55 protein-coding genes (2 of these 55 cut by a window edge) are annotated in these 56,741 nt (G+C 73.4%); 40 read left to right on the plus strand and 15 right to left on the minus strand.

The annotated features are described in order from the left end of the window. Both glpK and G514_RS0103195 read right to left on the minus strand, forming a co-directional pair. Nucleotides 1-1,055 carry the 5' portion of a glycerol kinase GlpK gene (glpK, locus tag G514_RS0103190; RefSeq protein WP_028650585.1) on the minus strand. 415 nt of this gene lie to the left of the window's left edge, so only the first 1,055 of its 1,470 coding nucleotides appear in the window; its start codon is at nt 1,053-1,055; the stop codon falls past the left edge of the window. Further along, entirely contained in the window at nt 1,052-1,876 is an 825-nt protein-coding gene (locus tag G514_RS0103195; protein WP_028650586.1) for a DUF1028 domain-containing protein, read from the minus strand. The genes glpK and G514_RS0103195 overlap by 4 nt, the downstream gene beginning before the upstream one ends. A gap of 86 nt (nt 1,877-1,962) precedes the next feature. Between G514_RS0103195 and G514_RS24575 the strand changes: the two genes are divergently transcribed. From G514_RS24575 to G514_RS0103215, 4 genes are all read left to right on the plus strand, one after another. After that, on the plus strand, nt 1,963-3,222 hold the full coding sequence (locus G514_RS24575) for an MFS transporter (protein WP_051246622.1): 1,260 nt from the start codon (nt 1,963-1,965) through the stop codon (nt 3,220-3,222). 23 nt (nt 3,223-3,245) lie between these two features. Next, nucleotides 3,246-4,274, plus strand: coding sequence for a 6-phosphofructokinase (locus G514_RS0103205; protein ID WP_028650587.1), 1,029 nt, complete (start codon nt 3,246-3,248; stop codon nt 4,272-4,274). 93 nt (nt 4,275-4,367) lie between these two features. Further along, entirely contained in the window at nt 4,368-4,880 is a 513-nt protein-coding gene (locus tag G514_RS0103210) for a SigE family RNA polymerase sigma factor (RefSeq protein WP_028650588.1), read from the plus strand. Continuing rightward, entirely contained in the window at nt 4,877-5,857 is a 981-nt protein-coding gene (locus G514_RS0103215; RefSeq protein ID WP_028650589.1) for a hypothetical protein, read from the plus strand. The genes G514_RS0103210 and G514_RS0103215 overlap by 4 nt, the downstream gene beginning before the upstream one ends. Nucleotides 5,858-5,860: 3 nt before the next feature. Here G514_RS0103215 and G514_RS0103220 read toward each other — a convergent pair whose 3' ends face one another. Beyond that, nucleotides 5,861-6,622: an endonuclease/exonuclease/phosphatase family protein gene (locus G514_RS0103220; RefSeq protein WP_028650590.1), complete on the minus strand. Its 762-nt coding sequence runs from the start codon at nt 6,620-6,622 to the stop codon at nt 5,861-5,863. 55 nt (nt 6,623-6,677) lie between these two features. On the opposite strand from G514_RS0103220, the gene G514_RS0103225 reads away from it, so the two are divergent. From G514_RS0103225 to G514_RS0103240, 4 genes are all read left to right on the plus strand, one after another. Then, complete coding sequence (locus tag G514_RS0103225; RefSeq protein WP_028650591.1) at nt 6,678-7,235, plus strand: nucleotidyltransferase family protein; 558 nt, start codon at nt 6,678-6,680, stop codon at nt 7,233-7,235. 68 nt (nt 7,236-7,303) lie between these two features. Further along, nucleotides 7,304-8,749 (plus strand): APC family permease, encoded by a 1,446-nt coding sequence (locus G514_RS0103230; RefSeq protein ID WP_028650592.1) that lies wholly within the window; start codon nt 7,304-7,306, stop codon nt 8,747-8,749. Nucleotides 8,750-8,832: 83 nt separating this feature from the next. Next, complete coding sequence (locus G514_RS0103235) at nt 8,833-10,185, plus strand: class II 3-deoxy-7-phosphoheptulonate synthase (RefSeq protein WP_036563449.1); 1,353 nt, start codon at nt 8,833-8,835, stop codon at nt 10,183-10,185. Between the two features lie 31 nt (nt 10,186-10,216). Further along, on the plus strand, nt 10,217-11,209 hold the full coding sequence (locus G514_RS0103240; RefSeq protein ID WP_028650594.1) for a threonine aldolase family protein: 993 nt from the start codon (nt 10,217-10,219) through the stop codon (nt 11,207-11,209). A gap of 18 nt (nt 11,210-11,227) precedes the next feature. Here the strand turns inward: G514_RS0103240 and G514_RS0103245 are convergent, their stop codons facing one another. From G514_RS0103245 to pknB, 3 genes are read right to left on the minus strand one after another with little or no spacing between them, the layout of a single operon-like run. After that, nucleotides 11,228-12,262: an NADase-type glycan-binding domain-containing protein gene (locus G514_RS0103245; RefSeq protein WP_028650595.1), complete on the minus strand. Its 1,035-nt coding sequence runs from the start codon at nt 12,260-12,262 to the stop codon at nt 11,228-11,230. A gap of 60 nt (nt 12,263-12,322) precedes the next feature. After that, nucleotides 12,323-13,213, minus strand: a complete 891-nt coding sequence (locus tag G514_RS0103250; protein ID WP_028650596.1) for a DMT family transporter — start codon at nt 13,211-13,213, stop codon at nt 12,323-12,325. Continuing rightward, nucleotides 13,210-15,273 carry a Stk1 family PASTA domain-containing Ser/Thr kinase gene (gene pknB, locus G514_RS24580; protein WP_051246747.1) on the minus strand — a complete coding sequence of 688 codons (2,064 nt, stop codon included), beginning with the start codon at nt 15,271-15,273 and terminating at the stop codon, nt 13,210-13,212. Before pknB ends, G514_RS0103250 begins: the two co-directional genes overlap by 4 nt. Nucleotides 15,274-15,418: 145 nt before the next feature. Here pknB and G514_RS0103260 point away from each other — a divergent pair, with 145 nt between their 5' ends. Genes G514_RS0103260 through G514_RS24590 form a run of 3 tightly spaced genes read left to right on the plus strand, consistent with a single transcriptional unit; the run spans nt 15,419 to nt 16,697 of the window. Continuing rightward, entirely contained in the window at nt 15,419-15,784 is a 366-nt protein-coding gene (locus G514_RS0103260; RefSeq protein ID WP_028650597.1) for an Rv2175c family DNA-binding protein, read from the plus strand. A gap of 9 nt (nt 15,785-15,793) precedes the next feature. Then, the gene (locus G514_RS24585) at nt 15,794-16,282 is read left to right on the plus strand and encodes a guanyl-specific ribonuclease (RefSeq protein ID WP_245582086.1); all 489 of its coding nucleotides are present in this window, start codon (nt 15,794-15,796) and stop codon (nt 16,280-16,282) included. Between the two features lie 10 nt (nt 16,283-16,292). Beyond that, on the plus strand, nt 16,293-16,697 hold the full coding sequence (locus tag G514_RS24590) for a barstar family protein (RefSeq protein ID WP_051246625.1): 405 nt from the start codon (nt 16,293-16,295) through the stop codon (nt 16,695-16,697). A gap of 5 nt (nt 16,698-16,702) precedes the next feature. Here the strand turns inward: G514_RS24590 and G514_RS0103275 are convergent, their stop codons facing one another. Continuing rightward, a complete protein-coding gene (locus G514_RS0103275) occupies nt 16,703-17,767 on the minus strand; it encodes a polyprenyl synthetase family protein (RefSeq protein ID WP_028650598.1) in 1,065 nt (354 codons plus the stop codon). A gap of 66 nt (nt 17,768-17,833) precedes the next feature. Here G514_RS0103275 and metF point away from each other — a divergent pair, with 66 nt between their 5' ends. After that, nucleotides 17,834-18,724, plus strand: a complete 891-nt coding sequence (gene metF / locus G514_RS0103280; RefSeq protein ID WP_028650599.1) for a methylenetetrahydrofolate reductase [NAD(P)H] — start codon at nt 17,834-17,836, stop codon at nt 18,722-18,724. Nucleotides 18,725-18,745: 21 nt separating this feature from the next. After that, nucleotides 18,746-19,330: an SIMPL domain-containing protein gene (locus G514_RS0103285; RefSeq protein WP_028650600.1), complete on the plus strand. Its 585-nt coding sequence runs from the start codon at nt 18,746-18,748 to the stop codon at nt 19,328-19,330. 116 nt (nt 19,331-19,446) lie between these two features. Here G514_RS0103285 and G514_RS0103290 read toward each other — a convergent pair whose 3' ends face one another. From G514_RS0103290 to G514_RS0103310, 5 genes are all read right to left on the minus strand, one after another. Next, nucleotides 19,447-20,748 (minus strand): phytoene desaturase family protein, encoded by a 1,302-nt coding sequence (locus G514_RS0103290; RefSeq protein WP_028650601.1) that lies wholly within the window; start codon nt 20,746-20,748, stop codon nt 19,447-19,449. 1 nt (nt 20,749) lies between these two features. After that, on the minus strand, nt 20,750-22,159 hold the full coding sequence (locus G514_RS28910; RefSeq protein ID WP_157544573.1) for a hypothetical protein: 1,410 nt from the start codon (nt 22,157-22,159) through the stop codon (nt 20,750-20,752). Further along, the gene (locus G514_RS0103300; protein WP_028650602.1) at nt 22,156-22,758 is read right to left on the minus strand and encodes a DUF4126 domain-containing protein; all 603 of its coding nucleotides are present in this window, start codon (nt 22,756-22,758) and stop codon (nt 22,156-22,158) included. The genes G514_RS28910 and G514_RS0103300 overlap by 4 nt, the downstream gene beginning before the upstream one ends. Before the next feature lie 26 nt (nt 22,759-22,784). Then, complete coding sequence (locus G514_RS0103305) at nt 22,785-23,141, minus strand: ArsC/Spx/MgsR family protein (RefSeq protein ID WP_028650603.1); 357 nt, start codon at nt 23,139-23,141, stop codon at nt 22,785-22,787. A 97-nt stretch (nt 23,142-23,238) separates the two neighbouring features. Then, entirely contained in the window at nt 23,239-23,718 is a 480-nt protein-coding gene (locus G514_RS0103310; RefSeq protein ID WP_028650604.1) for a YbaK/EbsC family protein, read from the minus strand. A gap of 48 nt (nt 23,719-23,766) precedes the next feature. Here G514_RS0103310 and G514_RS0103315 point away from each other — a divergent pair, with 48 nt between their 5' ends. The 7 genes from G514_RS0103315 (at nt 23,767) to G514_RS0103345 (ending at nt 31,942) form a co-directional block, all read left to right on the plus strand. Continuing rightward, a complete protein-coding gene (locus G514_RS0103315; RefSeq protein ID WP_028650605.1) occupies nt 23,767-24,279 on the plus strand; it encodes a hypothetical protein in 513 nt (170 codons plus the stop codon). A gap of 201 nt (nt 24,280-24,480) precedes the next feature. Then, nucleotides 24,481-24,888, plus strand: coding sequence for a DUF6504 family protein (locus tag G514_RS0103320; protein ID WP_028650606.1), 408 nt, complete (start codon nt 24,481-24,483; stop codon nt 24,886-24,888). A gap of 15 nt (nt 24,889-24,903) precedes the next feature. Continuing rightward, nucleotides 24,904-25,380, plus strand: a complete 477-nt coding sequence (locus G514_RS24600) for an SAV_6107 family HEPN domain-containing protein (protein ID WP_169576277.1) — start codon at nt 24,904-24,906, stop codon at nt 25,378-25,380. A gap of 10 nt (nt 25,381-25,390) precedes the next feature. After that, entirely contained in the window at nt 25,391-29,377 is a 3,987-nt protein-coding gene (locus G514_RS0103330) for a DNA polymerase III subunit alpha (RefSeq protein ID WP_028650607.1), read from the plus strand. Nucleotides 29,378-29,396: 19 nt separating this feature from the next. After that, nucleotides 29,397-30,125 carry a methyltransferase domain-containing protein gene (locus tag G514_RS0103335; protein WP_028650608.1) on the plus strand — a complete coding sequence of 243 codons (729 nt, stop codon included), beginning with the start codon at nt 29,397-29,399 and terminating at the stop codon, nt 30,123-30,125. A 24-nt stretch (nt 30,126-30,149) separates the two neighbouring features. Next, complete coding sequence (dinB, locus tag G514_RS0103340) at nt 30,150-31,337, plus strand: DNA polymerase IV (protein WP_245582087.1); 1,188 nt, start codon at nt 30,150-30,152, stop codon at nt 31,335-31,337. A gap of 143 nt (nt 31,338-31,480) precedes the next feature. Then, the gene (locus G514_RS0103345; RefSeq protein ID WP_028650610.1) at nt 31,481-31,942 is read left to right on the plus strand and encodes a DUF3040 domain-containing protein; all 462 of its coding nucleotides are present in this window, start codon (nt 31,481-31,483) and stop codon (nt 31,940-31,942) included. Nucleotides 31,943-32,153: 211 nt separating this feature from the next. Here the strand turns inward: G514_RS0103345 and G514_RS0103350 are convergent, their stop codons facing one another. From G514_RS0103350 to G514_RS0103360, 3 genes are read right to left on the minus strand one after another with little or no spacing between them, the layout of a single operon-like run. Continuing rightward, a complete protein-coding gene (locus G514_RS0103350; RefSeq protein ID WP_028650611.1) occupies nt 32,154-34,541 on the minus strand; it encodes a transglutaminase TgpA family protein in 2,388 nt (795 codons plus the stop codon). Between the two features lie 3 nt (nt 34,542-34,544). Then, nucleotides 34,545-35,861 (minus strand): DUF58 domain-containing protein, encoded by a 1,317-nt coding sequence (locus G514_RS24605; RefSeq protein WP_084151748.1) that lies wholly within the window; start codon nt 35,859-35,861, stop codon nt 34,545-34,547. A gap of 13 nt (nt 35,862-35,874) precedes the next feature. Beyond that, a complete protein-coding gene (locus tag G514_RS0103360) occupies nt 35,875-36,858 on the minus strand; it encodes an AAA family ATPase (RefSeq protein ID WP_084151749.1) in 984 nt (327 codons plus the stop codon). Nucleotides 36,859-37,142: 284 nt separating this feature from the next. On the opposite strand from G514_RS0103360, the gene mraZ reads away from it, so the two are divergent. The 20 genes from mraZ to lspA form a co-directional block, all read left to right on the plus strand. Beyond that, on the plus strand, nt 37,143-37,574 hold the full coding sequence (mraZ, locus tag G514_RS0103365) for a division/cell wall cluster transcriptional repressor MraZ (protein ID WP_028650613.1): 432 nt from the start codon (nt 37,143-37,145) through the stop codon (nt 37,572-37,574). Between the two features lie 312 nt (nt 37,575-37,886). Continuing rightward, nucleotides 37,887-38,036, plus strand: a complete 150-nt coding sequence (locus G514_RS30090) for a hypothetical protein (RefSeq protein ID WP_157544574.1) — start codon at nt 37,887-37,889, stop codon at nt 38,034-38,036. A gap of 1 nt (nt 38,037) precedes the next feature. After that, a complete protein-coding gene (rsmH, locus tag G514_RS0103375) occupies nt 38,038-39,006 on the plus strand; it encodes a 16S rRNA (cytosine(1402)-N(4))-methyltransferase RsmH (protein WP_028650614.1) in 969 nt (322 codons plus the stop codon). A 70-nt stretch (nt 39,007-39,076) separates the two neighbouring features. Beyond that, nucleotides 39,077-39,643: a cell division protein FtsL gene (ftsL, locus tag G514_RS28915; RefSeq protein WP_051246631.1), complete on the plus strand. Its 567-nt coding sequence runs from the start codon at nt 39,077-39,079 to the stop codon at nt 39,641-39,643. Between the two features lie 140 nt (nt 39,644-39,783). Continuing rightward, entirely contained in the window at nt 39,784-41,616 is a 1,833-nt protein-coding gene (locus tag G514_RS0103385) for a peptidoglycan D,D-transpeptidase FtsI family protein (RefSeq protein WP_028650615.1), read from the plus strand. Nucleotides 41,617-41,630: 14 nt separating this feature from the next. Next, a complete protein-coding gene (locus G514_RS0103390; protein ID WP_028650616.1) occupies nt 41,631-43,175 on the plus strand; it encodes a UDP-N-acetylmuramoyl-L-alanyl-D-glutamate--2,6-diaminopimelate ligase in 1,545 nt (514 codons plus the stop codon). A 102-nt stretch (nt 43,176-43,277) separates the two neighbouring features. Continuing rightward, nucleotides 43,278-44,381: a phospho-N-acetylmuramoyl-pentapeptide-transferase gene (gene mraY / locus G514_RS0103395; RefSeq protein ID WP_028650617.1), complete on the plus strand. Its 1,104-nt coding sequence runs from the start codon at nt 43,278-43,280 to the stop codon at nt 44,379-44,381. Nucleotides 44,382-44,394: 13 nt separating this feature from the next. Then, nucleotides 44,395-45,888, plus strand: coding sequence for a UDP-N-acetylmuramoyl-L-alanine--D-glutamate ligase (murD, locus tag G514_RS0103400; RefSeq protein WP_028650618.1), 1,494 nt, complete (start codon nt 44,395-44,397; stop codon nt 45,886-45,888). A 30-nt stretch (nt 45,889-45,918) separates the two neighbouring features. Beyond that, the gene (gene ftsW / locus G514_RS24615) at nt 45,919-47,241 is read left to right on the plus strand and encodes a putative lipid II flippase FtsW (RefSeq protein ID WP_245582088.1); all 1,323 of its coding nucleotides are present in this window, start codon (nt 45,919-45,921) and stop codon (nt 47,239-47,241) included. 29 nt (nt 47,242-47,270) lie between these two features. Further along, the gene (gene murG / locus G514_RS0103410) at nt 47,271-48,341 is read left to right on the plus strand and encodes an undecaprenyldiphospho-muramoylpentapeptide beta-N-acetylglucosaminyltransferase (RefSeq protein ID WP_028650619.1); all 1,071 of its coding nucleotides are present in this window, start codon (nt 47,271-47,273) and stop codon (nt 48,339-48,341) included. After that, nucleotides 48,338-49,711: a UDP-N-acetylmuramate--L-alanine ligase gene (murC, locus tag G514_RS0103415; protein WP_028650620.1), complete on the plus strand. Its 1,374-nt coding sequence runs from the start codon at nt 48,338-48,340 to the stop codon at nt 49,709-49,711. The genes murG and murC overlap by 4 nt, the downstream gene beginning before the upstream one ends. Beyond that, the gene (locus tag G514_RS0103420; protein WP_169576285.1) at nt 49,704-50,480 is read left to right on the plus strand and encodes a cell division protein FtsQ/DivIB; all 777 of its coding nucleotides are present in this window, start codon (nt 49,704-49,706) and stop codon (nt 50,478-50,480) included. Before murC ends, G514_RS0103420 begins: the two co-directional genes overlap by 8 nt. Nucleotides 50,481-50,660: 180 nt before the next feature. Then, nucleotides 50,661-51,836: a cell division protein FtsZ gene (gene ftsZ / locus G514_RS0103425; RefSeq protein WP_028650622.1), complete on the plus strand. Its 1,176-nt coding sequence runs from the start codon at nt 50,661-50,663 to the stop codon at nt 51,834-51,836. A 12-nt stretch (nt 51,837-51,848) separates the two neighbouring features. After that, complete coding sequence (pgeF, locus tag G514_RS0103430; RefSeq protein ID WP_084151750.1) at nt 51,849-52,598, plus strand: peptidoglycan editing factor PgeF; 750 nt, start codon at nt 51,849-51,851, stop codon at nt 52,596-52,598. Next, complete coding sequence (locus tag G514_RS0103435) at nt 52,595-53,299, plus strand: YggS family pyridoxal phosphate-dependent enzyme (protein WP_028650624.1); 705 nt, start codon at nt 52,595-52,597, stop codon at nt 53,297-53,299. The genes pgeF and G514_RS0103435 overlap by 4 nt, the downstream gene beginning before the upstream one ends. Nucleotides 53,300-53,374: 75 nt before the next feature. Continuing rightward, on the plus strand, nt 53,375-53,929 hold the full coding sequence (locus tag G514_RS0103440; RefSeq protein ID WP_028650625.1) for a cell division protein SepF: 555 nt from the start codon (nt 53,375-53,377) through the stop codon (nt 53,927-53,929). 93 nt (nt 53,930-54,022) lie between these two features. Continuing rightward, a complete protein-coding gene (locus G514_RS0103445; protein WP_028650626.1) occupies nt 54,023-54,310 on the plus strand; it encodes a YggT family protein in 288 nt (95 codons plus the stop codon). A 175-nt stretch (nt 54,311-54,485) separates the two neighbouring features. Continuing rightward, on the plus strand, nt 54,486-55,253 hold the full coding sequence (locus G514_RS0103450) for a DivIVA domain-containing protein (RefSeq protein WP_036563456.1): 768 nt from the start codon (nt 54,486-54,488) through the stop codon (nt 55,251-55,253). 190 nt (nt 55,254-55,443) lie between these two features. Continuing rightward, nucleotides 55,444-56,514 (plus strand): TraR/DksA family transcriptional regulator, encoded by a 1,071-nt coding sequence (locus G514_RS29700; protein ID WP_084151751.1) that lies wholly within the window; start codon nt 55,444-55,446, stop codon nt 56,512-56,514. Further along, nucleotides 56,487-56,741, plus strand: the start of a protein-coding gene (gene lspA, locus G514_RS0103465) for a signal peptidase II (RefSeq protein WP_028650628.1). It continues 327 nt past the right edge of the window; 255 of the gene's 582 nt are visible here — the first part of the coding sequence; its start codon is at nt 56,487-56,489; its stop codon lies beyond the right edge, outside the window. Before G514_RS29700 ends, lspA begins: the two co-directional genes overlap by 28 nt.

Below are 56,741 nucleotides of genomic sequence, written 5' to 3' on the forward strand. Positions count from 1 at the left end.
CAGTGGGGCGCGCCCATGCCGGTCAGGGCGGGCACGAACACGACGCCGTCGGTGGAGTCGACGGTGGCGGCGATGGCCTCGGTCTCGGCGGCCGAGCCGACGATCTGGAGCCCGTCGCGCAGCCACTGCACGGCGGCGCCGGTCACGAAGATCGCGCCCTCGAGCGCGTAGGTGAGCTCGCCGGAGGGCGAGCGCCAGGCGGCGGTCGAGAGCAGGCCGGCGTCGGAGCGCTCGAGCGTGGTGCCGGTGTTGGTGAGGATGAACGAGCCGGTGCCGTAGGTGCACTTGGCGTCACCCGGGTCGAAGCACGTCTGCCCGAAGAGCGCCGACTGCTGATCACCTGCGATGCCGGCGATCGGCAGCGACAGGTCGAGGAACGTCGCGGGGTCGGTGGTCGCGACCTCGCCCCAGTTGGGCACCAGCTCCGGCAGCGCGTCGCGGGGCACGCCGAACAGCTCGCACAGCTCGTCGGACCAGTCGCCGGTGGTGAGGTCGAAGAGCAGCGTGCGGCAGGCGTTGGAGACGTCGGTGACGTGGTAGGTGCCGCGGGTCATCCGCGCGATCAGGTAGGAGTCGACCGTGCCGACGGCGTAGCGGCCCGACTCGACCAGCGCCCACGTGTGCGGCTCCTGCTCGGCGAGCCACATCAGCTTGGTGCCCGAGAAGTAGGGGTCGAGCCGCAGCCCGGTCAGCTCGGCGACCCGCTCCTCGTGGCCGGCCTCCTTGAGGCGCGTGCAGATGTCGGCCGTACGCCGGTCCTGCCACACGATCGCGCGCCGGGGCGAGCCGAGCGTCTCGCGGTCCCAGAGCAGGATCGTCTCGCGCTGGTTGGTGATGCCGACCGCCCGGAGCTCGGAGGCGTCGACCTGGTCGACCGCCGAGCGGACCGCCGCGAGGGTGGCCTGCCAGATCTCCTCCGGCGAGTGCTCGACCCAGCCGGGCTTCGGGAAGTGCTGGGCGAACTCCTCGTAGCCCTTGGCGGCGATCCCGCCCTCCGGGGTGACCACGACCGCGGTGACGCCTGTGGTGCCGGCGTCGATGGCGAGGACGGTCACGGTGCGTCCGCGCCCCGCACGATGTCGAGGATCTTCTGGTCGATCCACGACAGGTCCGGCGCGACCCGCATCTCGTAGTTCTCGGTGCCGACCCAGGCCTGGAAGTCCCGCGCGCCCTGCGCCTGCGCGAACGCCTCCAGCTCCGCCTCGAGCTCCTGGGTCACCGGGACCTTCTCCTCCTCGGCCGACGCCTGGAGGTAGAGCTCGCTGAGGTCGAGCAGCCGGGCCAGCTCGGGGATCGGCGCCTCGTGGTCGTCGACGCGCAGGTCGACGGCGATGTCGTCGAGGCCGCCGTAGCCCGCGCCGTCCCTGACCACCAGCAGCGCCGCCGACTGCCGGCCGCGCGAGTCGCCGCCGGCCAGGTCGCCGGCAGTCAGCGCCTCCAGCAGGCGCCGGGCGAGCGTCGCCTCGGGGTCCGAGGTCTCCCACGCGGTCTGCATGGCGTCGACGACGTCCTCGCCGGTGAGGATGTTGCCCTGGATCGCGCAGCCGTCGCCGGTGATGCTCCCCGCCCAGTCGAGGCAGGCCTGGCCGGTGTGGGAGGCCGAGCCGCCGTCGCTGTCGACGATGCCGACCTGGCGGTGGTCGCGCCCCTCGTCGTCCTCGAGCAGGCGCTGGAGGGCCACCGACGCCGTGGCGCCGTCGTCCATGTGGGCGAGCGCCTGGCCCTTGTAGGCGACGTTGGCGTCGGCCTGCGTCGCGATCGCGCCGACACCCGCGACGGCGGCCGGTACGGCGGAGCCCACGGCGAGGAACTTCGAGGCCACCGCCACCCCCCACGACTCTCCGTCTGCGGACCGGGCCACGATCGAGAACGTCATGGCCCGCACCCTAGCGAGCGCAGACCGGGCGGCCGCGTCCGATACTCGCTTGCCTTCAACAGCGCTCGAGGTCGGACAATCGACGGGTGCTGCACCGCCTCGGGTTCCCGTCGGTCGGCCGTCACCGACGGTTCGTGACCGCGATCGCGATCGACGCGGTCGGCAGCGGCGTGTTCATGCCGATCTCCATGCTCTACTTCCTCGTCGCGACCGACCTCTCGCTCGTCCAGGTCGGCGCCGCGATCTCCCTGGCGAGCCTGATCGCGCTCCCGGCGGGGCCGCTCATCGGGTCGGTCGTCGACCGGATCGGGGCCAAGCAGGTGCTGCTCGCCGGCAACCTGCTCCAGGGCGCGGGGTTCGTCGCCTACCTCGTCAGCGACTCCTTCGTCGCGGTCACGGTCTGGACGGTCGTCGTGACCATCGGCCGGACCGCGTTCTGGGGCTCCTACGGCAACATCGTCGTCGCCATCTCGGTGCCGGGGGAGCGGGAGAAGTGGTTCGGCTTCCTCGGGGCGCTCCGCAACGTGGGGTTCGCGCTCGGCGGGCTGGCCTCGGGCGTCGCGATCACGATCGGCACCCAGACGGCGTACGCCGCGGTCGTCGTCGTCAACGCGGCGTCGTACGCCGTGGCGTTCCTGCTGCTCCTCGCGGTCCCGGCCACCGAGCGCTCCGGGCACGACACCCCGGCGGGCTCGTGGGGCACGGTGCTGCGCGACCGCCCCTACCGGGTGCTGTGGCTGGCCCAGCTGGCCTTCTCGCTGTCGATGATGGTGCTCAACTTCGCGCTCCCGGTCTACGCGACGACGGTGCTCGGCCTGCCCGGCTGGGTGACTGGCGCCGTGTTCACGATCAACACGATCATGGTGGGGTTCGGCCAGGGACTGGCCGTGCGGGCGATGACCGGCCGCGTGCGGTGGCGGATCCTGGTGCTGACCAACGTCTTCTTCGCGGTCTCCTACGTCGTGCTGCTCGGCGCGAGCCTGGTCGGCATCGCCGTCGGGGTCGTCGTCGTGCTGGTCGGCTCGGTGATCTACACGCTCGGCGAGCTGACCGGCGGCCCGGTCACCTCCGCGCTGGAGGCGGAGGCCGCCCCGGAGCACCTGCGCGGCCGCTACCTCTCGATGATCCAGCTGGCGTGGAACGCCTCGAGCACGGTCGCCCCAGTGGCCTTCGCCTGGCTGCTCGACGTCGGCGCGACGCCGCTGTGGTTCGTGCTCCTCGGCCTGGCGCTCGTCGGTGCCGGCCTGTCGGTGCTGGTCGGGCGGGTGCTCCCGCTCGCGGACCAGCCGGTCACCAACGCGGCTACCGAAGAGGCAGGGGAGGCACTAGGGTCGTCCGCGACTTGAACGATCCAATTCCAGGAGCACACATGCGCGTCGGAGTCCTGACCGGTGGCGGCGACTGCCCCGGTCTCAACGCCGTCATCCGGGCCGTCGTACGGCGGGGAGTGCGTGACCACTCCTTCGACTTCGTCGGCTTCCGCGACGGCTGGCGGGGTCCCCTCGAGGGCCTGACGATGGAGCTCGGCATCGCCCAGTGCCGCGGGATCCTGCCGCGCGGCGGCACGATCCTCGGCTCGTCGCGGACCAACCCGTTCAAGATCGACGGCGGGGTCGAGCAGATCAAGGACAACCTCGCCGCCAACGGCGTCGACGCCCTGGTCGCGATCGGCGGCGAGGACACCCTTGGCGTCGCCACCAAGCTCGCCGAGCTCGGCGTCGACGTGGTCGGCGTCCCCAAGACCATAGACAACGACCTCTCCGGCACCGACTTCACCTTCGGCTTCGACACCGCGGTCAACATCGCCACCGAGGCGATCGACCGCCTCCACACGACCGCCGAGTCCCACCACCGGGTCCTGGTCGTCGAGGTCATGGGCCGGCACGCCGGCTGGATCGCGTTGCACGCCGGCATCGCGGGGGGCGCCACCGAGGTGCTGATCCCCGAGCAGCCGTTCGACATCGAGGCGATCTGCGAACGCGTCGAGACCCGCTTCGAGACCCACTACGCGCCCATCATCGTGGTCTCCGAGGGCGCGATGCCCGCCGAGGGCGGCGGCATGACGCTCGTCTCGGGGGAGAAGGACGCCTTCGGCCACGTCCGGCTGGGCGGCATCGGCGACCGCCTCGCCCACGAGATCGAGACCCGCACCGGCAAGGAGGCCAGGGCCGTGGTGCTCGGCCACATCCAGCGCGGCGGCACGCCGTCGGCGTTCGACCGCTGGCTCGCGACCCGGTTCGGCCTGCACGCCATCGACGCGGTCGCCGACCAGGACTTCGGGACGATGGTGGCCCTCCGCGGCACCGACATCGTCCGCGTCCCGCTGAGCGAGGGCACCGCCGAGCTCAAGCTGGTCAGCCCCGAGGAGTACGCCGAGGCCGCCGTCTTCTTCGGTTAGGAAGGCGCTGTTCGAGGCGTCCGGCGCCGCCCCGCACCGATCAGTGCTTCCCAGCACTCAACCTTCCTCTCGGTCTCGGCGTAGGGACAGGTGATGACCGACAGCACTGACGGGTTCGACGAGTTCGCGACCGCGGCGTGGCCGCGGCTGCGGCGCTCGGCGTACCTCCTCACCGGAGACCACCACCTCGCCGAGGACCTGGCGCAGACCGCGCTGGTGCGCACCTACGCGCACTGGCGACGGGTGCGCCGCTCCGACGCGCTCGCCTACACCCGGCGGGTCATGGTGAACCTCAACATCGACCGGATCCGGCGCAGGCACGGGACGGTCGACGTGGGGGACGCGCTCCTCGAGACGGTGCCGTCGCGGCCCGACGGCCGGGTCGACGAGCGTGACGAGATCGTGCGGCTGCTGCAGTCGCTGACCCACAGGGAGCGCCGGGTCGTCGTGCTGCGGCACTACTTCGACCTCTCCGAGGCCGAGGTCGCCGACGAGCTGGGCGTCGCGCGCGGCACCGTGAAGAGCACCCTCTCGCGCGCGCTCGCCAAGCTGCGCATCGCCGCGGGGAGCGGCGACCGGACCTACGAGGAAGTGGTGGGACAGTGAACGACGTACGCACGATCGAGCAGCTCGAGCAGACCCTCAGGACCGCCGAGCCGGAGCCGCTCCGGCCCGCACGGCTCGCCGAGATCCGCAGCCGCGGCCGCCGACGCCGGCAGGGCCGGCTGGCCGTGGTCGCCGCGGGCGCCGCCGCCGCGGTCGTCGCCGCGTCGGTGGGCGTCTCCGCCCTCGTCGGCGCCGGCGGCGAGCGTGCCGACGACGCTCCGATCGCGCAGCAGGCGCAGCCCAAGGAGATGTCGGCGCTTGCGCGGCGCGCGCTCGCCGAGGTCCCGGGGGCCGTGCAGGTCTCGAGCTGGCAGGTGGTGATCCCGCTGCCGGCAGGTGCGGGCGCCGACGAGCTCGGTGTCGACGGCGTCCCGAGGCACGACGTGGAAGCGGGCCCGATCGACATCGGCACCCGGTGGTACACCGGTGTCACGACCTTCGGGCGGCAGGGCTTCCCGGCGTGGCTCTACGACGGCGTCGCCGACTACGAGCAGCACGTGCTTGGCGACGAGGACGGCTACCCGGTCGGGTCCACCGACATCGGGGTCATCGTCGACGGCGGCCCGCTCCGGCTGGCCTGCACCAGCACCGGCGACCACCCGTGCGCGCCCTCGATGCTGAGCGGGGAGGACGGCGACCTGGTCCACCAGTGGGGCATGGGCACCGATGACTTCCTGCTGCCCGGCTCGGACCTGGAGCTCTTCCACACCCCGACGTACACGACCGGCTCGCCGCGCACGGTGTGGATCGGCGGCGCCGACGGCGCCGACGTCGCCTCCGTCGACCTCGTGACCACCGACGGCGAGACCGTCAGGGCCACGGTGGCGGCGGGGACGCTGGTGCCGGGCGAGACGATGTTCTGGGGCACAGTCGAGGGAGAGCTGGCCAAGGCGGTCACCCGTGACGCGGAGGGCCACGTCATCGAGGAGCACGACGTCAAGCCCTGCTCCGACCCCGTCGAGTGCGAGGTCCGCTGAGGGTCAGCGCTCCAGGTCGGCCACCAGCGCGCGGTGGTCGGAGAGCGGGAGGTGCGGCGCGCTCGTCGCGGTGGCGGTGAGGCCGCCGTCGAGCAGGATGTGGTCGAGCTGCTCGCGCGGGGCGTCGCTCGGGAAGGTCGGCCAGGTGCCGGCCGGGGTCATGCCGGTGAGGCCCGTCGCGCGCCGCTGGCCCATGTTGAGGTCGCCGGTGAGGACCAGCGGCCGCTCCGCGACCTCCAGCGACCTGACGAGGTAGCGCAGCTGACGGCCGTTCCACCACGGGACGAACGACAGGTGCGTGGTCACCACCGTGACCGGACCGCCGGGGAGCTCGACCTGGGCCGCCAGGGCCACCCGGGCCTCGTCGCGGACCAGGGTCGGCAGCCGGTCGCCGTGGAACCAGAACGGCGTCGGCGCCTTGAGCACGGGCAGCCTGACCACGTGCCACGCCGTGACCGGGTGCCGGCTCAGCAGCGCGACGCCGTACGTCGCCGCGTCGGGCTGCTCCTCGCCCGTGGCGGCGACCCAGGTGGCGCCGGGGGAGCCGGTCATCGCGGCCGCGAACCGGTGCTCGCTCGCGCCCATCGCCTCCGCGGCGACCGCGGTGAGGTCGGCCAGGTGCGACCGGGGCTGGTTGCGGTCCACCTCCTGGAGGGCGAGCACGTCGGCCTCGAGGCTCGCGATCGCCGAGCCGAAGGTGCCGACGTCCACGACGTCGTCGGCCGGGTTCCGGCCGTGGAGGATGTTGAACGTCGCCACGCGCATCGCGGCCCCGGTACCCCACCAGTGGCCCGCGTCGTGTTCGGGGTACCACGCGACCGTGACGGACGAGCAGGACCGCATGCGGGAGGCCCTCAAGCTCGTGGCCGTGGCGTTCAAGGACGGCGGGATCCCGTTCGCGCTCGCCGGTGGCTACGCGCTCTGGGCGCGGGGCGCGCCCGAGCCGCACCACGACGTCGACTTCGCGGTGGCGGAGGCCGACCGGGAGCGGACGGCGGAGCTGCTGTCCGAGCGTGGGCTCGACGTCGCGGACCCGCCCGAGGACTGGCTGTTCAAGATCTTCGTCGACGGCGCGATGGTCGACGTGCTGTTCCGCCTCAACAACAGGCCCGTCACCCGCGAGGAGCTCACCGGCGCCGGCGAGCTCGAGGTCGAGTCGGTGCAGATGCCGGTGCTCGGCGCCACCGCGCTCATCGGCGCGAAGCTCGCGGCGCTGGACGAGCGCTCCTGCGACCTCGGCCGCATCCTGCCCGCCGCCAGGGCGGTCCGCGAGCAGGTCGACTGGGAGCAGGTGGCGGCCGACGTCGCCGGCAACGACTTCGCCGAGGTGGCCCTGATCCTGCTCGAGCGGCTGGGCGTCGTGCCCCGCCTCTCTTGACGATTGCGCGCCCACCCCTTCGGGTAGGGGATAGAGCAGTTCTTCTCGCCCGGACCCGGAGGACCGAGATGACCACCACCACCAGCGAGCCCGTCGACGTCAACGGCCCGCAGCCCGACCTCAAGCGGGTGATGGGTCCCAAGCTCCTCCTGCTGTTCATCGTCGGCGACATCCTCGGAGCCGGCGTCTACGCCGTGACCGGCCAGCTGGTCGGGATCGTCGGCGGCATGGCGTGGCTGCCGTTCCTCGTGGCCTTCGTGGTGGCCTCGCTGACCGCGCTGTCCTACCTCGAGCTGGTCACGAAGTACCCCCAGGCCGCCGGTGCGGCGCTCTACACGCACAAGGCCTTCGGCATCCACTTCGTGACGTTCCTCGTCGCGTTCGGCGTGATCTGCTCGGGCATCGCCAGCGCCTCGACGTCGTCCAAGGTGCTGGCCCAGAACCTCGCCGGCGGCCTCGAGGTCAACGGCTGGATCGACGACGCGCCCGGCACCACGACGATCACGCTCATCGCGCTCGGCTTCATGGTGCTGCTCGCCCTGATCAACCTGCGCGGCGTGGGCGAGTCGGTGAAGTTCAACGTCGTGCTGACCCTGGTCGAGGTCACCGCCCTGACGATCGTGATCGGGGTCGGCTTCTACGCCATGACGCAGGGTGAGTCCGACTTCGGCCGGGTCACGACCTTCGACGACTCCGGCGACAAGGGTCTGTTCCTCGCCGTCACCGCGGCGACGTCCATCGCCTTCTTCGCGATGGTCGGCTTCGAGGACTCGGTCAACATGGTCGAGGAGACCAAGGACCCCGAGCGGATCTTCCCGCGGATCATGCTCACCGGCCTGGGCATCGCGGTGCTGATCTACATGCTCGTCGCCGTCTCGGTCGTGGCGGTGCTGTCCAACGACCAGATCGCCGACGCGCCCGAGGGCGGCGCGCTGCTCGAGGTGGTCAAGGTCGGCGCGCCCGACTTCCCGATCGACAAGGTGTTCCCGTTCCTCGCGGTCTTCGCCGTCGCCAACACCGCGCTGATCAACATGCTCATGGCGAGCCGCCTGATCTACGGGCTGGCCAACCAGGACGTGCTGCCGCGCACCCTCGGCAAGGTCTCGCCCCACCGCCGCGCGCCGTACGCCGGCATCATCTTCTCGACCGTGCTGGCCCTCGCGCTGATCGTCTACGTCACCTCGCGCGGCGAGAGCGAGGTCGTGCTCAACCTCTCGAGCGTCACCTCGCTGCTCCTGCTCTGCGTCTTCGCCGTCGTCAACCTCGCGTGCCTGATCCTGCGGCGCGACCGCTCCACGGAGAGCAGGTTCCGCTCGCCGGGCATCACGCCGGCGGTGGCGGCGGTGCTCTGCCTCTTCCTCGTCGGGCCGTGGGCCGACCGTGACGCGCTGGTCTACCAGATCGCCGGCGTCCTGATGCTCATCGGCGTCGGCCTCTGGGTGATCACCTGGGCCACCAACCGGGGCGTGCGCGCCAAGAGGACCGGGTTCCGCGACATCGACCACCTCGAGTAGCCCGGTCGCGAGCCGCCCCGGGCGGGCCTCCGCAGCGTGAGAACGATGCGGGGCGCGGGGCCCCGCGCCCGTACGCTTGGTGGGTGAGCAGCACCATCCCCGACGCCGTACCTTCCCTGGCGGACCTGCGCGCCCTCGGTCCGGCCCAGCAGCCGGCGTACGCCGACCGCGCGGCGGTCGACGCCGCCGTCGCCCGGCTCCGCACGATGCCGCCGCTCGTCTTCGCCGGCGAGTGCGACGAGCTGAAGGACAAGATCGCGGCGGTGTCGCGGGGCGAGGCGTTCATGCTCATGGGCGGCGACTGCGCCGAGACGTTCGCGGGCGTCACCGCCGACAACGTGCGCAACAAGCTGCGCGTGCTCCTCCAGATGGCCGTCGTCCTCACCTACGCCGCGTCGGTGCCGGTCGTGAAGGTCGGCCGGCTCGCCGGCCAGTACGCCAAGCCGCGCTCCTCCGACTTCGAGACCCGCGAGGGCGTGACCCTCCCGGCCTACCGTGGCGACGCCGTCAACGGCTACGACTTCACCGCCGACGCGCGGGTGCCCGACCCTCAGCGTCTCGTCGACGTCTACAACTCCTCGGCCGCGACGCTCAACCTCGTCCGCGCGTTCGTCACCGGCGGCTACGCCGACCTGCGCCAGGTGCACACCTGGAACACCGACTTCGTCCGGGAGTCGCCGATCGGGCAGCGCTACGAGCGGGTCGCGGCGGAGATCGAGCGGGCGCTCACCTTCATGCAGGCGATCGGCGCCGACCCCGACGAGTTCCACCGGGTCGACTTCCACACCTGCCACGAGGGGCTGGTGCTCGACTACGAGCACGCCCTGACCCGCATCGACTCGCGCACCCAGACGCCGTACGACGTGTCCGCGCACTTCGTGTGGATCGGCGAGCGCACCCGCCAGCTCGACGGCGCCCACGTGGAGCTGTTCCGCCACATCCGCAACCCGATCGGGGTCAAGCTCGGGCCGGGCACCAGCGCCGACGACGCGCTGGCCCTCGCGGCCAAGCTCAACCCCGACAACGAGCCGGGGCGGCTGACGTTCATCACCCGCTTCGGCGCGGGGAAGATCCGCGACGGCCTGCCCGACCTGGTCGAGAAGATCACCGCCTCCGGGATCGAGGTCGCGTGGGTGTGCGACCCGATGCACGGCAACACCTTCGAGGCGTCCTCGGGCTACAAGACCCGCCGCTTCGACGACGTCATCGACGAGGTGCAGGGCTTCTTCGACGTGCACCGCTCGCTCGGCACTTGGCCCGGCGGCGTCCACGTCGAGCTGACCGGCGACGACGTCACCGAGTGCGTGGGTGGCGGCGAGGAGCTCGCCGAGATCGACCTGGGCTCGCGCTACGAGTCCGTCTGCGACCCGCGGCTCAACCGGGTGCAGTCGCTCGAGCTGGCCTTCCTCGTCGCGGAGATGCTGCGGACCGCCTGAGCCGATTCGCCTGAACCGTAGGTTGTACCGGGTGATCGACCTCCGCTCCGACACCCTCACCCGCCCGACCGAGGCCATGCGCGCCGCGATGGCGCAGGCCGAGGTGGGCGACGACGTCTACGGCGAGGACCCGACCGTGATCGCGCTCGAGGAGCGGGTCGCGGACCTGTTCGGGCACGAGGCGGCGCTCTTCACGCCGACCGGGTCGATGGCCAACGTGCTGGCGGTCGGCTCCCTGGTCGCGCCCGGTCAGGAGGTGCTCTGCGAGGCCTCCGCGCACATCGCGCGCGCCGAGCTCGGCGCCCACGGCGCGATCGGCGGCATCACGATGCGCACCTGGACGCACCCGCGCGGCCGCCCGGACCTGGCGGCCGTCCGCGCGATGTTCGCGCCCGAGATGGGCCCGTTCTTCGTCCGGACCGCCGCGATCTCGGTCGAGAACACCCACAACTTCGCCGGCGGCGCGGTGCTGCCCCTCGACGAGCTCCAGGAGCTGAGGTCGTGGGCCACCGGGGTCGGCGCCGGCGTGCACCTCGACGGCGCGCGGATCTGGAACGCGCACGTGGCCACCGGCGTCGCGCTCGCGGAGTACGGCGCCGTCGCGTCGGTCCTGTCGGTCTGCCTGTCCAAGGGGCTGGGCGCACCCGTCGGCTCGCTGATGGTCGGGTCGCGGGACGCGGTCGACGAGGCGCGGGTGCGGCGCAAGCGGATGGGCGGCGGCATGCGCCAGGTCGGCATCCTCGCGGCCGCCGGCCTCCACGCGCTCGAGCACCACGTCGAGCGGCTGGCGGAGGACCACGCGCACGCCGGCCTCCTGGCCGAGGCGTGCGGCCTCGACCAGGAGGCCGTCGACACCAACATCGTCGTCGTCGAGCGCAGCGACGCGGCGGCGTTCGTCGCGGCGGCCGCCGAGCAGGGCGTGCGCGTCGCCACCGTCGGGCCGACCGCCGTACGGATGGTCACGCACCTCGACGTCTCGCGCGCGGACGCCGAGCGGGCGGCGTCGGTCCTGGCCTCCCTCTGAGCGCCTGGCCGGTCACACCTAGCTGGTGGGATCGCCCACCATCGAGACCTCGCTGATCGCGGTGAAGTCGCGGGAGGCCTTGCCCTTGCCGGGGGCGGACACCTTCGTGATGCGGAGCACGACGCGGGTCGTGAGGACGTCGGGGACCTCGACCTGCTGGAGGTCGCGGGTCTCGGAGAGCTGCTGGGTGACCTTGCTGCCGTCGTCGAAGATCCAGGTGACGGCCTTGATCCGGCGGTTGCCGAGGTACCAGTCGAAGGTGCGGTTCCGGGCGTCGGTCGAGGTCTTCGCGTAGCCGTTGACCAGCCCGACGCTGTGCAGCTCGGTGGGCTCCCGCAGCGTGAAGGTCAGCTTGAGGCCCGTCGCGTCGCCGGGCGTGCGCCAGGCCGTCGTCGGGACGCCGTCGAGCATGTTGCTGGCGTCGTAGGACACCTGGTCGCCGTTGACGTCCTCGTTGGGCGGCGCCGTCCGGGGCGCCTTGGCCGTCGCCCGGCCGGCGACGTCGACGCCGTCCGGCGCCGCGGAACCCGACTGGGAAGGGCCGCCGTCGTCGGAGGCGGCCGGGTCGCTGCCGTCGTCGCGCACCAGGAACCACCAGCCCGCCGCGACCAGCGCCAGCACGAGGGCCGCGGCGAGGATCCAGAGCACCGGGCTGCGGCGCTCCTCGTCGTAGTAGTACTGGTAGGGCTCGAAGGCCGGCTCGGCCCGCTGGGCGGGCTCGGCGTGCGGCGCCGGCTCCGGGTCGGCGGTGACGACGGGCGCCGGGGCCGGCTCGGGAGCCCTGGTCGAGAGGGGGCCGTACGGCGAGTACTCCTCGACCTCGTCGGCGAACAGCGGGTAGCGGGGCGGCGGGGGCGGCGCCACCGCGGCGGGCGGGGTGCGCGGGTCGGCAGCGACCTGCGAGAGGCGGCGCTCGGCGGTGTCGGTCCGCCAGTCGTCGGCCGCGGTGGGCGGCTGCGGGGTCGAGGAGTCGACGGGCGCGCCGCAGTTGGTGCAGAACCGGCCCACGCCGAGCTGGTGCCCGCAGGACGCACAGCTGCTGATGTCGATCACCTCCGTCTTCGTGCGGATCGTAGTCGCGCAGGGGTGTCGTCGCAGGTCAGGGGCCCGGTGTCAGACAGCGAGGTGCTGGACCTCGCCCTCGACCTTGCGCCGCGGCGCGAGCTCGACCACGAGCATGGCCGCCAGCACCATGGCGCCGCCGAGCAGCATCCGCGACGTCAGGCCCTCGCCGCCGAGCAGCACCGCGAAGAACGCCGCGAAGACCGGCTCCATGCTCATGATGATCGCGGTGCGGGTGGGGGAGAGCTGCGACTGCGCCCAGGTCTGCGCGATCAGCGCCAGGGCGCCGGCGACCATCGCCATGTAGACGACCGAGGCCCAGTCGCGGCCGGTGTCGGGGAGGACGACGCCGTCGGGGGCCGTCGCCACGAGGCAGATGACCGCGATGACGAGCAGCTGCACCACCGACATGCCCAGGGCGTCGCGGGCGGTCGACCAGGCGCCGAGCGCGATGATGTGCAGGGCGTAGAGCACGGCGGCGACGAAGGTGAGCGCCTCGCCGTACCCGATCGAGAAACCCTGCAGGGTCAGGACGCCGAGACCTGCGGTGGCCAGCGCGACCGCGGCCCAGGTGAGCGGGCCGATGCGGGTCCTCAGCAGGACGGCGGCCAGCAGCGGGGTGCAGACGACGTACATCCCGGTGATGAAGCCGGAGACGCTGGCCGCGGTGTGCGCCAGGCCGGCGGTCTGGAGGATCTGGGCGACACCGTAGATCCCGCCGACGACGACCGCCCGCCGCAGCACCTCCCGCGACATCGCCAGCACCGCCCGGTGGGCGACCGCGGACATCACCACACCGGCGATGGCGAAGCGCACCGCCAGGAAGTCGAGCGTCGGCACCCGGTCGAGCAGGTCCTTGATGAGGAAGAACGTGCTGCCCCAGCTCGCGGTGGTGAGGAGGAGCGCGCCGGTCGCCAGCAACGAGCCGCGTCGGGTGCTCACACGAGGTAGATCGTGACCGTCGAGCCCTTGGGCAGCTCCGTGCCGGCCTCGGGGTCCATCGAGAACACGTAGCCGAGCCCGATGTAGCCCGGCGCCTGCAGGACGGCGACCACGAACCCGGCCTCCTGGAGAGTCGCGGTGGCGTCGTCGACGCCGGACGCGACGACGTTGGGGACCTCGACCAGCTGGGGGCCGAGCGAGACCAGCAGGGTGACGGTGTCGCCCTTGAAGAGCGTGCCCTCCTTGGGGTCCTGGGAGACGACGAGCCCCTCGGCGACGGTGTCGGAGTACTGGTGGGAGACGTCGACGTCGAGCCCGCGCTTCCTCAGCGCCCGCTCGGCGTCGTCGGCGCTCTTGCCCGCCCAGCTGCCGACGGGGATCGGCCGGCGTCCCTTGGACACGACGAGGTCGACGACGGTGTCGAAGCGCTGGGTGGTGCCGCCCTTGGGGTCGCTGGCGACCACGATGCCCTCGGGCACGGTCTCGGAGAACTTCTTGGTGGTCTTGCCGAAGACCATGTGGGCGCTGATGATCCGGTCCTGCGCCTCGTCCTCCGTGATGCCCGTCAGCTTGGGGAGCTGGGCGACCGCCCGGCCGAGCGAGACCGTGATCGTCACGTCGGTGCCCTTGAGCACGCGCTTGCCCGCCGTGGGGTCGGTGCTGACGACGAGGCCCTTCTCGACGGTGTTGGAGTACGTCGGCTCGCCGGTGCGGACGTCGAGGCCGGCGTCCTCGAGCCGCTGCTGGGCCTGCTCGGGCGTGAGCTGCAGCACCGCTGGCGTGGTGGTGTAGCGGGCCCAGCCGAAGTACCACGCCCCGGTGCCGACCGCGGCGGCGACGAGGAGCGCGAGGACCAGGAGGATCGGGCCGCGACGGCGGCGGGGCCGCTTGGTCGGCCGGGACGGCGGCGCGGGAGGCGGCACCGGGCGGGGGCGGTCGGTGACCGTGGTCGGCACCCGCGGGCGGTCCATCGTCGTGGTCGCCTCGGGCGGGGGCGCCAGCAGCGCGGCCATCTCCGCGTGGTCCCACGGCTCGGGGGTGGTGTCGCCCCTCGCCGGCACCGGTCGGCGCAGCACCTCCGCGGTGTCGGACGCCCGGCGGGGGAGCAGGTCGTCGACGAGCTCGGGGTCGCTGCGCACGCCGGAGGTGAGGGCCTGGTTGACCCGGCGCAGGTGGTGGAGCAGCACCCCGGCGTCGGCCGGCCGCTGCTCCCGGTCGCGCGCCGTGGCCCGCGCGACGAGAGCGTCGACGTAGTCGGGGATGCCCGGCACCCGTCGGGAGGGCGGCGGGACGTCCTCGTGGACGTGCTTGTAGGCCACCTGGATCGGCGTCTCGCCCTCGTGGGGCTTCTTGCCGGTGAGGAGCTCGTAGAGGATCACGCCCACGGCGTACACGTCGGCGCGGGCGTCGGACCGGCCCTCGACGACCAGCTCGGGTGCGACGTAGGAGACGGTGCCGATCAGGACGCCGGTCGCGGTGTGCTGGGTGGTGGCGCTCATCGCCTTGGCCAGCCCGAAGTCGGCGACCTTGATGCGGCCGTCGTCGGCGATCAGGACGTTCTCGGGCTTGACGTCGCGGTGGATGAGGCCGGCGCGGTGCGCGGAGGCGAGCGCGGAGACCACCGGCTCCATCAGCGCCAGGGTGCGCGCCGCCGAGAGCGGCGCCTCCTTGCCGATCGTGTCGCGGAGCGTGTGGCCGGGGATCAGCTCCATGGCCAGGAAGACCGTGCCGTCGTCGTTGCCCTGGTCGAAGACCGCGACGACGTTGGGGTGCGAGAGCTTCGCAGCGGCGCGGGCCTCGGCCACGAACCGCGCGGCGAACTCGTCGTCGTCGCCGAGCCCCGGGTGCATCACCTTGACGGCGACGGTGCGGTCGAGGCGCAGGTCGGTGGCCTCGTAGACGGTGGCCATCCCGCCGCGGGCGACCCGCGAGCCGATCAGGTAGCGGTTGTCGAGGACCCGGCCGGTGAGGTGGTCGGACGCGGGGTCCTGGGAGCTGCCGCGGGCAGGGTCGACCGGCGGGCCCTCGGCGCCCTGAGGGGCATGCCGGTCCGACGCCACGGCGACCTCCTGCACCCGGACGGGGAAGGATCCGGATGCTCCATCGTACGGACCGGGGGTCGATAACGGCACTTCCCGCGCTCCGGGCGCGCCGTGGCTCCCGCCCGCGAGTGCGCCGTTCGGGCCCGGGTGCCAGCATGGGTGCATGACGCTCGCCGAGGCCGATCTGTCCACCCTGGTCGACGAGTGGCTCGACTGGGACCAGGCCGCCGAGCGGCTCGGGGTCACGCCGGCGAAGGTCCGCACGATGATCCGCGACCACGAGCTGGCCGCCGCGGTGCCCGCGCCCGGCGCCGGGCCGCAGGTGCCGGCGGACCTCATCGGCGACGACGGGCTGCCGGTCAAGGGGCTGGGCGGGCTGCTCACGCTGCTGCACGACGGGCGCTACGACGACCGCGAGATCATCGCCTGGCTGTTCACCGACGCCGACCTCCCGGGCCGCCCGATCGACGCGCTGCGCGAGAACCGCGGCGCCGAGGTCAAGCGCCGCGCTCAGGCGATGGCGCTGTAGGAGCGCTCGGTGAAGTGGGACCGCACCACCGTCAAGGCGGTGGTGATCGCGTTCGTCACGATCATCGCGACGTCGTTCTTCATCAAGTGGACCTTCGACCACGACGGCGAGACCATCACGATCTTCGGGGACGACCCGACGGCGAGCGCGCGCCCCGACGCGGGCTCGTCGCCGACCGTCGAGAGCGGCGACCTCGACCCGGAGAGCGGGCTGCCGTGGGTGCTCGAGGAGGAGCTGCCGGTCGAGGGACAGGGGACGCTGGCGCTCATCGACCAGGGCGGGCCGTTCCCGTTCCCGGGCAAGGACGGCTCGACGTTCGGCAACTTCGAGGGGCTGCTGCCCGACCACCCGCGCGGCTACTACGCGGAGTACACCGTGCCGACGCCCGGCTCCGCCGACCGCGGCGCGCGCCGGATCATCGCCGGCGACGGCGGGGAGTTCTTCTGGACCCAGGACCACTACGAGTCGTTCGAGCGGATCGCGCGGAGGCAGGCATGAGGGCGCACGGATGAGCGGGCTCGCGGGCGTCCTCGCGGGTCACCACGAGCCCGGCGTCTACCGCTGGCACGCGGCGTTCGCCGCCGACGAGGTGGCGCGCGCCGTCGAGCACGCCGGGTGGCGCTTCGCGTACGTCGACGGCTGGCACCACCAGACCCGCCACGAGCTCCTGGCCGCGGTCGGCGAGGCGCTGGGCTTCGCCGACCACTACGGGCAGAACCTCGACGCCCTCAACGACTGCCTGCGCGACCTTCCTGCCGCGACCGTGCTGCTCTGGGACGGCTGGGGGACGCTCGCCCGCTCCGACGAGGCGGCGTTCTCCGCCGTGCGCGCGATCCTCTCCGACCACACCGCCGTGCTGACCACCCTGCTCCGCGGCGACGGCCCCGACGTCGACGTCCCCTCGCTCGACTGACGCGGTCAGACGACGCGCTGGGTGACGGCGGTGGCGAGGCCGCGGAGGACCTCGCGGGCGGCGCCGTCGATCGAGGCGCGGTCGAGGGCGGCGAGGGCGACGTCGGAGAGCTGGTCGATGACGGCCTCGACCTGGGCGTGCGCGCCGGAGGCGTCGATGACTCCGCGCAGGCGCTCGACGTCGTCGGGGGACAGCGCAGTGCCGAGCGCGCGGTCGAGCAGCGCCGCGTCGGCAGCCGGGGCGGAGTCGAGGGCCAGGGCGACCAGCACCGTGCGCTTGCCCTCGATCAGGTCGTCGCCGGCGGGCTTGCCCGTGGTGTCGGGGTCGCCGTAGACGCCGAGGAGGTCGTCGCGCAGCTGGAACGCCTCGCCGAGCGGGAGCCCGAACGCCGTCAGCTCGCCGAGCGTCGAGCCGGGCGCGCCGGCGAGCGCGGCGCCGAGGTGGAGCGGCCGCTCGATGGAGTACTTCGCGGACTTGTAGCGCAGCACGGTCATCGCGGTCTCGACGTCGGCGTGGCCGCGGGCCTGCGCGGACACGTCGAGGAACTGGCCGGCGATCACCTCGGTCCGGCACAGGTCGAACACGTCGAGGGCCGGCGCCACGGCCGAGATGGGCAGCCCGCAGCGGCGCAGGAGCTCGTCGGACCACGACAGCAGCAGGTCGCCGAGGAGGATCGCGCCGGAGGCGCCGTACTGCTCCGGGTCGCCGCGCCAGCCGGCGGCGCGGTGCTCCTGCTCGAAGGTGCGGTGCGTCGACGGCCGGCCTCTGCGGCTGTCGGAGGCGTCCATGTAGTCGTCGTGGACCAGCGCGCTCGCGTGCAGCAGCTCCAGCGCGGCGCAGGCCCGGACCAGGGCCGTCTCGTCGGCCGGCGGGGCGACGGCGAGGTGCCCCCACCAGCAGAACGACGCCCGGAACATCTTGCCGCCTGCGACCGACGTGCGGGCCTCGGCGACCAGCCGCGCGGCGTCGAGACCCAGCGGCAGCAGCCGCTCCGCCTGCTCGTCGAGGAACGCCTCCAGCGCCGACTCCACGCGGGCCCGGAACTCGGCATCGTCCCACGCTGCGCTCACCCTGCGACACTAGGCCGCATCCCGGGAATTGGGGTGCGCACCCCCTCCCGAACCTAGAATCGGCCCATGGCCACGGGACGAGGAGTCAGCATGCGCGAGCTGCTCGACCGGGGCGAGCGGTCCTTCTCCTTCGAGTTCTTCCCCCCTCGCGACGAGGCCGGCGAGGAGCAGCTCTGGTCGGCGATCCGCGCGCTGGAGCCCTACCGGCCGACGTTCGTCTCCGTGACCTACGGCGCCGGCGGCACCACGCGCGACAAGACCGTCGGCATCACCGGGCGGATCGCCACCGACACCCCGCTGACCCCCGTGGCGCACCTGACCTGCGTCGGCCACACCCGCGCGGAGCTCGAGCGGATCCTCGACACGTACGCCGAGGCCGGCATCGAGCACGTGATGCTGCTGCGCGGCGACCCGAGCGACGGGCCGCGCGCGGAGTGGACGCCGACCGAGGGCGGTCTCACCTACGCCGTCGAGCTGGTCGAGCTGGCGCGCTCGCGCGGCGACTTCCGGATCGGCGTGGCGGCGTTCCCCGAGGGTCACCCCAGCGCCGCGTCGCGCGACGCCGACGCCGACGTGCTGGTCGCCAAGGCCGAGGCCGGGGCGGAGTTCGCGGTGACCCAGATGTTCTTCCGGGCGTCGGACTACTTCGAGCTCGTCGAGCGGGTGCGCGCCCGCGGCGCCGACCTGCCGATCCTCCCCGGCATCATGCCGATCCTGAACCTCAACGCGATCCGGCGGCAGGGCGAGCTCATCGGCACCGACGTGCCGGCCGACCTGGTCGAGCGGATCTCGGCGCACGACGGTGACCCGGCGGCCATGCGTGCCGAGGGCATCGCGATCGCGGCCGAGCTGTGCGAGGAGCTGCTCGCGGGCGGCGCGCCCGGGCTGCACTTCTACACCCTCAACCGGTCGAAGGCGACGCTGGAGATCTTCGCCGCGCTCAACATGACCGTCTGAGCCTCTGGATAGGTTCTGACGGTGCGCACCCTCACCGTCACCGGCCACGGCGCCGCGAGCGCGGCACCCGACACCGCCGTGGTCCGGCTCTCGGCCGTGCACCGGGCGGGCTCGCTCGCCGAGGCCCTGTCGGGAGCCGAGTCGGCCCGCGCCGAGGTGGTCGCGGCGGCGGGAGACCTCGTCGTGTCCACGATGAACCTGTCGGTCTGGCCGGTGCGCGAGGAGGGCCAGGCCGCGGCCTTCGAGGCGCGGCACAGCCTGACCGTCGCAGCCGGTGACCTCGAGGCCGCCAACGACCTGCTCTCCCGGCTGGCGGCCTCGGTCGGTGACCGGCTCCAGGTCGACGGTGTCGACCTCACGGTCAAGGACCCGTCCGCCGCGCTGGGCCGCGCCCGCGAGGCGGCGTTCGCCGACGCCCGCGCCACCGCCGAGCACCTCGCCGCCCTCGCCGACACCACGCTGGGCCAGGTCGAGTCGCTCGCCGAGGGCGGCGGGTCGGCGCCGCCGGTGCACTTCGCGGCGCTCGGCAAGCAGCTCGACGTGGGGCTGCAGCCGGGCGAGACCACGCTGTCGGCCAGCCTCACCGTGACGTGGTCGCTGGGCTGATCTTGGTCCCACCAGTCACATGTTTCACCGGTTACCCGGTGAAACTGCCCCTTCCCGGCTGGAACTCCATACAGGCAGGACCAGTTTCACCGGGTACCCGGTGAAACTGCCCGACCTCAAGCCGGACCCACCACCTGCGCCACCAGCGCGGCCGAGAGCCCCACGAACGGCAGCCCGCTGCCGGGGGTGGCGTGCGCGCCGGCGGCGTACACCCCCTCGATCGGCGTCCGCGGCCCGAGCCGCTGCCGCACCGTGCCCCGGCCCTCCCAGAGCACGCCGTACGGCGAGCTCTGCCACTGCGCCACGAGGTCGCGGGGGCTCAGGTCGACGCGGGTCACCAGGTCGGTGCGCAGGTCGAGGCGGTGGCGCGCCAGCGCCTTCAGGATGTCCTCGGCCAGGGTGCCGCGAGCGTGCACGGTGTACGCCGCGCCACCCTCAGGCGCGCGGCCGCCGGACCGCACGATCAGCATCGGGTCGCCGTGCACGACCACCTCGTGGGCCAGCTCACGGACCGGCTCGGACAGGCCGACGTGGCAGACCACCGGCGGCATCGCGGGCATCGTGCGCTCGGCGTACGCCGCCAGCGCCGGCAGCATCCTCGGGTCGATCGCGCAGACCACGACGTCGGCGTCGACCGCGCCCGACGTCGTCGCGACGGCGACCGCGCGCCCGTCACGCACCACGACGTCGGTCGCGGCGGTCCCGAGCGCCACGGTGACCCCGCGGGTCGCCATCCGCGCGGTGAGGGCGGCCGTGAGCGCGGCCATGCCTCCGGCCACGGTCCAGGCACCGAACCGCTGCTCGAGGTAGGCGACCAGCCCGGCCCACGCCGGCACGTTGCGCGGGTCGTGCCCGTCGGCGACGAAGGGGTGGGCCGCCACCTGCCGGAGGCGCTCGTCCTTGAACGTGCGCCTCAGCCGCTTGTGGAGCATCTCGCGCCCGTCGAACCGCGCCGCGACCTCGCGGGGGAGGGCGGCCGGGTCCCACGGCGTTTCGAAGTACGCCCGCCGCAGCACCTCCCAGTCGTCGTTGAACGACTCGACGTGGTCGACCCACTGCCGGCCGAGGCCCGGTCCGAGCTCGTCGAAGGCGCGCAGCTGCGCCGCGCGGGAGTGGCCAGGCAGGCCGAGCACGGTGCCGTCCTCGAACCAGTGCTCGCGCACCAGGTCGAGCGGCTCGAGCTCGAGCTCCCGCTCCACGGGCCGCCCGCTCTTCCGGAACAGGTCGCGCACCACCGCGGGGAGCAGCATCGACGTGGGTCCGGCGTCCCACTCGAACCCGTCGGCCGCGACCGTGGAGACCGCGCCACCCAGGGAGTCGAGCCGCTCCAGGAGCGTGACCTCGTGGCCGAGCTTCGCCAGCCGAGCCGCGGAGGCCAGGCCCCCGAAGCCGCCGCCGACCACGACGACGCGCGCCACCTCAGGCCACCGTGCGCACGTCGGGGGCCGACTCGACGGCGCCGGCGCCGGTGCCGTACGTCGCGTCCACGTAGGCGACGAGGGCGGCGTTGACCGGCGCGAGGCGCTGCCCGGGCACGACCGCCGCGCACGGGTCGACCTTGGCGAACAACCCGTTGGGCGTGGCGGCGATCGCGAACACGTTGTCGGTCTCCTCCTCGGAGCGCGAGAACGCCGTGCCATCCCAGGCCAGCGGGTAGGAGTCGTCGGCCTCCAGGGTGGTGCCCTCGCCGAAGCAGACGACCTTGCCGGTGCGGTGCGCGTCCATCTCGGGCACCAGGCGCTCGACGTCGGCGGCGGTCAGCCCCGTGTCGACGCTCGCGAGGAGGGCGGCCTGGAGGAACGTGAAGAACCTGCGGTCGAGCTCCGCGACCGTGGTGGCGCCGGCCGACATGCGGGTGTTGAGCTCGGTGGGCCGGAAGCCGTCGGCGGTGAGCACGCCGTCGATGCCGAACGCGCCGCGGTAGCCGTGCTCGCGCTGCAGGAGGTCGCCGACCCGGTGCACGGCCTCGCGCATCGCCGCGCGGTCGGCGGGCGGCGGGTCCCACGTGGTGCCGAGCCCGCAGTAGCGGAAGGTGCGCGCGACCGGGTCGCGCAGCATCACGATCTCGACGGGCCGGAGGGCGGCGGTGCCGTCCGGCAGCACGAACCCGTGGATCGAGCACGGCACGCCGTCCAGGAACGGCAGCACGCGCACGCGGTCGCAGCGCGGCCGGAAGAACGCGAGGGCCTCCGCCCGGTCGGCCGGCTCGCGGAGCCAGCGGACGAAGTTGCCTCCGCCGTTGAAACCGTCGCGGGCGTCGCCGGACCAGACCGCGCCCAGCGGGCCTGCGAGCTCGTCGGTGGCGGCGACGAGGGCGTCGTCGTCCTCGAGGTCGACCACGCGGTACGGCGCGCGCTCGACCCCGACGGCGTCCCAGATCGCGTCGGCGAGCAGCTTGTCCTCGAGGGCGAGGAACGACGCCGGCCGGCCGCCGGTGACCGGCCGCCCGTCGATCGGCTCGTCGGTGGTGACGAACGGCGTGCTGAACCACGTGCCGAGCCGCTCGGGGTCGAAGGCGTCGATCCGCCGCCGCGCCTCCGCCGGCAGGTGGTGCACCAGGGCGTCGTGGGTCCGCAGCTCCTCGGTCATCGACGCGGTCGCGGGCGGGGCCACCGTCACGACCTCGCAGTCGCCCTCGGCGGGTACGGCGCCCGCGCCCCGGGTGGTGGCGACGACGAGCACCGGGCAGTCGAGCTCGCGGAACCACCCGACGTACGGCGTCGCGCCGGCGAGCACGAACGGCCCCACGACCACCGGCCGCCCGGCCCACAGCTCGCCCAGCCGCCGGGTCACCTCGGCCCGGACGGCGGGATCGACGAGGTCGGTCACGGGGCCGCGCCTGCGGGCGCGCGGCGCCCCTTCCACCGGCGCCAGCCACGGCGGACCAACCGGGCGATGAAGAACAGCAGCACCAGCCCGAGGGCGAGCACGACGGCCGCGATGGCGGCGGCGGCGCGCGGGTGCTGGACGGCGAACGCGACCAGCCCGAGCACCGCGAGGTCCTCGACGATGCTGAGGCCGATGTTGGTGACGGGCTCGGGCGAGGTGTTGACCGCGAGCCGGATCCCGGCCTTCGTCAGGTGCGAGAGGAGCGCGGTGCCTCCGCCGACCGAGGCGAGCACGACCTGGTCGAGCGAGGTGTCCTCGGGGACGTTGCCCGCGAGCAGCGCGCCGATCACGGCGCCCGCGGTCGGCCGGATCAGGGTGGAGACGGCGTCCCACGTGGAGTCGACGTAGGGGATCTTGTCGGCGACGAACTCCATGGCGTAGAGGAACCCGGCCACCGCCAGGACGTCCCACCGGCCGAGCACGTCGGGGACGTCGGAGTAGTCGCCGACCCGGTCGGCGATGCCGAGCACGAGCACGACCAGGTAGGCGTTGACGCCGCTTGCCCAGCCGCTCGAGAACGCCAGGGGGAGGGACTCCACCCCGCGACTCTAGTGAGACCGGGCGCTCACGACTCCGCGGCGATGACCTCGGCGAGCGCGTCGGGGTCGCGGCCGACGACCGTCGTGCCGTCGGCGGCGGTGATGATCGGGCGCTGGATCGCCCGCGGGTGGCGGGCCAGGGCGTCGAGCCAGGCGCTGCGGGAGGCGGCGTCCTTGGGCAGGTCGATGCCCTCCTCGCGCGCCTCCTTGGCGCGGGCGATGTCCCACGGTTCGAGGCCGAGGCGGTCGAGCACCTCGGCGAGCTCGGCGGGCGTCGGCGCCTCGTCGAGGTAGCGGCGGACCGTGTAGTCGATGCCGGCCTCGTCGAGGGCCGCCAGGGCGGTGCGGCACTTCGAGCAGGCGGGGTTGAGCCAGATCTCCATCATTCACCTCTCTGCCGACCGTGCGGTGGTCTCGACGCGCCGTCCTGCTCGACCTTCATGAGCCCACGGTCCTCGCTCGTTCCCCGGGACGACCTGCTCACTCGACGTCGACGGTGGGGGCGCCGGTCATCCGCGCGAGCTCGTCGTAGGACGTGGAGAAGACCGCCGCCGGGTGGCCCGCGGCGGCCCACACCACGTCGTACTGCTGGAGCTGGGCGTCGAGCCAGGTCGGCACCGGCGCCGGGTGGGCGATGGGGGAGACGCCCCCGATCACCTGGCCGGTGTGCTCGCGCACGAAGTCGGGGCTGGCGCGCTTGAGGGCGGGGACGCCGACCCGCTCGGCGGTGGCCTCGGTGTTCACGCGGTGCGAGCCCGAGGTGAGGATCAGGACCGGCGTGCCGCCGGCGTCGAAGAGCAGGCTGTTGGCGATCGCGCCGACCTCGCAGCCGAGCGCCTCCGCGGCCAGTGCGGCGGTGTGGACCGAGTCGGGCAGAATGACGATCCGGCCGGTGCCGCCGAGCCGCTCGTGCGCCTCGCGGAACCGGGCGATGGACGGGTGCTCGGTGGGCTCGGACATGGACACAGCGTAGGAACCGGCTCGGCGAGCGGCAGGAGAGGGGCAGCAATGGATGCGGAGCAGGTGGACCTGCCCGAGTCGGCCGACCTCCCGACGCACCCCGGTCCGCCGACGACGGTGACCCGCGCGGGCCAGCTGCTCGCGGCGCTCGTCGCCCTCGGGGCCGTGGTGACCGTCCTGATCATCGTGCTCCACGACCAGCTGATCCGCTCGTGGGCCGAGGGCCGCCGTGACACCCGCAAGGTGCTGCGCACCCAGGGCCTCGACGCGGTCAAGAACGGCGAGGTGCACGTGCCGGCGTTCATCCCGGTCGCGCTGGTGCTGTTCGTGGTCGTGGCCCTGCTGATCTGGGTGCTGGCGGCGTTCCTGCGCGGCGGCTACGGCTGGGCCCGGATCTCGCTGACGGTCACGCTCTTCTTCCTGGCCGTCGGCACCATCGCGGGGGTCCGCACCGGCGCTCCGGCGACCTTCGCGGCCCTCTCCGTGGCGTCGTTCCCGCTCGAGGTCGCGGCGGCGTACTTCCTCTGGCACAAGGACACGAGCGCGTACCTCAAAGGTTGATCGGGTTGGAGACCCACTCTGAAGGACCGGGTCACTTCGCTCCCGCCGCTGGTTGAGGAGCTCGCGCAGCGAGCGTCTCGAAACCTCTGAGCGTCCGCGCCGGATCCGGCGGCGTCAGGGGTTGACCCGGTGTCCCTCCAGCGGTGTACCTTGGTGTCATTCGAACACGTGTTCGAATGACCATCGAGGAGAGGGGCACCCATGAGGCGCTACGCCGACCCGGTCGAGGTCCGCCAGGGACCTCTCGACAGCGATGCCCAGGGTCTGGGCGCGCAGAGCGTCACCGAGGGCCCCCAGCAGTTCCTCTGGCGCGGCCGGCTGTGGAAGGTCCGCGCGGTGGTCGCGCACTGGGTCGAGACCGGTCCGTGGTGGCAGTCGGTCGGCGCCCGCGCGGTCATCGGGTCCGAGGACGCCGCGGGCGAGACGGAGGCGTCGGCCGACCGGGGCCGCGTCCTGCTGGGCGATCTCCTCTCCGAGCGCGAGCTGTGGCGGGTCGAGGCCGGGCGGGGCCGGGTCGCCCGCGACGGCGAGCCCGACGGCGGCGGCGTGTTCGACCTGGCCTTCGACTGGGCCGAGGGGCGCTGGACGCTCGTCGGCTGCACCGACTGAGACGGCGAGGACCCGATGACGCCGACCAACCCCCACGTCCTCCCGGCGACCACGCACTCCTACCTCGCCCGCGCCGCCGAGTCGCTGAGCGAGGCCGTGACCGCCTCCGAGGCGACCACCCGCTACGCCTGCGCCCACGTGGCCGCGCTGCGTGCCGCGGCGGCGCTGCTCGCGGCCCGCGCCACGCCCGTCGCGCCCACGCGGCGCAGGCCGCAGAAGAACGCCTGGGTGCTGCTCGCCGACGTCGCCCCCGAGCTCGCCGAGTGGGCCGGGTTCTTCGCTGCCGGCGCCGGCAAGCGGGCCGCGGCCGAGGCCGGCTCGCGGCGCGCGGTCACCGAGCGCGAGGCCGACGACCTGGTGCGCGACGCCGACCGGTTCCTCGCCGTGGTCGAGCAGGCGCTCGGCCTGGTGCCGCACGCGCCGACGCTGCCCTACCTCGTCCAGCAGACGGTGGCGCCGGTCACCTCGCTGTCCGCCCGCCGCGTGGGCTGACCTCGGCGTCGTGTCCGACCCGTTCGTGCACCTGCACGTCGCCTCGGGCTACTCGCTGCGCTACGGCGCCTCCCACCCCCAGACGCTGGTCGAGCGGGCCGCCGAGCAGGAGATGGACACCCTCGCCCTCACCGACCGCGACGGCACCTACGGCGCGGTGAAGTTCGCCCGGGCCGCGTACGCCGCCGGCATCCGCCCGGTCCTCGGCGTCGAGCTCGCCCACCGCCCGACCCAGCCCTGGGGCGCGCCCGCGGCGACCCCCCGCACCCCGGTGCGCGGCGGCGCCTACCGCGACCCGGTCGGGGAGGGGCCCCCGCGGGTGACATTCCTGGCCAGCGCCGACGGCGCCGGGGGCGGCCGCGCCGGCTGGGCTGCGCTGTGCCGGCTCGTGTCGGCGACCCACCTCGACGGCGAGCGCGGCGACCCGGTGCTCGACCTCGGGGCGCTGGTCGACGGCCGGCTCGGCGGCGACCTCGGCCACCAGGTCCGCGAGCACCTCGCCGCCGGCCACCTGGTCGTGCTGCTCGGGCCGTCGTCCGAACCGGCCCGCGCGGCCACGCGGCGCCGCGACGACCTCGCGCTGGCGGCGCTCGCGCCGTGGCGCGCGCTGGTCCCGCGCACCCACCTCCAGGTCGAGCTGGTCTCCCACCGCCTGCCGGGCAGCGCCCGCGAGGGGTGGGGCCCCGGCACCACCCACCACGCCGCGCGGATGGCCCGGATCGCCCGGCAGGCCGGCCTCGGCACGGTGCTCACCAACGCCGTCCGCTACGCCGACCGCTGCGACGCCGCGACCGTCGACGTCCTCGACGCGGCGCGCCGGCTGGTCGCGCTCGACCGTCGTCACGTCGACCGCGGCAACGCCGAGGGCTTCCTCAAGTCCGGCAAGCAGATGCGCGAGGTGGCGGAGGAGATCGCCCTGCTCTCGGGCCTGGCCCACGACCCCGACCGCGAGGCCGGCCGGCTGGTCGCCCACACCCGCGCCGTGGCGGACCGCTGCGCGCTCGACCCGCGGCGCGACCTCGGCCTGGGGGAGGTGCACTTCCCCGAGCTCGAGCTCTCGGCCGGCCGTCGCGGCCTCGCGCCACGGATGACGCCCGGCGCGACCGAGGCCGACGGGCTGCTGCGCGCTCGCTGCGAGGGCGCAGTCGGCGACCGCTACGGCTCCGCTCCCAGGGCGGTGCTCTGGAAGCGGCTCGACGACGAGCTCGAGCTGATCCGCGGGCTCGGCTATGCGTCGTACTTCCTGACCGTCGGCGACGTCACCGACCTGATCCGCGAGATGGGGGTGCGCTGCGCCGCCCGCGGCTCGGGCGCCGGCAGCCTCGTCAACTACCTGCTCGGGGTCTCCGGCGTCGACCCGATCCGGCACGGCCTGCTGATGGAGCGGTTCCTCTCGCCGTTGCGCGAGGCGCTGCCCGACATCGACGTCGACGTGGAGTCGGCGCGCCGGCTCGAGGTCTACGAGCGGATCCTCGACCGCTACGGCGGCGAGCGCTGCGTCTGCGTCTCGATGATGGACACCTACCGCGTCCGCCACGCCGTCCGCGACGTGGGTGCCGCGCTCGGCATGCCGCCCGGCGAGACCGACACCATCGCGAAGGCCTTCCCCCACATCCGCGCCCGCGACGCCCGCATCGCCCTGCGCGAGCTGCCCGAGCTGAGGGCGAGCGGGCTCGACGACACCCGGCTCGACCTGATGTTCCAGCTCGTCGAGCGGCTCGACGGGCTGCCCCGCCACGTCGCCGTCCACCCCTGCGGCGTGCTGCTCTCCGACGCCACCCTGCTCGACCGCACCCCGGTCGAGGCCAGCTTCGCCGGCTTCCCGATGAGCCAGTTCGACAAGGACGACGTCGAGGACCTCGGGCTGCTCAAGCTCGACGTCCTCGGCATCCGCATGCAGTCCGCGATGGCCCACGCCGTCGGCGAGATCCGGCGCACCGACGGGCTCGAGATCGACCTCGGCGACCAGTCCCAGGTGCCGCTCGACGACCCCGCCACCTACACGCTGATCTCCTCGGCCAAGACCCTCGGCGTCTTCCAGATCGAGTCGCCGGGCCAGCGCGAGCTCGTCGGCAAGTCGGGCCTCGACTCGTTCGAGGACATCATCACCGACATCTCGCTGTTCCGGCCCGGTCCGGTCAAGAGCGACATGGTGACGCCCTACCTCGAGGGCAAGCAGGGCTGGCGGCTGCCCACCTACCTCCACGACGACCTGCGCCCGATCCTCGGCAGCACCCAGGGCGTGGTGGTCTTCCACGAGCAGGTCATCGAGATCATCGCCCAGCTCACCGGCATCTCGTTCGCCGAGGCCGACGAGAAGCGGCGGGCGCTCGGCGACGTGGAGGGCATGGCCGAGACCAAGGTCTGGTTCTTCCCGCGGGCGCTGGGCCGCGGTTACCCGCTCCGCGTGGTCGAGCAGGTGTGGAGGGTGCTCGAGGCGTTCGCGTCGTTCGGCTTCTGCAAGGCCCACGCCGCGGCGTTCGCGCTCCCGACGTTCCAGTCCGCCTGGCTCAAGACGCACTGGCCCGCGCACTTCCTGGCCGGCGTGCTCACCCACGACCCGGGCATGTACCCCAAGCGGCTGATCCTCGACGACGCGCGCCAGCTCGGGCTGGCGATCCTGGGGCTCGACGTCAACGCCAGCGAGAAGCACTACGTCGTCGAGCGGGTCGACCCCGACCCGGCGTCCGCGACCGACGCGCCGCGCGACGGCATCCGGCTGGCCCTGGCCGAGGTCAAGGGGATCAACGACGGCGAGGTCGACCGGATCGTGGCGGCCCGGCCGTTCCAGTCGCTCACCGACTTCTGGCACCGCGCGCGGGTCTCCCGGCCGGTCGTGGAGCGGCTGGTGCTGGCCGGCGGCTTCGACGCGATCTACGGCATCGACCTCGTCGACGGCGTCCACCGGCGCAGCCGGGTGACCCGTCGCGACCTGCTGCTCCAGGTCGCCGAGCTCGACCGGCACGCCCGGGCGCTCGAGCGCGCGGGTGGCCGGTCGCTCGCGAGCCGCGGCCTGGCGGCCCGGTCGGCGCGCTCGGGCAGTCGCGCCGGCTCCGTCGCCCGGGCCACCGCCGACGACGCCGCGGCCCGCAACAGCACCGACCCGCGAGTGCGCGAGAGCGTCGCCGCGCTCGAGCGGCACCCCCTCGGCCAGGCGGGGGTCTGGGCGCGCGCGGCCGCGCAGTCGAGGGCGACCCCACCGCCCCCGCCGGTCGACTCGGTGCAGCTCACCCTCGAGCTCGGCGACGCGCCGGCCGAGGGCGAGGTGTCGGGCCTGCCCGAGATGACCCCCGAGGAGCGCATGAAGGCGGAGCTCGAGATCCTCGGGCTCGACGCCAGCCGCCACGTCATCGACTCCTACGACGCCTTCCTCGACGCGCTCGGGGTCACCCGCAGCCGCGACCTGCTCACCCGCCGCAGCAAGTCCGAGCTGCTCGTCGCCGGCGTCAAGGTCGCGACCCAGACGCCGCCGATCCGCTCGGGCCGCAGAGTCATCTTCCTGACCCTCGACGACGCCACCGGACCGATCGACGCGACCTTCTTCGAGGACGCCCAGGGCCCCTACGCCGCCACCGTCTTCCACTCCTGGCTGCTGGTCGTCCGGGGCGAGCTGCGCCGCACCGGCTACAAGGGCGTCTCGCTGCGCGCGACCGGCTGCTGGGAGCTGCCGGTGCTGTCGGCGCTCTGGCAGCGCGAGGGCATCGAGGCGGTGCGCGCGCTGATGGCCGAGGTGCCGCAGGGCTTCGGTGCCGTCGGCGTCGAGGCCGCCGGCGCGGGTGCCGCCCAGTCGCGGTCCAGCCGGCCGGTGCCGGCCCAGCCCCCGTCGTTCGGCGGGGACGACCGCCACGACACCGCTGGCGGGATGGGGCGGCGCCGCGTGCTCGTGCACTCCAGCGGCTTCGCGATGTCTCCCTACTCCGACATCAAGCCGGCCGGCGACGACACGAAGGACGTCGCGCGCAAGCTGTGGCACCGCAGCCCCGGGAGCGCGGGATGAGTTCATTAGGGTTGCTCACATGTCGGCCAGCGAACGTCGTCGCAGCGCCCGCACGGCCGTCGTGTGGGAGGCGCTGGAGCGCGCGCTGGAGCACCCCGCGGCGTATTGGGAGCAGGGTGCCCGCGTCGTCGACGTCGGCGGCGGCACCGGCGGTTTCGCGGTGCGCCTCGCCGAGCTGGGCCACCGGGTCACCGTGGTCGATCCCAGTCCCGACGCCCTCGCGGCGCTGGCGCGCCGGGCCCGCGAGGTCGGCGTCGAGGTCGCGGGCGTGCAGGGCGATCTCTCCGACCTGCCCACCCTGGTCGACGACGACCTCGACGTGGTGCTGTGCCACGGAGTGCTCGAGGTGGTCGACGACCCCGCGGCCTCGCTGGCGACGATCCGTGAGGTGCTCCGGCCCGACGGGCTCCTCTCGCTCCTGGTCGCCCAGCGACACGCCGCGGTCGTCGCGCGGGCGATGGCCGGGCACTTCCCGCAGGCGCTCGCGCTCCTGGCCGACGCGCCCGACCCGTCGGCCGGCCGGGCCAACCACCGGTTCACCGCGGCCGAGGCCACCGCGCTGGTGGCCGACGCGGGCTTCGAGGTCGCCTCGGTCCACGGCGTCCGGGTCTTCGCCGACCTGGTCCCCGGCTCGCTCCTCGACCTCGAGCCGGGTGCCACGGCGGCGCTCGTCGAGCTCGAGCGGGCCGTCTCGGAGCGGCCCGAGTACCTCCCCCTCGCGACCCAGCTGCACCTGCTCGCTCGCTGACCGACGGGGCCTCCCGTGAGTGGGGTGGCCACGCCGATCCTCCACGTCGACATGGACGCGTTCTACGCGTCCGTCGCGACCCGCGACCGGCCCGAGCTGCGTGACGTGCCGGTCATCGTCGGCGGCGGCTACCGCGGCGTGATCCTGGCGGCCAACTACGCCGCGCGTGCCTACGGCGTCCGCTCCGGCATGCCATCGACCCGCGCGCGCCGCCTCTGCCCCCACGCGGTGCGGGTCCCGGCCGACCACGACCTGTTCAGCACGGTGTCGGCGGCCGTGATGGAGAACTTCCGGCGGGTGACCCCGCAGGTCGAGGTCGTCTCGCTCGACGAGGCGTTCCTCGACGTCCGGGGCTCGACCCGCCGGCTCGGGCCGCCCCGGGAGATCGCCGAGCAGCTGCGGGCCACGATCCACGACGAGCAGGGCATCACCTGCTCGGTCGGGGTCGCGGCCTCGATCTCGGTCGCCAAGCTGGCCAGCCGGCGGGCCAAGCCGGACGGCGTGCTCGTCGTCCCTCCCGAGGACATCACGTCGTTCCTCCACCCGCTCGACGTGGGCGAGCTCTACGGCGTCGGCGAGAAGACCCAGGCGATGCTGCACCGGCTCGGGCTGGTCACCGTTGGCGACGTCGCGCACACGCCGCTGCGCACCCTCCAGCGGGCCGTCGGCGACGGCCTCGGCCGGATGCTCCACGACCTGGCGTGGGGGAGCGACGCCCGCGAGGTGAGCCCCGGCCGGGTGTCGGTGTTCGGGCACGGCGGCGACCCCGACAAGTCCATGGGCGCGCAGGAGACCTTCGGCCGCGACATCGACGACCGCGAGGTGATCCTGCGCGAGCTGCTGGCCCTCACCGCCAAGGTCACCGGGCGGATGCGGGTGGCGGGCGTGGCCGGCCGGACGGTCGCGATCACGGTGCGGTTCGCCGACTTCACCACCATCACCCGCTCCCGCACCATCCCCGAGGCCACCGACGTGACGCAGGAGATCTACCGCGCGGCGGTTCGCCTCTACGACGCCCTCGGGCTCCAGCGCGCCCGGCTCCGGCTGGTCGGCGTCAGGGTCGAGGGACTCGTGCCGCGCACCCGCGTCCAGCGACAGGGCGTCCTCGGTGAGCGGGAGCGCGGCTGGTCCGATGCCGACCGCGCGGTCGACCGCGCCACGCGCCGCTTCGGCAGCGCCGCGGTGCGTCCCGCGAGCCTCATCGACCGCTGACGACGGGCCTTCGGCGGGGCGACCACGGGGGGGTGCGGGGTAAATCTTGGTGACACCGCTAGTGAAGAGGGAATGCCCTGCCTACACTTGGCTCACATCCACCCGTCGCGCAGCCCGCGCGCCCGGACCCCTGTGGAGGAACGGTGCCACTCTCCGAAGAGGAGCTGCGACTGCTCGAGCAGATGGAGCGCGCTCTCGTCGAAGAGGACCCCAAGTTCGCCTCCACCCTGCGCGGCACGTCGCTGCGCCGTTCGGCACGCCGTCGGGCGATCGCGGCGGGCGTCGTCTTCGTGGTCGGCGTGGCGCTGCTCATGGGCGGCGTGATGAGCGGCAAGGGTGCGATCGGCTTCGCGATCGGCATCGCCGGCTTCGTGGTGATGCTCGGCTCGGCCACGGTCGCCCTCACGGCCGTCCGCGGCCAGCAGCAGGCGGCCGCCGCCGTCGACCCCAACACGGCGGCGCACCCCTCGCGCGGCTTCACCGTCATCGACGGCGGCCGGGCCGGCCGCATCCGCCGTCCCCGCCGCACCTCCCGCAGCTCGGGCTCCTTCATGGAGCGGGTCGAGGAGCGCTGGCGCAGGCGTCGCGAGTCCGGCGGGTTCTGAGAGGGGCTGGGCCTTCGCTCGTGGCCCCGGGTCAGGGCGTGGCCGGGGCTGTCGCCCCGGGCTGGGGCGGCGCGTCGCGGGCAGTACCTCGCGCCCCCATGGCGTAGCGCTACCCGCGCCGCGGCCAAGCCCCTTGACGCTCCGGGGCGCCAGCCCCGGCCACGCCCCGCGCATCGCCGTCGTTCCGTCATCACGGGTGGGGGGCGGATGCTCAACCAACGTGGTCGACGACGCGGCCCGCCATGGCGGGCTCGGCCGACCCCGCGGTGTGCGTACGCCGGACCGGCGCGCGGCGCACGAACACCGAGCGTGGCCACCAGCTCGCGGCGCGGCGGGCGCGCTTGGGGGCGCCGCCGTGGAGGGCCTCGACGCAGGTCTGCATCTCGGCGCGCCAGGTGCCGTGCTCGCTGCCGTCGTTGCGGGCGTAGCGGAGCCGCTCGAGCGAGTGCACGATGCGGTCGAGCGCGACGACGGCGTCCGGGTTGGTGTCGGGGCCGCGGCGCGGCCGCTCGGGGGTGTAGTCGTCGCGGGGGGCGCCGAAGAGCTGGACGAGGGCCTCGCGGGTCTGCCACGGCGAGCGGTGCTGCGGCCACGGCAGCCGGAGGTCGAGCGCGGTGTCGCGCAGCTCCTCCCACGCCTCCTCGGGGCCGAGCAGCCCGCGCTGGTCGCGGCGCCGCCGGCGCAGCGTGCGGGGGCCGAGGGCCACCAGGGCGAGCACCAGCACGAGCGCGAGGCCGCCGGCGACCCACGTCCACGGGAAGCCGCCGCCGTCGGACTGACCGGCCGCCTGAGCGTCCGGGGTGTCCTGCGGCTGGGCCTCGTTGGGGGCCCGCGTGGGCACGTCCTCCTCGCGAGGTCCGGTCGCGGTGGGGTCGTCGGTCGGGCCGATGGTGACGTCTTGCAGCGTGTAGTCGGGCACCCCGCTGGCCCGGGTGGGCGGCGTGGGCTCGAACCGCACCCAACCCGACCCGGAGAAGAACAGCTCGGGCCAGGCGTGCAGGTCGTGGGAGCTGTAGACCCAGGTGTCCTTGCCGACCCTCTCCGGCTCGAGGAACCCGACCGCCACGCGGGCGGGGATGCCGAGCTCGCGGGCCATGACCGCCATCGCCGCCGCGAACTGCTCGCAGTAGCCGACGCGGCCGCCGTTGCCGTCGGTGAGGAAGCGCACCAGGTCGTCGCTGCCGTTGCCGAGGTCGACGTCGGTGCTGTACTCGAACCCACCGTCCTCGCGGAACCACTGCTGGAGCGCCACCGCCTTCTCGTAGCGCGTGCCCTCCTCGGAGGTCACGTCGGTGGCGAGCTTCTTCACGAGCGGGTCGAGCCCGGTCGGCAGGTCGGTGAAGTCGCGTGACACCAGGGCGTTGACCGGAGGCGCCTCGGCGAGCTTGTTGACGTCGTAGTCGAGCTGGACCGACTGCAGCGTCCAGTTGAGCTGGGAGGTGTCGAGGTCGTCGTTGCTCGCGAGGAAGTCCATCGTCGAGACGTCGTAGCGCCAGTCGCCGGGCGCGTCGACGAGGCTCACCAGGGGGGTGGTCGGCAGCCAGGTGGAGCGGAAGTCGCGCTCCGCCGCCAGCCGGTAGTCGTACTTGGTGCGCTCGAGGTCCGCGGAGACACCCACGAGGCCGGGCATCGAGCCGTCGGCGGTCTGGCTGCTCGGCACCTCGCGGTCGCCGGAGCTCCACTCGTTGTCGCTGAACCGGTTGAGCACGGCGATGCGGAGGTAGGACGGGTTCGGGTCGTCGGTCGTGATCGTGAGGAGGTCGCGGTCCTCGCCGCGGACCAGGTCGCGCTTGAGGTCGACCATCGGGTTCTCGATGCTGATGTCGTCGTCGCCGCCGGAGCCCGGGCCGAAGTCGAACAGGTGCACGCTGAACGTCGGGATGAGGATCGGTACGACGACCGAGAGCGCGGTGGCCACACCGCCGATCGCGCGCGCGCCGGTGCGGGGCCAGGTCGGCACGGAGAGCGGCTTGGGCTCGGAGTGGCCGTGGTCCTCCGCGAGGATCGGGCCCCAGCGGGCGATCTGCTCGGACTCCGCGAGGAAGATCATCGCTAGGAAGCCGACCGCCGTGGCCGTGTAGAGGACCCAGTGCGGGCTGTCGCCGGTCATGCTGACCGGGACGCTGTAGATGGTCAGCAGCGGCAGCCCCGCCAGCGGGACCCGGCGCAGGGTGCAGGCGAGGACGTCGACGAGCAGCAGGCAGGCGGCGCCGCCGGCGATCAGCAGCGGGTGGACGGGTGGCTCGCCGCTCGGGACCGGCGGTGCGAAGCGGTTCGCGCTCTGGGCGGCGTCCTGGAAGGCGAGCTGCAACCGGTCCCACGCGTCGCCGACCGGCAGCGGCGACCCGCTGACGAACGCGCAGACGACCATCGCGACCAGCACCACCTGCGCCAGCACGAGCAGCGCCCGGGGCAGCCGCCACCAGCGACCGACCGCGCCGGTGCCGGCGACCACGGCCGCGATCACGAACAGCGGGCCGAGCGTGCGGCCGAACTCCTGGGTGAAGCCCTGCCAGGTCAGCAGCGAGACGAGGGTGGTCGCGGCGGCGACCGCCGAGAGCCCGGCCATCGCCATCGGGTGCGAGCGCACGGCGGCCATGCCCTAGACCCCCTCAGGCAGGAAGGACTCGGCGCCGGCCGGGACCGAGACGGGCGGCTCAGGAGCGACGCCGCGCGACCGTGAGCTCTGGGTGTGCCGGCGTCCGAGCTCCTCCCAGACGGTCTCGAGCCGGTCGGCGGGGCCGAGCGCGACCGAGCGCCAGCCCTGCTGGCTGAGCATGCCCGACGCGTCGCGACCGGCCTGCTCGGGGGAGAGCCACGCGTCGACGTCGACGGCGATCGCGAGGGCCGAGCCGCTGTGCGCGTGCATCCGGCGCAGCACGGGCACGTCGCGCTGGTCGACGTGACCGAGCACGGCGACCAGCAGCCCGTCGCCGCCCGCCTCGGTGAGCCACCCGGTGTCGAGGGCGGGCCGGGGGAGCGGCTGCACGACCGCCAGGGCCTCGAGCAGCGGGCCGGTGTTGAGGTCGGTCTCGCGGGTGTGCCAGTCGTTGGCGCTGTCCTCGCCCGCGGCGGTCACGAGCCGGACCGTGAAGCCGCGCTTGCTCAGGTGGACCGCGATCGAGGCGGCCGCGGAGACCGCGGCCTCGAGCGAGGACGCGATGCCCTGGCCGCGGTGGGCGACGACCCTGTTGTCGAGGAACAACGTGGCGCGCGACTCCCAGGGCTGCTCCTCGCGGCGCACCATGAGCTCGCCGACGCGGGCCGAGCTGCGCCAGTGGACCCGCCGCAGGTCGTCGCCGCGGCGGTACTCGCGGACGGTGACGTCCTCGGCGCTGCCCATCGCGAACGCCCGCGGCCGGTTGTCGCCCGAGCCGGTCCACGCCCCGCCGAGCGGGATGTGGCTCAGCCGCACCGTGCGCGGCGTGACGGTCAGGGGGACGGTGGTGCGGAACGCGCGGCCGAGCTCGACGAGGCCGAACGGGTCCTTGACCCGCACGGTGACGGGACCGATCTCGAAGCGGCCGCGGACGTCGGAGCGGATCTGGTAGGTCACGTCGCGGTGCCAGCCGTGGCCGATGCCCTCGAGGACGAACCGCGGCCGGGTGCCGAGCACGTAGGGGAGGTGGTCCTCGAGGAGGAGGACGCCGCTGGGCGCGCGGCCCTCGTTGACCAGCGACAGGCTCACCGACGCGGGCTGGCCGGCGGCGACCAGCTGCGGGTTGACCGTGCGCACCAGGGCCAGCCGGTAGCGGCTGCGGCCGATGAAGAAGGCGCTGACGAGCGGAAGGGCCAGGACCAGCACGCCGACGCGGCTCAGCGAGGTCTGGCCGAGCACGATCGCGCAGACGATCGCGGTGATGCCCGCGGCCACGAACGCCCGCCCGCGGACCGTGAGCCCGGAGAGTGCCTCGCGCATGGGTCGCCTCCGACTAGGAGCCGGCGGGCACGGGCACGCTCGCGACGATCGCGTCGAGGATGGCGGAGGTCGAGCGACCGCTCATCGACGCCTCGACGCTCGGCAGCAGCCGGTGGGCGAGCACCGGCTTGGTCAGCCCGTGCACGTCGTCGGGGAGCACGTAGTCGCGGCCCTGCATCGCGGCCATCGCCTTCGCGGCCCGCACCAGGTGGAGCGTCGCGCGCGGCGACGCGCCGAGGGAGAGCTCGTCGGAACGACGGGTGGCGGCGGTGATCGCGACGGCGTACCGCTGCACCGCCTGCGAGACATAGACCTGCCCGACGATGCCGATCAGCTTGCGGATCTCGGCGGCGTCGGCCACCGGCTCGAGGTCGTCGAGCGGGTTGGAGCGGGTGTGCGAGTCGAGCATCGCGATCTCCGCGGCCTCGACCGGGTAGCCGACGGACACCCGCGCCATGAAGCGGTCGCGCTGTGCCTCGGGGAGTGCGTAGGTGCCCTCCATCTCGATGGGGTTCTGGGTCGCGATGACCATGAACGGCGCGTCGAGCTGGTAGGTCGCGTTGTCGACGGTGACCTGCCGCTCCTCCATGCACTCCAAGAGGGCGGACTGGGTCTTGGGCGAGGCGCGGTTGATCTCGTCGCCGACGACGATGTTGGCGAAGACGCCGCCGGGCCGGAACTCGAACTCGCGGCTGCTCTGGTTGAAGATCGACACGCCGGTCACGTCGGACGGCAGCAGGTCGGGCGTGAACTGGATGCGGCGCACCGAGCAGTCGATGCTGCGCGCCAGCGCCTTGCTCAGCATCGTCTTGCCGACGCCGGGCACGTCCTCGATGAGCAGGTGCCCCTCGCCGAGCAGCACCACGAGCGTGGAGGACACCACGTCGGCCTTGCCCTCGATGACCTTCTCGATGTTCGCACGGATCCGGCCCACTACCCGGGCCAGAGTCTCCAGATCGGCGCCACCAGCTGGGGCTGCCGCAGTCGGCGTCTCCACGTCGTTCCTTCCGCTCCCTGTCTGTCACCACGGTAGGGCGTCCCGGCAACTTACGCGGTCGAGCGCGAAGCCCACGTCACTTCCACGATCACGAATAGGTCTCAGTTCAACCGCGCGGCCACGCGCCGGCCGCGAGCGCCCGCCAGGGAGGTCTCGGGGAGACGAGGGGACAAAAGGGGTCGGAAGTGGTGAATGGTGGTTGACGGTGGAGTGAAGTGGAGTAATGTGGAGGAAAGTGGAGGAAGCAGCCACCGACGACGACGAGCAGGTCATGGAGGCGCCCGATGTTCTTCATGGGCACCTACACCCCGAAGCTCGACGACAAGGGGCGGCTGATCCTCCCGGCCAAGTTCAGGGAGCGACTGTCGGAGGGGCTCGTGGTGACACAGGGGCAGGAGAAGTGCCTCGACGTCTTCCCGTCCGACGTCTTCATGGAGGAGGCCGACCGCGCCCGCGCCAAGGGCATGACCTCGCGGAGCGGGCGTGACCAGATCCGGATGCTCTTCTCGAGCGCCGAGGAGGTCGTGCCGGACAAGCAGGGCCGCATCCCGATCCCGGCGCCGCTGCGCGACTACGCGGCGATCAGCCGCGACGTGATCGTGATCGGCGCGATGGACCGCGTCGAGATCTGGGAGCCGTCGCGCTGGCGCGACTACAACGCGGCCGCCCAGGAGACCTTCGCCGACCTCGACGAGGACGGCCGTCCGCAGGACTGACCAGCACGCACGACCAGCACGCACGACCAGCACGCACGACCAGCACGCACGACCAGCACCACCGGCAGCACAACTGAAGAGCGGTTCGCAGGGCGAGGTCTCGGCCCGCTCCCCACCTGAGCGTCCCCTGGCGCACCTTCCCCGGTGCCAGGCGACTTCCCACCTCGGGTGTGCGCCAACTGGGACACCTTCCCCGGCCCCAGTCGGCAGCGGAGCGGCCTGAGACCTGGCCCTGCGAACCCTCCACTCCGCTCCACCGACGCCACAGCTCCACCTCTTCCCCGCCGCACCGAGTCATCGAAGGGTCGATCGATGAGCTACTCCACCGAGATGCCGCCGGCGCCACGCCGGGTGCGCGAGCAGGCCCGGGAGGCCCTCGTGCTGATGGCGTTCTCGGCCCTCACCTCGGTGGGGCTGGCCACCGCGCTCGTGGTCCTCGGCCACCTCGGACAGCAGGGCTGACATGGCGAGCCCCGCTCACGTCCCCGTCCTCCTCGACCGGGTCGTGGCCCTCCTCGCGCCCGCCCTGCAGACCGAGGGCTCGGTCATGGTCGACGCCACCCTCGGGCTGGGCGGGCACACCGAGGCCGTGCTGACCCGGTGCGAGCTGGCCCGGGTGGTCGGCATCGACCGCGACCCCGACGCGCTCGCGCGGGCGGGGGAGCGGCTGGCCGGCTTCGGCGACCGGTTCACACCCGTGCACGCGGTCTACGACGAGCTGCCCGACGTCCTCGACGACCTCGGACTGGGCCGCGAGGGCGGCGTCGACGCCGTGCTCTTCGACCTCGGTGTCTCGTCGATGCAGCTCGACGTGCGGGAGCGCGGCTTCGCCTACGCCGAGGACGCACCGCTCGACATGCGCATGGACGGCACGACCGGCCCGACCGCGGCCGACGTCCTCAACACCTACTCCGCCAAGGAGCTGGCCCGGGTGCTCCGCGAGTACGGCGAGGAGCGCTTCGCGAGCAAGATCGCCGCGGCCGTGGTCCGCCAGCGCGAGCAGGCGCCGTTCACCACCTCGGCGCGGCTCGTCGAGCTGCTGTACGCCGTGATCCCCGCTCCCGCCCGCCGCACCGGCGGTCATCCCGCCAAGCGCACCTTCCAGGCGCTGCGCATGGAGGTCAACGACGAGCTGGCGGTGCTGCGGCGCGCGGTGCCCGCCGCCATCGACGCGATCCGGGTCGGCGGCCGCGTGGTCGTCGAGTCCTACCACTCCCTCGAGGACCGGCTGGTCAAGCAGGCGTTCGCCGCCGTCACCAGGTCGGTCGCGCCGCCGGACCTCCCCGTCGTGCCCGAGGAGCTGCAGCCGGCCCTGCGGCTCGTCACCCGGGGCGCCGAGCAGGCCGACGAGTCCGAGATCGCCGCCAACCCCCGTGCCGCTTCGGTCCGCCTCCGCGCGGTCGAGCGCATCAAGGACAGGACCGCAGCATGAATACCCATCGACACCGCTCGCAGAGGCGCTCCGCGCGGGGTGCTCTCGCTTCCGACGGGGCCCGACAGGCATGAGCACTCCCGCCCTCCAGCTCCGCGAGCGACTGCCGCGGCTCGCCGACGAGGCACTCGACCGGGCGCGGCTGACCGTCGTCCCCCGCCGCCGGGTCCGGGCGGCCCGGATGCCGTTCGTGACGCTGGTCAGCCTCATCCTCCTCGGCGGCGTCGTCGGGCTGCTCTGCTTCAACACCCAGATGCAGCAGGCGTCGTTCGCCGCGACCCAGCTCGAGGCGCAGTCGGACAACCTGGCCGCGCGCGAGCAGACCCTGCACGACGACCTGCAGCAGCTCCGGGACCCGCAGGAGCTCGCGCGGCGCGCCCAGGCCGCGGGGATGGTCGTGCCCCAGACCTCGTGCACCCTCCGCCTGGCCGCAGCCACGACCCAGGGCACCTGTGCGCCGGCCACCGCCGACAGCACGCCGCCGCTGGATCCGCGCCCGCCGAGGAAGCCGGCCGTGCTCGACCCCGACCCGGTTGTGGTGGTGGTGCCGCCGGCCGCCGGCGCGCAGGGCCAGGGCGGCCGCCATGACCAGGGCGGCCGGGGCCACGAGGGACACCACGACACGGCGCGGGGCTGACCGGATCCGGGCGACCGAGCGAGCAAGATAGCCCCACCTGCAACACCAGCCTCACCAGAGCACACGAGTCACACCAGTCATCACCGGCACCACCGGACCGCCCTTCCCCGCCGACCCACCCGAGAGACGACGAGAGACACGTGCCCCGCAACCGAGACCGCCGCCCGGCCGGCCGCCCGGCGACCGCCGTCGTGACCACGGCCGGGCGCGGCAGTCGGCGGGGCTCGCCCCAGACCCGCCTCCGGGTCGGGTTCGTCATGATCGCGATGGTGCTCTCGCTGTTCGGGGCGCGACTGGTGCAGCTGCAAGGGCTCGACCCCGGGTCGTACGCCGCGATGGCGGCCGCCGAGGGCACCGTCGACGTGGTCCTGCCGGCCCAGCGTGGCGACATCCTCGACCGCAACGGCCAGCCGCTCGCGGTCTCCATCGACGGCCTGATGATCGTCGGCGACCCGCAGATGACCGAGGACAAGGCCCCGGAGATCGCACGGTTCCTGAGCCAGAAGCTCGACGTCGACTACTTCGCCGTGCTCAAGCGCCTGCGCGGGCTCAAGGAGGGCAGCCGGTTCGAGTACCTCGCCCGGCACGTGCCGTCCACGCTCGCCACCGACGTGATCCACGAGGCCGAGGACCGCGGCTACGAGGGGCTCTCGACGCGCCGCGACGCGGTGCGCACCTACCCCTCCCACGACATCGCCGCCAACCTCGTGGGCTTCGTCGGCACCGACCAGCCCTACGGCGGTCTCGAGGAGGTCTTCGACAAGGCGCTCTCGGGCAAGGACGGCAGCGAGAGGTACGAGGTCGGCGCCGGCAACCGGATCCCGCTGGGCGACAACACCACGGTGCCCGCCGTGGACGGCCAGGACCTGCGCACCACCATCGACCGCGACCTGCAGTGGTACACCCAGCGCGTGCTCCGCCAGGCCCGCGAGGCCTCGGGTGGCTCCTCCGCGATCGCGGTGATCATGGACTCGCGCACCGGCGAGGTCCTCGCGCTCGCCGACGACCCGACGTACGACGCGGACGCCCCGGGCGAGTCGCCGGTCAAGGACCGCCGCGCCCGCTCGCTCAACCTCGCCTACGAGCCGGGGTCGGTCGAGAAGGTGCTCACCCTCTCGGCCCTGATCGACGCGGGCAAGGTCAACGCCCGCACCGAGCTGCTGGTCCCCGGCGAGCTGCACCGCCAGGACCGCGTGATCCACGACCACTGGGAGCACGGCCTGATCAAGCTGACGCTGGCCGGCGTGCTCGCCAAGTCGTCCAACGTCGGCACCGTCCTCGCCTCGGACCGTTTCGAGCCCGGCCAGCTCCGCGCCTACCTCGCGCAGTTCGGCCTCGGCCAGCCCACCAACGTCGGCCTCGGCGCCGAGTCGCGCGGCAACCTGCCGGACCCGAGCGTGTGGAACAGCCAGATCGGCGACCGCATCGCCTTCGGCCAGTCGCTCGCGGTCAATGCCATGCAGATGACGGCGGCGGTCAACACCATCGCCAACCACGGCCTCCGGGTCGACCCGACGCTGATCCAGGGGCAGGCGAGGCGCGACGACGGCATGGAGATCGGCACCGACGTCTCCTCGACCCGGCAGGTCATCTCCAAGGAGGCGGCCCGCCAGATGACGCTGATGATGGAGCGGACCGTCGACCCCGAGGACGGCGTGGCGCCCAAGGCGCAGGTCCCCGGCTACGTCGTCGCCGGCAAGACCGGCACCGCCCAGCGCGTCGGCACCTGCGGCACCGGCGCCGCCAAGCACAGCTGCTACGACGGCACCAACACCGTCTCGTTCGCGGGCTTCGCACCCGCCCAGAACCCCCGGTTCACCATCTACGTGGTGATCCAGGCGCCCACGATCGCGGGCGCCGGCGGCGGCGCGACCGCCGGACCGGTGTTCTCCAAGCTGATGGCCTACGCCCTCCAGCGCTACGGCGTCCCCCCGATCGAGAAGAAGCAGACACGCCTCCCCGTCGAGTGGTAGGAGACACTGCCCGGGTGGTGAGCGCACAGACCCGGCCCGAGCGCCCGCCGCACGTGGCGTGGGAGACGCTGGTCGCCTGGGTGGCCGAGCTCGCCGAGCCCGACGGCCCCGCCCAGCCCCACGCCCAGCCCCACGCCCAGCCCCACGCCCAGCCCCACGAGGCGATCACGGGCCTCACGCTCAGCTCGGAGCGCACCCGGCGGGGCGACCTCTACGTCGCCCTGGCGGGCGCCCGGTCCCACGGCATGGACTTCGCGGAGCAGGCCCGCGCGGCCGGGGCCGTCGGCGTCCTCACCGATCACGAGGGGGCGGCGCGCGGCCGGGCCGACCTCGCGGTCGACGACCCCCGGGCGCTGCTCGGCCGCCTGGCCGCGCGGGTGTACGGCGAGCCGGCGGCCGCGATGCGGATGATCGGCGTCACCGGCACCCAGGGCAAGACGACGACCACCCGGCTGGCCGAGGGCGGCCTCGAGGGCGCCGGCGTGCGCGCGGGGGTGATCGGCACGGTCGGCACCCGCATCGCCGGTGAGGACGTGAAGACGGCCCTCACCACACCCGAGGCCCCCGACCTGCACGCGCTGTTCGCGGTGATGCGCGAGCGCGGGGTCACGGCCTGCGCCATGGAGGTGAGCAGCCACGCCCTCGTCATGGGACGCGTCGACGGCGTGGTCTTCGACGTCGCGGTGTTCCTCAACCTGGGCCGCGACCACCTCGACTTCCACGCTGACGAGGAGGACTACTACCGCGCCAAGGCCTCGCTGTTCACCCCCGAACGCGCCCGGCTGGCGCTGATCGGCATCGACGACGAGCACGGCCGCCGGCTAGCGAGCGAGACCGGGCTGCCCGTGCAGACCTTCTCGACTCAGGGCCGTGACGCCGACTGGACCGTGGCCGACGTGCGACCCGGGCCGGACGGGTCGTCGTTCCGCGTGCTCGGCCCGGGGGTCGACGCCGAGGCGAGGGTCCCGCTCCCGGGTGCCTTCAACGTGAGCAACGCGCTGGCCGCGGTGGCCGCCTGCGGCGAGGCCGGGCTCGACGTACCGGCCGTGGCCCGGGCCATCGGCAGCGGGGTCGGCGTCCCCGGCCGCTTCGAGCGGATCGAGGCGGGCCAGCCGTTCACCGTCGTGGTCGACTACGCCCACAAGCCCGACGCCGTCCGGGCCGCACTGGAGAGCCTCCGGCCCCTCACCGACGGGCGGCTCCTCGTGGTCCTCGGGGCCGGGGGAGACCGCGACCCCGGCAAGCGCCCGATCATGGGCGAGCTCGCCGCCCGGCTCGCCGACGTGCTGGTGGTGACCGACGACAACCCGCGCACGGAGCCGCCCGCGGCGATCCGCGCCGCCGTCCTGGCGGGCGCCCGCGGCGGCACCGCGCGGCTGATCGAGGAGGGCGACCGCCGCGCCGCCATCGCGACCGCGCTCGACCTCGCGGCGCCCGGAGACATCGTGGTCGTCGCCGGCAAGGGTCACGAGACGGGGCAGGAGGTCGACGGCGTCGTGCACCCGTTCGACGACCGCGAGGTGGTCCGCGAGCTGCTCGCGGCCCGGCAGCAGGAGTAGCGCAGGCAACATCGGGCAACCGCTCCTCGGCGGGCCGCGTCGGACTCCGGAGCGACGTACGGAATCATGTCTGAGCGGTCCGGGTCGGAGGAGAGGGGAGCGATGAGAGCCATCCTGCTGAGCGGCGCGCTCTCGCTGTTCGTGTCCCTCCTCGGCACGCGCGTGGCCATCAACCAGTTCCGCCGGCTCGGGCTGGGCCAGCAGATCCGCGACGACGGCCCCACCAGCCACCACACCAAGATGGGCACGCCGACCATGGGTGGCGTGGTCGTCATCCTGGCGACGCTCGTCGGCTACTTCGTCGCCAAGCTGGCCACGATGTCGGCGCCGACCGGGTCCGCGCTGCTGCTCCTCTTCCTCTTCGTCGGGATGGGGCTGGTCGGGTTCCTCGACGACTACATCAAGATCGCCAAGCAGCGGAGCCTGGGCCTGCGCAGCAAGGCCAAGATGATCGGCCAGACCGTGGTCGCGCTGGTCTTCGGCGGGCTCGCGGTCTCGCCGTGGCTCAAGGACGACGACGGCATCACGCCCGCCTCGAAGCACCTGTCGTTCATCCGCGACTGGGAGGGCATCGCACTGCCCACGATCGTGGTGATGCTGCTGATCTGGCTCATCGTCACCGCGACCAGCAACGGCGTGAACCTCACCGACGGGCTCGACGGCCTCGCCGCCGGGGCCTCGATGATGGTCTTCGGCGCCTACATGCTCGTGAACATCTGGCAGAACAACCAGTCGTGCGCGTCCTCGAGCCTCGACCCCGACAACCAGAGCCTCTGCTACACCGTGCGCGACCCGCTCGACCTCGCCGTGGTCGCGGCGGCGCTCACCGGCGCCTGCTTCGGCTTCCTGTGGTGGAACGCCTCACCGGCCGCGATCTTCATGGGCGACACCGGCTCGCTCGCGCTCGGCGGCGCGGTGGCCGGCCTCGCGATCCTCACCCGCACCGAGCTGCTGCTCGTCATCCTGGGCGGGCTGTTCGTGCTCGAGACGGTCTCGGTGATGCTCCAGGTGACGACCTTCAAGATCACCAAACGCCTGACCGGCACCGGACGCCGGGTGTTCCGCATCGCGCCGATCCACCACCACTTCGAGATGCTCGGCTGGGAGCAGGTCACCGTCACGATCCGCTTCTGGATCATCACCGGCATCTGCGTCGCGGCCGGCCTGGGCGTCTTCTACGCCGAGTGGGTCTCGGGCATCGGATGATCCGACGGCGCTCATGAACCCAGCCAGCCTGGGCCGGCACGACTCCTGGGAGGGCGTCCGGGCCGTCGTCGCGGGGTTCGGGGTGTCCGGGTTCGCGGCCGCCGACAACCTCCTCCACCTCGGCGCGGCCGTCACCGCGCTCGACGAGCGGGCCGACGGGCCCGACGGGCGGGCCGCGAAGGCCGAGCTCCTCGAGGTGCTCGGCGCGCAGATCCGGCTCGGCGAGGGTGCCACCGCGACCCTGCCCGACGACGTCGACCTGCTCGTCACCTCGCCCGGCTGGCGGCCCGACGCGCCGCTGCTGGCGCAGGCCCGCGACCGCGGCGTACCGGTCTGGGGCGAGGTCGAGCTCGCCTGGCGGCTGCGCGACCCGCAGCACGACACCCCCTGGCTCGCGGTCACCGGCACCAACGGCAAGACCACGACGGTCCGGATGCTCGACGCGATCCTGAAGGCGGCCGGGCTGCGCAGCGTCGCGGCCGGCAACGTCGGGCTCCCGCTCGTCGAGGCCGTCATGGACCCCGAGCCGTACGACGTGCTCGCGGTCGAGCTCTCCAGCTTCCAGCTCCACTACACCGACTCGATGAGTGCCCAGGCCGCCGCCGTCCTCAACGTCGCCGAGGACCACCTCGACTGGTACCCCTCCATGTCCGACTACGCCGCCGACAAGGGCCGCATCTACGACCGCACCCAGCGGGCGTGCGTCTACAACGCCGCCGACCCCGTCACCGAGGCGCTGGTCCGCGAGGCCGACGTCGTCGAGGGCGCGCGAGCGGTGGGCTTCACGCTCGGCATGCCCAGCGTCGGGATGCTCGGCGTCGTCGAGGACATCCTCGCCGACCGCGCGTTCATCGAGGAGCGGGAGACCAGCGCCGCCGAGCTCTGCACCCTCCAGGACCTGACCGCGCCCGGCACCCCCGGCCCCGCCCCGCACACCGTGCAGAACGCGCTGGCCGCGGCGGCCCTGGCGCGCGCCCACGGCGTACCGCAGGCCGCGGTCCGCGACGGGCTGCGGGGCTTCCGGCCCGACGGCCACCGGATCGCGCTGGTGGCGGAGCGGGCGGGCGTCGCCTGGGTCGACGACTCGAAGGCGACCAACCCGCACGCCGCGCTCGCCTCCCTGCTCGCCTACGACCCCGTGGTGTGGGTCGCCGGCGGCCTGGCCAAGGGTGCGTCGTTCGACGACCTGGTGCGCTCGGTCGCCGGTCGGCTGCGCGGCGCCGTGCTCCTGGGGCGCGACCGCGACGTCATCGCCGAGGCACTCGCGCGACACGCACCCGATGTGCCAGTGATCGTCGTGGACACGCGTGAGACTGCTGTGACTGAAGGTGACCATGCGTCTGTTGAGGCACAGCCGATGCGACGCGTCGTGGCCGCCGCGGCTGGGCTCGCCCGGCCGGGCGACACGGTGCTCCTCGCCCCCGGGTGCGCCTCGCAGGACATGTTCACCGACTACGCCGCCCGCGGTGACGCGTTCGCCGCGGCGGTGCAGGAGCTGACCGGCTAGCAAGCGGAAGGGGACGAAGGTGAGCCCACGGTGACCACCGCGAACCCCGAGGGTGCCCGGCCCCGCCGCTTCGAGCTGCCCGCGCTCCCCGCCCGCCTCCGGCTGCGTCGCAACGTCGCGCACTTCGTCGCGACGGGGGAGCACGGGTCGTCGGTCCGGCCGCGCACCTGGTTCGGCACGCTGCGCGCCGCGCTCGACCGGCCGCTCACGGCGTACTACCTGCTGCTCGGCGCCTCCGCGCTGCTGCTCACGATCGGCCTGATCATGGTGCTGAGCGCCAGCAGCGTCTACTCCTACGAGGTCAACGACGGCGACTCCTACGCGGTCGTCCGACGCCAGCTGGTCTGGGTGCTGATCGGCCTGCCGCTGGCGTGGGTCGCGAGCCGGCTGCCGAACCGCTGGGTCCGGCGGCTTGCCTACCCCGGCTTCTCGGTCTCCCTGATCCTGCTCCTGCTCACGGCGTTCTTCGGCGTCGAGCGCAACGGCAACCAGAACTGGCTCGGCGTCGGCCCGGTCGTGATCCAGCCCTCGGAGATCGCCAAGCTCGCGATGGTGATCTGGGCCGCGCACATCTACGCCAACAAGGAGCGCCGCCTCTCGAGCACCCACGAGATCGTCGTGCCGGTGGTGCCGGGGATGATCCTGGCCACCGGCCTCGTGGTCCTCGGCAACGACCTCGGCACCGCGCTGGTGCTGTTCGCGCTGCTGCTGGGCTCGCTGTGGGTGGTCGGCGCCCCGCGCCGGTTCTTCACGGTCATGTTCACCGTGGTCGCCGTCGGGCTGTTCGTGCTCGTCGGCACCAACGCCGAGCGGCTCGGCCGGGTCACCACCTTCATCGACCCGTTCAACGACTACCACGACAAGGGCTGGCAGCCCGCCCACGGTCTCTACGCGCTCTCGACGGGCGGGCTGTTCGGCCAGGGCATCGGGGCCAGCCAGCAGAAGTGGGGCGACCTGCCCGAGGCGCACACCGACTTCATCTTCGCCGTGCTCGGCGAGGAGCTCGGGCTCGCCGGCACCCTCCTGGTGATCACGCTGTTCCTGACGATCGCGTTCGCGGCGCTGCGGGTCGCGCGGCGCACGGCCGACCCGTTCGTGCGCTACGCGTCGTTCGGCATCGTGGTCTGGCTGGTCGGTCAGATGATCGTCAACGTCGGCATGGTGCTGGCACTGCTGCCGGTCATCGGCATCCCGCTGCCGCTGATCTCCTACGGCGGGTCCGCGCTGCTGCCGTCGCTGGTCGCCCTCGGGCTCCTCGTGGGCTTCGCGCGCCGCGAGCCCGAGGCCGCGCGGGCGCTGGCGGCGCGGCGGAAGGTGCGCTCGGCGGGGCTCTCCGCCGCCCGCTCCAGGTAGCGGACGGCAGCCTCCTAGGCTCTGCACCGATGCGCATCCTCCTAGCCGGCGGCGGCACCGCCGGCCACACCTCTCCGCTGCTCGCGACCGCCGACGCCTTGCGCCGGCTCGAGCCGTCGGTGGAGGTCACCTGCCTCGGCACCCCCCGCGGGCTGGAGAACAAGGTGGTGCCCGAGGCGGGCTACCCGCTGGAGCTGATCGCTCCCGTGCCGCTCCCGCGGCGCCCGTCCGCCGACCTCCTGCGGGTGCCCGGGCGGCTGCGCGGCGCCGTGCGGGAGGCGCGCGACGTCCTCGACCGGGTCCGGCCCGACGTCGTGGTCGGCTACGGCGGCTACGTCTCCGTGCCGGCGTACCTCGCGGCTCGCCGCGCGAAGGTCCCGGTCGTCGTCCACGAGCAGAACTCGCTGCCCGGCCTGGCCAACAAGGTCGGCGCCCGCATCGCGCGTCGGGTCGCCGTCAGCTTCCCCGACACCCCGCTCCGGCACGCGGAGTACGTCGGGCTGCCGATCCGGACCATGATCTCCGGCCTCGACCGGCAGGCCCTCCGCGCGGAGGCGCTCGCGTTCTTCGGCCTCGAGGCCGACCGGCCCACGCTGGTGGTGACGGGCGGGTCGCAGGGCGCGCGCTCGATCAACGACGCCGTCGTGGCCGCGGCCCGGGCGCTGGGCGAGGCGGGCGTGCAGGTGCTCCACGTGGTCGGGCCCAAGAACGACGTCGCTCCGCAGGACGGCGTCCCCACCTACGTGCCCGTCGGCTTCGTCGACCGGATGGACTACGCGCTGGCCGCCGCGGACCTCATGGTCTGCCGCTCCGGGGCCTCCAGCGTCACCGAGGCCGCGGCGGTGGGCGTCCCGGCGATCTTCGTGCCGCTCCCGATCGGCAACGGCGAGCAGCCGCTCAACGCCAGGCCGGTGGTCGACGCCGGGGGAGCCCTGCTCGTCGACGACGGCGCCTTCACCGGCGCATGGGTGGCCGAGCACGTCCCGCCGCTGGTCACCGACCCGGAGCGGCTGGCCGCGATGAGCGCGGCCGCATCCGGCCTGATCCCGCGCGACGCCGACGAGAAGCTCGCGCGGATCGTGCTGGAGACCGCGAGGTGAGGCTCGACGTCCCGGCCGACGTCCCGGCCGCAGACCGCCTCGGGCGGGTCCACCTGGTCGGGATCGGCGGGGCCGGGCTCTCGGGCATCGCCCGGCTCCTCCTCGCCCGAGGGGTGCAGGTCAGCGGCAGCGACGGGCAGGAGTCGGCCACCCTCGACGCGCTGCGCGCCGCGGGCGCCACGGTCCACGTGGGCCACGACGCCGCCCACCTCGGCGACCTCGGTCCCGGTGACACGCTGGTCGTCTCGGCGGCGATCCCCGAGGGCAACCCGGAGTACGTCGAGGCCGACCTGCGCGGTCTGCGGGTGCTCTCCCGTGCGGCCGCGATGGCGTCGCTGATGGACGGCTTCCGCGTGGTGGCGGTGGCCGGCACCCACGGCAAGACGACCACGACCTCGCTGCTGACCGTCGCCCTCCAGGAGTCGGGACTCGACCCGACCTACACCATCGGCGGCGACCTCTCGGCCACGGGCGTCAACGCCGCCCGGGGCAGTGGCGACCTCTTCGTCGCCGAGGCCGACGAGAGCGACGGCGCCTTCCTGGCCTACCGCCCCTTCGGCGCGGTGGTGACCAACATCGAGGCGGACCACCTGGACCACTGGGCCGACGGGGCCGCCTACGCGCGGGCCTTCGACGTCTTCGCGGGTCACGTCGACCCCGGAGGGTTCCTGGTCGCCTGCGTCGACGACCCCGGCGCGGCCGCGCTGGCCGGCCGCGCCGCCGCGTGGGGACTCAGGGTCGTGACGGTCTCGACGCGCCCGGGCGCAGACGTCGGCCCCGACGTCCTGGACGGCGTCACCCTCTGGTCGCCGGGCGACCACTTCCTCGCCGACGCGCTCGCGGCGTACGCCGCCGGCGTCGAGCTGGGAGCCGACCCCGACGACCTGCGCCGCGGACTGGCGGCCTACGCCGGCACGAAGCGCCGGATGGAGGCCAAGGGCGAGGCAGGGGGCGTGCGCGTCTACGACAGCTACGCCCACCACCCCACCGAGATCGCCGGCGACGTGGCCGCGGCTCGCGCGCTGGCGGGGGAGGGCCGGGTGGTCGTCGCCTACCAGCCGCACCTCGTGTCGCGGACCCGCCTCTTCGGCGCCGCGATGGGTGAGGCGCTCGGCGCGGCCGACGAGGTCGTGGTCTGCGACGTCTACGTCTCGCGTGAGGAGCCCGACCCCGAGGTCACCGGCGCGCTCGTGGCGGACGCCGTGCCGCTCGCACCCGGCCACGTCGTCTTCGTCCCCGACCTCGACGACGTCCCGGCCGCCGTGGCGGCCCGGGCGCGGCCCGGCGACCTCGTGCTGACCCTGGGCGCGGGCAGCGTCACCGAGATCGGGCCCCGCGTCCTCGAGCTGCTCGGCGGTGGTCGTGCCTAGCCTCCGGCGGGGGTCGGGCGACGCGACGGGAGCGGTGCCCGTCGACCGGGCCACCAGGCGCAGCAGGCGGAGGTTCGCGCGACGGCAGTGGCGGCGGCGCTGGCTGGCCTGGCGCTACCTCCTGGTCCTCGTCCTGGTGCTGGCCCTCGTCGGCGGCGGGATCTACGCCGTGTGGTTCTCGGCGTGGCTCGCCGTCGAGGACGTCGAGGTCAGCGGGGCCCAGACCGTGAAGGCCGCGGACATCCGCGCGAGGTCGGGCATCGACGAGGGGGAGCCCCTGGTCCGCGTCGACCTCGCGAGCGCCGAGCGCCGCATCGGCGCGCTGGCCGTCGTCCGCTCGGTCTCGGTGACCCGGCAATGGCCGCACGGCGTGCTGATCTCCATCGAGGAGCGCGTCGCCATCGCCGTGGTCGAGATCGGCGAGCGCCTGCGCGGCATGGACGTCGACGGCGTCGTCTTCCGCGACTACAAGAAGGCACCGCCCGGGCTGCCCCGCGTCGAGACCTCGATCGGCACGACGTCGGCCGCGCTCAAGGAGGCCGCCCAGGTCATCTCGGCGCTGCCGGCGTCGCTGACCCTCCTCGTCGACCACGTCCAGGTCACCACCGTCGACCAGATCTCGCTGGTGCTCAAGGACGGTCGCGTCGTCAACTGGGGGAGCGCGGAGGAGTCCGACACCAAGGCCGAGGTCCTCGAGCCGCTCCTCGCCAGCGTCGAGGCCTCGGTCTACGACGTGAGCGTCCCGTCGCGGCCGACGATCACGCCCTGACCCTCGCCGCGTCAGGAACTTCGCGCGAGTCGACGTTCCCCCGCGTGTCGTCGCCACGTGAGCCGCTCGCGTCCCTACTGTCATCGGCACGGACAGGTTGACATAACTATAACCCTCAGCCTGAGGGTGACAGTTCGGCCGGGACGTCGGAGCAGGCACTGCCAGAGAAAGGGCGAAGTCGTGGCAGCAGCGCAGAACTACCTCGCGATCATCAAGGTCGTGGGCATCGGCGGGGGCGGCGTCAACGCCGTGAACCGGATGATCGAGGTCGGCCTCAAGGGGGTCGAGTTCATCGCGATCAACACCGACGCCCAGGCCCTGCTCATGAGCGACGCCGACGTCAAGCTCGACATCGGCCGCGAGCTCACCCGCGGGCTCGGCGCCGGCGCCAACCCCGAGGTCGGGCAGCAGGCCGCCGACGACCACGCCGACGAGATCGAGGAGGTGCTCAAGGGCGCCGACATGGTCTTCGTGACCGCAGGCGAGGGTGGCGGCACCGGCACCGGCGGCGCCCCGGTCGTGGCCCGCATCGCGCGCTCGCTCGGTGCGCTCACGATCGGCGTGGTGACCCGCCCGTTCGCCTTCGAGGGCCGCCGCCGCGCTGGCTCGGCCGAGGAGGGGATCGCCGCCCTCCGCGAGGAGGTCGACACCCTCATCGTCATCCCCAACGACCGGCTGCTGTCGATCTCCGACCGCAACGTCTCGGTGCTCGACGCCTTCAAGCAGGCCGACCAGGTCCTGCTCCAGGGCGTCAGCGGCATCACCGATCTGATCACCACGCCCGGGCTGATCAACCTCGACTTCGCCGACGTCAAGTCCGTGATGGCCAACGCCGGCTCCGCGCTCATGGGCATCGGCTCGGCGCGCGGCGAGGACCGCTCGGTCGCCGCTGCCGAGATGGCGGTGTCGAGCCCGCTGCTCGAGGCCTCGATCGACGGCGCCCACGGCGTGCTGCTCTCGATCGCCGGCGGCTCCGACCTCGGCCTGTTCGAGATCAACGAGGCGGCGGCGCTGGTGGCCGAGGCGGTGCACCCCGACGCCAACATCATCTTCGGCGCGACCATCGACGACGCGCTCGGCGACGAGGTGCGGGTGACCGTCATCGCCGCCGGCTTCGACGGCGGCACGCCCAAGCGGGCCCACGAGGGCTCGGCGCTGCGCCGTACGCCGCCCGTGCAGACCCAGGCGGAGACCCGGGCGGCCGTCGCCGCCGCGCGCCAGGAGGAGGAGCGCGAGAAGGTGACCGCGGGCGCCCCGGTGTCCACGACCCCCGACTCCGCCACCCAGCCGCGCCCGGCGCCGAAGCCGATGCAGTTCGACGACGACGACCTGGACGTGCCCGACTTCCTCAAGTAGTGCTCCGCGCCCTTGTACTCCTTCCGCACCACGCTGGTCACGTCACTGGGCCACGCCGACCTGGCCTTCACCGACCGGTACGGCGGGGTCAGTGCGTCGCCCTACGACGAGCTCAACCTGTCGGTGTCCGGGCCGGACGACGAGTCGGCGAAGGCCGAGAACCACCGGCGGCTGCTCGCCGACTTCGCCCCCGGCGACGTGCTCCGTGACCTCTACCAGGTGCACGGCGCCGACGTCGTCGAGGCCGAGTCGGTCGAGGGCGGCGGCCCGTACGCCAGGCCGCACGCCGACGGCATCGTGACCACCCAGGCAGGAGTCGTGCTCATGGTGCGCGCCGCCGACTGCGTGCCCGTGCTCCTCGTCGCGCCTGACGAGGAGGTCGTGGGCGCGGTCCACTCCGGTCGCGAGGGGCTCGTGGCCGGCGCCGCCCCTGCGGCGGTCACCCGGATGCGCGACCTCGGCGCCGACCGGGTCGAGGCGTGGGTCGGGCCCCACGTCTGCGGCCGCTGCTACGAGGTGCCAGAGGACATGCGGGCCCACGTCGCGGCCGTCGTCCCGTCGTCCTCTTCGCAGACGTCGTGGGGGACGCCGTCCCTCGACCTCGGTGCCGGCGTGCGTGCCCAGCTCGAGGAGGTGGGGGTGACCGTGCACGACGTGGGCCGCTGCACCCTCGAGTCCGAGGACCTCTACTCCCACCGGCGCGACGGCGAGCGGGCCGGCCGGCTCGCCGGGGTCGTGCGCCTCAGGGGCGAGGGCCGATGAGCCGCGAGGACGAGATCGCCGCCGGGCTGGCCCGCGTGCGGCAGCGGATCGCCGACGCGTGCGCCGACGCCGGTCGCGAGCGCGACGAGGTCGAGCTGGTGGTCGTCACCAAGTTCTTCCCCGCCGGCGAGGTCCGGGTCCTGGCGGGGCTCGGCGTCACCGACGTGGGGGAGAACCGTCACCAGGAGGCCGAGTCGAAGGCCGCCGACTGTGCCGACCTCGGCCTGCGGTGGCACTTCATCGGCGGCCTCCAGAGCAACAAGGCGGCCGCGGTGGCGGGGTATGCCGCGGTGGTCGAGTCCGTCGACCGGCGCAAGCTCGTCGGTGGCCTCGCCCGCGGCGCGGCCCAGGGCGGCCGCGCGGTCGACGTCCTGCTGCAGGTCTCGCTCGACCCCCCGGGGCGCGAGGGGCGCTCGGGGGCCGATCCCGCAGACCTCGCCGAGCTGGCGGCCGCGGTCGAGGAGCACGCCGACGAGGGGCTCGTGCTGCGCGGGCTGATGGCCGTCGCGCCGCTCGGCGAGGACCCCGCGGCGGCGTTCGGCAGGCTCGCCGAGGTGCGGGCGGCGTTCCTCGACCAGCACCCGTCGGCGACCTGGCTCTCGGCCGGTATGAGCGCCGACCTCGAGGACGCGATCCGGGCCGGCGCGACACACGTGCGCGTTGGCTCCGCGGTCCTCGGTTCGAGGCCCCGGAACTTGTAGTGTCCAAACAATCCAACACAGCCAGGATGCGCGGCCTCCGCGCAGAGCGGCCGCCGGACCCGGAAGGCAGCAACCATGAGCGGTGCGATGCGCAGGATCGGTGAGTACCTCGGCCTGCTCGAGGACACCGGTCGCTACGACGACGACTACGCCGACGACCCGCGCTACGACGACACCTACGAGGGTCGCTACGCCGACACACAGCACCCCACGGAGACGCACCCGGTGGCCGCCGAGCGCCCGACGCGTCGCGAGCTGCGCGAGGCGCGGCAGGCCGCGACCGTCGCGCACCTCGACGACCGCCGCCGCGGTGGCGCGCCCACCATGACCGCGGCGCCGCGGGTCGCCGAGCTCTCGCGGATCACCACGCTGCACCCGCGGACCTACAACGAGGCCCGCACCGTCGGTGAGAACTACCGCGACGGCACGCCGGTGATCATGAACCTGTCCGAGATGGACGACAACGACGCCAAACGGCTCGTCGACTTCGCGGCCGGCCTGATCTTCGCGACGAGGGGGTCGATCGAGCGGGTGACGAGCAAGGTGTTCCTCCTCTCGCCGCCCAACGTGTCGGTGGCCGCCGAGGACAAGGCCCGCATCGCCGACGGCGGCTTCTTCAACCAGAGCTGACCCGGGGCTCGCCCCTGAGGCCGCGGCGGACGCGGACCTCCCGCCCGGTGTGCCGATGCGCCCCTGGGTTGGTCGACCCGGCATGATCGTCGCGTGCACGCCGTCTGGTCGCTCATCCACATCGCGCTGTGGATCTTCATCGCGCTCCTGTGGATCCGCTTCGTCGTCGACTGGGTGCAGATCTTCGCGCGCAACTGGACGCCGACGGGGTTCCTCCTGGTGGTGCTCGAGATCGTCTACTCGGCCACGGACCCGCCGATCAAGGCCCTGCGCCGGGTGATCCCGCCGCTCCGGATCGGGACCGTGGCCCTCGACCTGTCGTTCATCATCGTGATGATCGTGGCCTACATGCTGCTCTACCTCGTCGGTGGCTTCCTCTGAGGCGACCGACGACGACCAATGTGCTGCACCGACCGACCAGTCCGAAGCACCTGTCACATCAGCCCCATGGCAGGCGCTACAGTTCCGAGGAAGACTCGACGTCCGGAACCCCGTCCGGACACCAGGGGACATCGCTGAACTCGAGGGACCTCGAAGAAGATGAATGGGTGGAAACATGCCGCTGACGCCTGAGGACGTGAGTAACAAGCGATTCACGCCGGTCCGGCTCCGCGAGGGCTACGACATGGGCGAGGTCGACCAGTTCCTCGACGAGGTCGAGGCCGAGCTGGCCAGGCTGACCAAGGAGAACGACGACCTGCGCAACAAGCTGTCGGCCGCGCAGACCGGCGGCGGGTCGAGCTTCCAGGACAGCCCGGCGACCACGACGGCGCAGACGCCCGCGGTCCAGGAGCGCGCTCCCGAGCCGGAGCCGACCCCGGAGCCCACCCCCCAGCCCGTCGCGGCGGCCAGCGCCGGCCCCGAGACCATCCGGGTCGAGACCGTGCCCGAGGCGTCCAACGCCGCGGCCCGCCTGCTCGAGATCGCCACCCGCAACGCCGACGAGCTGGTGGAGTCGGCCAAGAACGAGGCCGACAAGATCATCGGCGAGGCGCGCACCAAGTCCGAGCGCCTCGAGGCCGAGGCGAAGGTCAAGGCCGACCGCCTCGAGTCCGACGCCCGCACCCGCGCCCAGATGCTCGACTCCGAGACCGCCGAGCGCCGCCAGCAGATGTTCGGCGAGCTCGAGCGCGAGCGCGACAAGCTCAACAGCGAGGTCGAGACGCTGCGCGCCTTCGAGCGCGAGTACCGCTCGCGCCTCAAGAGCTACTTCAGCCAGCAGCTCGAGGCGCTGTCGGGTCCGGGCGAGTCGCCCGCGGTCTCCGACGACCAGCCTCCGGCGCCCAAGCGGCTGCGCTCGATCCTCGGCGACGACGAGGTCTGAGCAGGCCCTGCCGGGGTCTGGAGGGGCCACGCGGCTCCTCGCTGACCTGCGCGTTCGGGCGGCGAAAACGTTTGCGCGGCCAGGTCACGAGTTGAGCGCGCCTGTTTGAGTGGGCGCGGGTGAGCGGATACGGTTCCGCGCAGCACCCGTGGACACCGCCACGGTCTAGGCCACCAGGAAGGCCCGGTCGATGGCCCGCACCAGCACTCGCTCGCTCGCCGGACGGACGGCCAGCGCCGCCCGCAAGGTGATCGGCCGCCGTACGGCGAAGGCCACCTCGGGCGCGGCCGCGTCGACCAAGAAGGCCGTCAAGGCCCCGGCGAAGAAGACCGCGCCGGCCAAGAAGGCGGAGCCCGCCAAGAAGGCCCCTGCCAAGAAGGCCGCGCCGGCGAAGAAGGCCGCCAAGGCCCCGGCCAGGAAGGCCGCGCCGGCGAAGAAGGCAGCTCCCGCGAAGAAGGCTCCCGCGAAGAAGGCCCCGGCCAAGAAGGCGGCGCCGGCCAAGAAAGCTCCTGCCAAGAAGGCTGCGCCGGCCAAGAAGGCCCCGGCGAAGAAGGCCCCGGCGAAGAAGGCCCCCGCGACGAAGGCCCCCGCGAAGAAGGCGGCGCCGGCCAAGAAGGCTCCTGCCAAGAAGGCCGCGGCCACGAAGGCGGCGCCGGCCAAGAAGGCCGCGGCGAAGAAGGCCCCGGCCAAGAAGGCGGCGCCGGCCAAGAAGGCCCCGGCCAAGAAGGTCCCGGCCAAGAAGGTCCCGGCGGCGAAGGCGGCACCAGCGAAAAAGGCTCCCGCCACCAAGGCTCCCGCCACGAAGGCCGCGGCGACGACCAAGGCGGCCCCGGCCGCGAAGGCTCCCGCCACCCGCAAGGCGCCGGTCAGCAAGCTGGTCGTCAAGGCCGGTGAGGGCGCGTGGACCAAGGCCGAGCTCAAGGAGGTCCTCAAGGAGCTCAACGCCGAGCGCGAGCACAGCCGCGAGATCGTCGAGGCCCACTCGAACGAGTTGACCGGCCTGATGCGCGACTCCGGCGACGGAGCGGGCCAGGACCAGGCCGACGTGGGCGCGACCACCTACGAGCGCGACCAGGAGCTCACCGTGCTCACCATCGAGCGCGACAAGCTCTACCAGATCGACCGGGCGCTCGCCCGGATCGACGACGGCACCTACGGCGTCTGCGAGTCGTGCGGAGAGCCGATCGGCAAGGAGCGGCTCAAGTTCATGCCCCGTGCGACACTGTGCATGACATGCAAGCAGCGCGAGGAACGTCGCTGAGTCCCGACGACTCCAGCCTGAACGACACGCAGTCCGTCCCGTCCCGCACCCGGGTGCGAGCCCTGCTCCTCGCGTCGTTCGCGCTGCTCTACGCCCTCGACCAGCTCACCAAGTGGCTGGCCGTCGATCGGCTCACCGGCGAGCCCGACCACGAGCTGGTCGGTGAGCTGCTGGTGCTGCGCCTGACCCGCAACGCGGGCGCGGCGTTCAGCACCGGGACGGGCTAC

The sequence above is a fragment of the Nocardioides halotolerans DSM 19273 genome (genome assembly GCF_000422805.1).
Lineage (GTDB): Bacteria > Actinomycetota > Actinomycetes > Propionibacteriales > Nocardioidaceae > Nocardioides > Nocardioides halotolerans.

Bases quoted from the DNA above. Each gene is read 5' to 3' on its own strand.
- G514_RS0103230 (WP_028650592.1), top strand. From the start codon at position 7,304: ATGACCACCACCACCAGCGAGCCCGTCGACGTCAACGGCCCGCAGCCC.
- G514_RS0103220 (WP_028650590.1), bottom strand. From the start codon at position 6,622: ATGCGCGTGGCGACGTTCAACATCCTCCACGGCCGGAACCCGGCCGAC.
- G514_RS0103305 (WP_028650603.1), bottom strand. From the start codon at position 23,141: ATGGAGATCTGGCTCAACCCCGCCTGCTCGAAGTGCCGCACCGCCCTG.
- murG (WP_028650619.1), top strand. From the start codon at position 47,271: ATGCGCATCCTCCTAGCCGGCGGCGGCACCGCCGGCCACACCTCTCCG.
- G514_RS24605 (WP_084151748.1), bottom strand. From the start codon at position 35,861: ATGCGCGAGGCACTCTCCGGGCTCACGGTCCGCGGGCGGGCGTTCGTG.
- G514_RS0103335 (WP_028650608.1), top strand. From the start codon at position 29,397: ATGTCGGCCAGCGAACGTCGTCGCAGCGCCCGCACGGCCGTCGTGTGG.
- G514_RS0103435 (WP_028650624.1), top strand. From the start codon at position 52,595: ATGAGCCGCGAGGACGAGATCGCCGCCGGGCTGGCCCGCGTGCGGCAG.
- G514_RS30090 (WP_157544574.1), top strand. From the start codon at position 37,887: ATGAGCTACTCCACCGAGATGCCGCCGGCGCCACGCCGGGTGCGCGAG.
- G514_RS0103440 (WP_028650625.1), top strand. From the start codon at position 53,375: ATGAGCGGTGCGATGCGCAGGATCGGTGAGTACCTCGGCCTGCTCGAG.
- G514_RS0103450 (WP_036563456.1), top strand. From the start codon at position 54,486: ATGCCGCTGACGCCTGAGGACGTGAGTAACAAGCGATTCACGCCGGTC.
- G514_RS0103210 (WP_028650588.1), top strand. From the start codon at position 4,368: ATGACCGACAGCACTGACGGGTTCGACGAGTTCGCGACCGCGGCGTGG.
- G514_RS0103350 (WP_028650611.1), bottom strand. From the start codon at position 34,541: ATGGCCGCCGTGCGCTCGCACCCGATGGCGATGGCCGGGCTCTCGGCG.
- mraY (WP_028650617.1), top strand. From the start codon at position 43,278: ATGAGAGCCATCCTGCTGAGCGGCGCGCTCTCGCTGTTCGTGTCCCTC.
- rsmH (WP_028650614.1), top strand. From the start codon at position 38,038: ATGGCGAGCCCCGCTCACGTCCCCGTCCTCCTCGACCGGGTCGTGGCC.
- G514_RS0103315 (WP_028650605.1), top strand. From the start codon at position 23,767: ATGGATGCGGAGCAGGTGGACCTGCCCGAGTCGGCCGACCTCCCGACG.
- G514_RS0103320 (WP_028650606.1), top strand. From the start codon at position 24,481: ATGAGGCGCTACGCCGACCCGGTCGAGGTCCGCCAGGGACCTCTCGAC.
- G514_RS0103310 (WP_028650604.1), bottom strand. From the start codon at position 23,718: ATGTCCGAGCCCACCGAGCACCCGTCCATCGCCCGGTTCCGCGAGGCG.
- ftsL (WP_051246631.1), top strand. From the start codon at position 39,077: ATGAGCACTCCCGCCCTCCAGCTCCGCGAGCGACTGCCGCGGCTCGCC.
- G514_RS0103195 (WP_028650586.1), bottom strand. From the start codon at position 1,876: ATGACGTTCTCGATCGTGGCCCGGTCCGCAGACGGAGAGTCGTGGGGG.
- G514_RS0103205 (WP_028650587.1), top strand. From the start codon at position 3,246: ATGCGCGTCGGAGTCCTGACCGGTGGCGGCGACTGCCCCGGTCTCAAC.
- G514_RS24590 (WP_051246625.1), top strand. From the start codon at position 16,293: ATGAGCGGGCTCGCGGGCGTCCTCGCGGGTCACCACGAGCCCGGCGTC.
- G514_RS24600 (WP_169576277.1), top strand. From the start codon at position 24,904: ATGACGCCGACCAACCCCCACGTCCTCCCGGCGACCACGCACTCCTAC.
- metF (WP_028650599.1), top strand. From the start codon at position 17,834: ATGGCCACGGGACGAGGAGTCAGCATGCGCGAGCTGCTCGACCGGGGC.
- G514_RS0103260 (WP_028650597.1), top strand. From the start codon at position 15,419: ATGACGCTCGCCGAGGCCGATCTGTCCACCCTGGTCGACGAGTGGCTC.
- G514_RS29700 (WP_084151751.1), top strand. From the start codon at position 55,444: ATGGCCCGCACCAGCACTCGCTCGCTCGCCGGACGGACGGCCAGCGCC.
- mraZ (WP_028650613.1), top strand. From the start codon at position 37,143: ATGTTCTTCATGGGCACCTACACCCCGAAGCTCGACGACAAGGGGCGG.
- murD (WP_028650618.1), top strand. From the start codon at position 44,395: ATGAACCCAGCCAGCCTGGGCCGGCACGACTCCTGGGAGGGCGTCCGG.